This window comes from Noviherbaspirillum agri (genome assembly GCF_054780595.1).
Map to the genome: position 1 here is coordinate 1 of NZ_BAAGWA010000019.1, position 56,222 is coordinate 56,222.

Below are 56,222 nucleotides of genomic sequence, written 5' to 3' on the forward strand. Positions count from 1 at the left end.
CGGCGCCGCTTCGGCTGTACTTGCTGATTCTCTTCCATGGTGTACACGTGTCCACTTGAGTTTATGGTGGACACGATGCTCCGCGATCTTGACCTGCCGATTCAAGATGCGATCACCGGGCGCTTACGTTTGAACACGATAAGGACGTCTTGTATTGCGGTTACTACTAGATATTCATTGAATTAGTAGTGTTTACAACGCTTCATCAAGAATAAGTTATCTTCGTATGTACCCCTGCTTAGACTACTGTACAGAGTAGTGCGTTATAGAGCGGAAGGGCGCGTTTAAGGCAGGCTTCTTTATAGATATGTCACGTGATACTAGGTATGGCGCTATGACCTGCTATTGATGTGAATACAGTAATGGCGTCGTTTAAGGGGCAATCAAATATCTCTCGGCATTCGACAAAATTACCCCTGCCCTTTTCATACTTAATCGTTTTTTGATACTTCGCCAAAGCAGAATGGATCAAGAATTCCTTTTTTCCTGCGTCCTTGGCAATGTGCGTGATTTTTTTGACATCCCAATCTCTGATGTTTCCATACGCCTCATTTCGTAAGAACGCCCCCCTGTCCTGAGGGTGTAATTTGCTATAGCCCACTTTTATCAGTCTTGTGCTGGGTGAGAAGGCTATATATACGTATCCTGAAGCTGAGTTGCGTAACTGGAACGCAATCCGTGAAGTATCACATTCAATGCAATGTCCGCTCTTTGCGCGCAGCGAATGACCTTCTTTACAAATAGCACCTCCATAGTAGAAGGGGATTTCAAGCGCTGTCATCGCTCTTGTTCGTTCTTCCTTCAATAGTCCGGACGCATCAAAGAACTTCGAGAGAGGAAGGTTCTGCGACTTAATGAATTGAATCTGCTCGTCCGTAAGCTGGGCCATTTGTCACATTCCCCTTTTTTCTTAGTGGTAGAACGGAGCGCTGTAATCTGAGAACGGTTATTGCCTTAATTTTGCTTCCAAGACTACTTCGTTATTGTGATAAACACCGCATGCGTGCTCCCCTACCGTCATGGGAGCACCTACCACAAAGAGCCAGGTATTTGCACGGTCACTTAGCTTAATACCAAGCTTTCCGTTCGCAGCGCTGTTCTGATCACGGACTTCCCGGAATCCAACGTCATACTTATTCGCAATCCTTGCAATTTCATTGATATCAAGTCCTGCTTGCATCTCTGAACAGAAACCATCCACCTTTTTTATATCTGAGCGCAATGCGATTGAATAGGCTCCACTTACGAGAGCAAGAATAAGGAGGATTTTTCCAATAAGTTTCATGTGATTGTCAGAATTAACCGGGAAGACAAGTCAAGACGCCTATTCTTATGGGGCAAAGGTATCGTCGTAATAATTCGGGACCGTATATGTCTTTGGCACACCTTCAACGGTTTGTACGCCGACATCAATAATGTATGCCAGCGCATGCCAAGGTGATTGGGTCTGACAGGATCGGTCAGAAGGGGAAAAACTTTGTATCTGATATCGAGGCTCACTTCTTTTCGAATGTGCTGATAATTACAAGAGCCGCGTCAGTATTCAGTTCGCTAGGATTCGATTGAAGATACTTCTTTATCCGCTTGAATGCCTGCCCATAGGGCATACCCCACATCTCGCTAAGTGGCGTGTACACGGGGATAATCTTTTTCATCCTCTCATTGTGCTCCTTGTCCTTACCAGCAGTCGCTAAAACTTCATTGAATGAGGCGACTGTGGAGTTGTAACGGTGCATTGCCTGTATTCCATAAATGTAATGCCGAAGTTCAGTGGCAAGGACGTGGTCGTTTGTCAACGGCTGGTTTGCTATAACCCGTTCGATAGCGTCAATGCGTTTAAGCAACCACATACCGTCCGGAAGTCTTTTCTCCTCCGCGTTGGCGACGGAGGAAAACAGAACGGGAAACATTAGGCATACGATCGTCCGGAGCAGGCGGACTTTCGTTAGTTGAAGGTTTTGAGAATTGCGTATGAAAGTGCGCATAGACTTTCTTCAAGATGATCACAAAAGACACCATTGATTTCTTTCTTGGAAAGTGTATGGCGTTATGCGTCTAGGGGCAATTATCTACAGTTGGTATAAGGTGTAACTGTTCTAATTTCACCTCGATAAACTTGAGTTGCAATGCAGATACTTGAAGGCATGGGTACTCCCCCCTTGCCCCGTCCTCAAGGTCCATATTTGCTCAAATCCTGCTCAATTAAAGCAAGCGTGAATAGTGGTGTCAGCGACTTGTGGAATTGTCACGAAAAGGCTAAGCTATTGATTCGAAAGAGAAAGAGCAGCGGAAGCGAACTAGCGCGAAGCGATAGTGATAGCACTCATAATCCGTTGGTGCCGTGTTCGACTCACGGGAGGCCCACCATAAAATCAAGGGGTTACGTTTCGGCGTGACCCCTTTTGTTTTTTGTGTCGCCAGCAGGAAGATGACAGGCGCTCTGTTCGAAATGAGAATGGAAGTGCGGCTTGATTATTCATGCGTTGGGGCCGCAATGTCGTTGTAACGACCGGCTACGCATTGGCCGAACTTGCGGTCGAAACAGACAGTCGACAAGGGTCAATCCGTGATCTGGACTGCGGCTTGACTGGCGACCTCTGGAACGTTGATGTAGCAGCCAGTCATCAGGGCGTTCTTGATGCCGCCCATGTAACGAGCCGGGCGGAGCTACACCGGCACCTGCTTTGCCGATGCATACCTCAAACCATTCGCCCAAGGCACCGTATCAACGCTGCTCAGCGCGACAGTGCTCGAGGACGTAATCACTGACTAGGGGCGTCGTGCTTTATTGATCCGGTTGCGCTTTGTTGAATCGTTCCCACTCCCCCCGCCCCTTTTCTGCAAGCGGGAGGGGAGCGAGAGTGCTGCAGATACATGCCGGATCAGTAACTACGGGTATGTACGCCTCATGCCCAATAAAATTCTCATTCCTTGGGCAAGGTGCCATAGATCCCTTCTGAGCCTTTCGCGCGATTGGCCTTGCCGGCACGAAGATCACGGTAGATGGCTGCCCGCATCAGGAGCATCGAAACCACAGGTGCTGTCATCAATATGAATGCGGTGATAATCACCTCGTGCAGCACCAGGCGCGACTTGAGTACAGTGAAATAGAGCATGGACGCGAGAAGTATGCCGCCGGCGCCGAGCGTGATGGTGATGGCAGGTCCGTGAATGCGCTGGTAAAAGCTGGGAAGCCGCATCAGGCCGAGTGCGCCGATCAGGATGATGCTTCCGCCGACGACCAGCAGCAGTGCCACCGGCACGGCGGCCCACATAGGGATCGCTTCCATTTCGATCATTCGATGATCTCCCCGCGCATCAGGAACTTGGCCAGCGCAATGGTCGAGACGAAGCCGATCAGCGCGATCAGCATCGCTGCCTCGAAATAGACCTGGCTGCCGAAGCGAATACCCAACACGAGTGTCAGCAGCATGCAGCACATCCAAAGCGTGTCCAATGCCAGTACCCGGTCATGTGCGGCAGGGCCGATGAGGAGCCTTGCCGTGCAGAACAGCATGGCCAGAATGACGCAAACCGCTGCGTAGCCGATTGCCAGTTCCAGCAGAATTCCCATGGAGTGCTCTCCTATTCAAAGATGTCGATCAGTGGCTTTTCGTAGTGCGTCTTGATGGTGTCGATCCACCACTGCTCGTCGTGCAAATCGAAAACATGGAGTACGAGTTCGGACTTCTCCGGCAGGATTTCCACCCATACCGTGCCCGGCGTCATATTGATCAGGCAGGAAAGCAGTGCGAGTCCATACGGATTTTTCACGTCGAGCGGGATGCGGATGAACTGCGAATTCAAGCCCTCTGCCTTGGCGAACAAGATGACGCGGCTGACGTTGACGCAGGAGCGCACGATTTCTAGCGATGCCATCGTCAGGAGGCGAAGCAGTTGCATGGGCTTTCTCATCCGGGGGAAGCCGATCGGATGGAAGAACGGCCGTGTCAGCAATGGTATGCCGATGGCAAGCAACGCACCGAGCAGAAACGTTGCAGCATCCATGCTCTGCTGAAGAAGCAGCCACAGCAGAAGCAGGATGCCCGACACCAGCGGGGATGGCAGCCAGCGTCTCATTGCGCCTCTCCCTTGTCCTGCACACCGGGTACCACAGGCTCGGACAGTACGCGTTGAATGTATTGCTCGGGCTGGTGCAAATCACCGGCGGTACGCGTGACGTAACTCATGACCGGGCCGGCCTGTACGGTCAACAGCAGGCACAATCCCAGCAACAGGCAGATTGGAACCACTTCGCTGAGCGGCAGGCGCGGTTGCATGATATTGCCTGCAGCCCAGAAGGTGCGCACTCCAAAGCGCAGGAGCGCGATGATGGCAGCTAGCCCGGAGAGCAGAATCACCGCCATCAATGTCCACGTCGTCGCCGTGACAGCGGATGCCGGCGGGTTGAGCAACGCATGGAACAGGCCGAACTTCGCAACGAAACCCGAAAGCGGAGGCAATCCGGTAATGATTAGCGCGCAGGCGGCAAAGGACAGGCCGAGGAAGGCTAACGCAGCGGGAATGCCCACGCCGACAGGCTCACCGGGAGACTCGTCGACGGCGAATGCCTCCATGGTCACTGCCAGCAAGGCCGCGCCGGGCGAGCGAATGCGTTCGATCAGTTCCAGTAACAGCATGAAGGCTGACAGCGCCAGCGTCGAGCCGAGCAGGTAATAGAGGCCCGCACTCACCAGCGAAGGCTGGCCGTAGCCGACAACAGCCAGGAGAACACCGGACGAAACGATTGCGCCATAGCCGGCCAGTCTTCCCGATACGTCCGTCGCCAGCATGCCGGATGCGCCGAAAATGATGGTGACCATGCCGCCCCAGAGGAAAAGGTCAAACGCGAAACCGGCGGCAGCTCCCGCTGCACCGGAAAACGCCAGCAGCCATACGCGCAGGATCACATACGGCCCGACCTTGGTCATCAGCACCAGCATCGCAGCCACCGGGGGCGAGGCCGAGGAATACGTCGTCGGCAGCCAGAAACCGAGCGGCCACATTGCACTCTTGGTCAGGAAGGCGAGCGCAAGTATCACAGCGCCGGTTTTCAGCAGTGGCAGCTGGTTGGCGTCGACCTGGGGCAATCGCGCCGCGAGGTCGGCCATGTTCAGTGTCCCGGTGCTCGCGTAGATCAGCGCAACACCGATCAGAAACAGCAGCGAAGCGGCCAGATTGATGGCGATGTACTGGATGCCTGCCCGCAGGCGCGCGACATTGTAGCCATGCAGCAGAAGGCCGTAGGACGCGGCCAGCATGACCTCGAAAAAAACGAACAGGTTGAACAGATCGTGCGTCAGGAAGGCGCCATTGATGCCCATCAACAGGAACTGGAACAGCGAGTGGAAGTGCACGCCGATACGGCTCCAGCGGTGCACCGAGTACAGCAGCGCGCATCCTGCAACGATCGACGTCAGCAGCAGCATCATGGCCGACATGCGATCGGCGACGAGTGCAATGCCGAACGGTGCGGCCCAGTTTGCCGCGAGATAGACACCGATACCATGCGGCCAGACTTCGTTGTCCGTCATCCAGAGCAGGCGGACGGCAACGGCGAACAGGCAGAGCACCGATACCATGTTGACCGCGAATTTCAGTTGATGGCGGCTTTCATTGAACGGCACAAGCAGCGCGCCGCAGAGCAGCGGCAGCAGCACCGGCACCATGATCAGGTGCTGGTTCCATGAGAGGCTCATTGGTCAGGCTCCTCGCCGTCAACGTGGTCGGTGCCTGTCACGCCACGCGCGCCGATCATCAGCACCAGATACAGCGCCGTGGTCGCGAAGCCGATCACGATGGCGGTCAGTACCAGTGATTGCGGCAGCGGGTCGGCCACGGTGGACGGATCAGGCAAGGTCTTGCCGAGCGTAAGCGGAGGACTGTTGATCCAGAGTTTCCCCATGACGAAGATGAACAGGTTGACCGCATACGACATCAGCAGCAGTCCTGTCAGTACCTGGAAGGTACGTGGCCGCAGGATCAGCCAGATGCCGGAGCCGAACACGATGCCGATAGAAAGTGCAATAAGGAGTTCCATTAAAGCGTCTCCCTCATGGGTTCCGGTTGCGTCACTGCCAATGCTTCCGAAGGCGCCCGCCGGCGACGCAAGGATTGATGTGCCAGTGCCAGCAGGATCAGCATGGTAGTACCGACCACCACCATGAACACGCCGAGATCGAAAAAAAATGCACTCGGAATATGGATGTCGCCGAGCAAGGGCAGATGCAGGTGTGCCGTGTGACTGGTCAGGAACGGATAGCCGAACAGCCAGGCGCCCAGCCCGGTCATCAGGGCGACCGCAAGGCCATATGCAATCCAGCGGTGCGGGCGCAGGCCCAGCCGCGATTCAACCCACTGCGTACCTCCCAGCATGTACTGCGTAATCACTGCCACTGTGAAAATCAGGCCGGCAACAAAGCCGCCGCCAGGCAGGTTGTGTCCACGGAGGAAGAAATAGACGGCCATCATCACCATGAACGGCATCAAAAAGCGCAGATAGACGCCAGGCACCATCAGGTACCCACGATTGGCCTGCTCGGCCGGCGTCTGCCGAACGGCCGGATCGACATCGCTGGCTTGTTGAACCGGAATGGCAATACTTTCCGGTGCGGGGCGAAAACGACGCAGCAATGCATAGACAGTCAACGCCACGATGGACAGCACCGTGATTTCGCCCATGGTGTCGAAGCCGCGGAAGTCGACCAGAAGGACGTTGACCGCGTTGCTGCCGCCGCCTCCGGACAAGGCGTTCAGCAGGAAGAAGTCGCCGATACTGCCGTCCGGCACGCTCTGCACCAGGGCTGCATAGCTGAGGGCCGCCATGCCGACCCCGCCTGCGACCGCAACCGTCATGTCGCGCGAGCGCCGCAGCCAGACGTTGCGCGGCACGCTGATGTTCAGTTCGTACGGTGAAATCCGCGGCGGCAGCCAGCGCAGGCCAAGCAGGATGAGTACCGTCGTCACGGTTTCCACCATCAGTTGGGTCAAGGCCAGATCCGGTGCCGACAGCCAGAGAAAGGTCATGCTGGTGACGATGCCTGTGCCGCCCACGAGGAGGAGCGCAACGAGCCGGTGATACTTGGCTTGCCAGGCGGCTGCCACGGCGCAGGCACATCCGATGAGCCACATGGCGGCAAATAGCGGATCAATGTCCGAAATCAGTATCGTGGAGAATGCCGGAAGAGGGCGCACAACCAACAAGGGCACGGCGACCAGTGCCACCATCATCAGCAGCAGCTGCGGCTGCAGGCGCTTTGTGCCGAACCATTTGATGACCCAGGCTGCGACCAATCCCAGGCGCAGGATTGTTGTTTCGTATGCCTGGCCGCCGCTGAAGCGCTTCAGCACCGGCGCTTCAGTCCGGGTGGAAAGCGCATAACGCTTGCGCAGCAGGATATAGAAAAGGATTCCGCCGACGAGTGCAATGATGCTCTTCAGAAGCGCAACGTTAAAGCCATGCCAGACCTGCAGGCTGAATGCCGGCATCTGTGCACCGAGCACGGAGGCCACGCCCATGGTGAGGGCAGGCTCAACAATCGGGCCCGGGGCAATCCCGACCAACACGCATACCAGCACCAGGAGTTCGACCGGGAACCGCATCCAGTGCGGTGGTTCATGCGGTTCCTTCGGCAAGGGAATGACAGGCCGGCCAAAGAAAACGCTGATGAATCGCAGGGAATAGGCGACGCTGAAGATGCCCATTGCCACGGCGGCAAACGACAGTGACCAGTCCTTGTCGCCCCCGACCAGGGCGATTTCGGAGAAGAACATTTCCTTGGATAGAAAACCGTTGAGAAGCGGAACTCCGGCCATCGCGGCGCTTGCAACAATCGCCAGCGTGCCGGTGTAGGGAAGATGGCGGAGCAGACCACGCAGCACACGCATATCGCGTGTTCCGGTTTCATGATCGATGATGCCCGCCGCCATGAAAAGGGAAGACTTGAAGGTCGCGTGATTGAGGGTATGAAATACCGCCGCGACCATGGCCAGCGGCGTTCCCAGTCCCAGCAACACCGTGATCAGGCCGAGATGGCTGATGGTCGAATACGCCAGCAGCCCTTTCAGGTCATGCTGGAAAATGGCGGCAAATGCGCCAATCAGCATGGTGCAGGTGCCGGCGCCGGCGATGATCCAGACCCATTCCGGCGTGCCGGACATGACCGGCCACAGGCGCATCAGCAGGAATACACCCGCCTTGACCATGGTTGCCGAATGCAGATAGGCCGAGACCGGCGTCGGCGCCGCCATCGCATGCGGCAGCCAGAAATGAAACGGGAACTGTGCGCTCTTTGTTAATGCGCCAAGCGCAACAAGCACGAGCATTGCCCGATACCACGGATGCGCACGCACCACATCCCCCGCCGACAGCACCACATCCAGATCGTAACTCCCGACGACGTGGCCCAGCATCAGTGCACCAGCGAGCAGGCACAGGCCTCCGGCAGTGGTCACTGTGAACGCCATGCGCGCGCCGCGGCGTGCGTCGGCGCGATGATGCCAGTAGCCGATGAGCAAGAACGATGTCAGGCTGGTCAGTTCCCAGAACACCACCAACTGGATCAGATTGCCGGAAAGGATGACGCCCAGCATCGAGCCCATGAAGGCCAGGAGGAAGGCAAAGAAGCGCGGAACCGGGTCTTCGGGCGACATGTAGTAACGCGCGTACAGGGTAATGAGCAAGCCGATGAATAACACCAGCATGACGAACAGCCATGCCAGCCCGTCCATGCGCAACACGAAGTCGAGCCCGAGCATCGGCAGCCACTCGATACGGTAACGCACAACTTCGCCATTGCCGATCTCCGGGTAGAAATACCCTGCGACCAGCAGGCCGGACAAGGCAACGAGGCCAGCCAGTACCGCTTGCCGATTGCTTGTATTCGCCGGCAAAAAGCCTGCGATTACGCTCCCGGCGAAAGGAAACAGGATAAGGGTCAGCAGTAATGGGGCCATTTGCAGATGTCTGCTTTCCTGACAGGTTGTTAGTGGTTTACTTGCGCCAGCCAGGGAGCAACTTCAATGAAGGTGCGTCTTTCGGTTTCATCTTGCTCCCGGCAGCGGGATATCGCGTTTCATTGCTGTGAAAACTTGCGGCCGTGCACCAATCAGCACTGCAGGAACAAGTTGTCCAAGCGCTATTCACGCAATTGTACCCAGTAGAGTCGTGCCATCGTCGGTCATTTCCTACGTGCCGGTGTCGGACACGATTAATTGCCTGGAACAGGTGAATATCGTTGCTCCTCCGCATGGACATGGATGGACGTTGCGCGGATGTCGGTTGTCCGTGACGGCTGGCTTGATGGAGCGCGCTCCTGCGTTGGTATCTCTCCCGCACCAGCCAAAAAGATCATGTTCGCAGGGGCGCCGATCAGTTCAGTGCCTGATCTCCTCGCAAGCGCTCCACGATCAGATCCACAAAGGTCCGCACCTTTGCCGCAGATTGCCTGCCCTCGCGGTGGACGACATGGATGGGAATCGGCACGGGTTCGTAATCGGTCAGCACGCTGACCAGTTGCCCGGAGGCGAGATACGGAGCCACCTGGTACGACAGCCTGCGTGTCAGTCCGAATCCCATGAGCGCGGCTTCGATCGCGGCATCGTTTGTCGTGACGGCAAGGCGAGGCTGCACGCGCACCGAGAGTGCTTGTCCTTCTTCCGAGAACCTCCATTCCATCGCCGGGGCCAGCGGCGTGGAGATCAGCGTATGGTCGCGCAGGTCGCCCGGGTGGACCGGTGTGCCGCAGCGCTTGAGGTAGTCTCGCGAGGCGCAGACGACGCTGCGTACTTGCCCGACCTTGATCGCCTTCATGCTGGAGTCCGGCAGGTGGCCGATGCGGATGCCGAGGTCGAGGCCTTCTTCGATGAGGTTGACTATCCGGTCGAGGAATAGCGCGGACACGTCGACCGAGGGATAACGCTGCAGGTACTCGACGATGGCCGGCGTGACGAACATCTTTCCGAACAGGACGGGGGCGGTGATTGCAAGGCGGCCGCGCGGTTCGGCGTTGATGCCGGCAGCGGCCTCGTCGGCTTCATCGACTTCCGCAATGATGCGCCGCGCGTCCTCCAGATAGCGCTGGCCGGCTTCCGTGACGCGCACGATGCGCGTGGTACGGGTGAGCAGGCGCACTCCCAGGCGTTCTTCCAGCAGCGAGATGGCGCGGGTCACCGCAGGCGGGGACATGCCGAGGCGGCGCGCGGCACCGGCAAAGCTCTCCGCTTCGGCAACGGCGACGTAGATGGTCATCAGGTGCAGGCGGTCCATTCATTATTCCATTCAATGAAATAGTGAAGTAAATGATACGGCTATTCTTCATTATGGGTGAATGAAACATAGTGATCACCGTTCGTTGTGCAAACAAAAACGGACCTTCTTCCATTCCATGACAGGAGTTCATCATGAGCCGTATCAACGTCGTCACCCTCGACAACGCCAATGCCGATCAAAGGGCATTGTTCGACGCCATCCAGGAAAAACTGGGCATGGTGCCGAATTTCCTGAAGGTATTTGCCAACTCACCCGTGGCGCTGAAGGCCTTCCTCGGGCTGTATGAGGTCGCCGGTGCAGGCAGCCTTCACCCGCAGACGCGCGAGCGCATTGCACTGGCATTGGCGCAGCAGAATGCGTGTGAGTACTGCCTGTCGGCGCATACGGCGATTGCCGCGGGCGCCGGGCTCGACAGCGGCGAAATCGCCGCCAACCGCGCCGGATCCAGCCAGGATGCAAAGGCCGCAGCCGCGGTGAAATTTGCCCGATCGCTGGTCGAGCACAAGGGCGAGGTCACGACGGCGGAGATCAACGATGTACGTGCCGCAGGCTACAGCGATGCCGATATCGTCGAAATCATCACGCATGTCGGCATGAACCTGCTGACCAACATCCTCGGCAAGGCCAGCCGCATCGACATCGACTTCCCCAAGGTCGCGCTGAAGCTGGCGGCCTGACATACCACTGGCATCAAGTCATCCGACGGCCGGAGCGCAATACGCTTCGGCCACAGGTGGAAAGAAGAGAATATGCCACGCGCTTTTGCACACATTACCTACACGCCATCGGTACGCGCCGCACAGGAACGATATGGCAGTCGTGAGGCCAACGCCGGTTTCGATCTGGACCCGAATACCCGCAACAGCATCACCGAGCGTGAGCTGGACTTCATTCCCAACATCGATACCTTCTTCATGGCGAGCGTCGGCGAAAACGGCTGGCCGTATGTGCAGCACCGCGGCGGCCCGAAGGGATTCCTGAAAATCCTGGGCGAGCGCACGCTGGGTTTTGCCGACTTTGCCGGAAACCGGCAGTACATCTCCGCCGGCAACATCAGCCATGACGACCGCGTAGTCCTCATCCTGATCGACTTTGCTTCGCGCCGGCGCCTGAAGGTGTGGGGACGTGCACGCATCGTGCACGAAAGCGAAGACCCGGAGCTGGTTGCACGACTCGAGGTTGCGACTTACCGGGCGCGTATCGAACGGGCCTATGTCATCACGATCGAAGCGCTCGATTTCAATTGTTCCCAGCACATCACGCAACGCTTTACCGAAGAAGAATTCGCAGGTCTTGGTGCGCCATTGGCGCCGCCGATGAGGGCGGCAAGGACGGCAACGGTGTCGAAGCCGGAGCCGATCGGCAGCGGCCCGCTGGAGCTCGTCATCACCGGTATCCGGCAGCTGACGCCGCGTGTCCGCGCGTACGAGCTGCGCAGAACCGACGGCGCTGACCTGCCGGAGATACCTGCGGGGGCGCATCTGGCTGTTCCCGTTCGGGCAGGCAACGGCGTGGAGCAACTTCGCCATTACTCGATCGCATCCGATTGCTCGCGGCGCGACTTCATCGAAATCGCGGTGCTGCGCGAAGAAGAGGGACGCGGCGGTTCGGCCGCGGTTCACGACACGTTTTCCTTGGGAACAGTCCTTCGCTGCGGAATGCCGAAGAACGCCTTTTCCTTGCATCGGGACATGCGTCCTGCGGTATTGATTGCGGGGGGAATCGGCATCACGCCGATCAAGTCGATGGCGCATGCATTGTCGGCCAGTGGGCGGCTGTTCCATCTGCACTACAGCGCGCCGACGCGTGCCGATATGGCGTATCGCCCCGACATTGAAGCGGCGTTCACGGAGCGTGCATCGCTCTACTACAGCAAGGAGCAGCCGGAACTTCGACTTCAGATCGAGAAGATACTTTGCAGTGCGCCGCAGGATGCGGTGTTCTACGTCTGCGGGCCGGGCCGGCTGATCGACGCAGTTCGTAACACTGTGCAAGCCCTTGGCATCGACGACGAGCGCATTCGCTTCGAATGTTTTGTTGCGCCGCCAATATCACCGGACAACAAGCCGATCGAGCTGGTGTTGAAGCGCTCGGGCCAGGCCATGACGGTTCCGGCAAACCGGACCATTCTCGACACGGTGACCGCGCACGGCATCGATGCGCCATTCGACTGCAGGACCGGTAGCTGCGGCAGATGCGCGACGAAAGTGGTGGACGGCATCGCCGATCATCGCGATACCGTGCTGACCAGCACCGAGCGCGAGCGGGCAGGGCTGATGTGCATCTGCGTCTCGCGTGCCGGGACAGAACGGCTTGTTCTCGATCTGTAGTGAAAACCCTGCCCTGGCCGGCAGGCATCCCATCAACGCATTCACCTATGGAGGTTCACCATGATTGTGCTGCACGAATTCCCGCTTTCCGGCAATTGCCACAAAGTCCGGCTGCTGCTTTCCTTGCTTGATCTGCCATATCAATCGCACGCGGTAAACGCCGCCGAGGCCGAACACAAGTCGGCGCCGTTCCTTGAAATGAATCCCTTCGGCCAGGTGCCGGTGCTGGTCGACGGTGACACGATACTGCGCGACAGCCAGGCGATCCTCGTCTATCTCGCCGGGCGTTACGGCAATGGGTACTGGTTGCCCAAGGAGCCGGCGCAGATGGCGCAGATCATCGCGTGGCTATCCACGACGGCGAATGAAGTCTCCCGCGGGCCGGGCGCACTGCGGATGCATTACAAGTTCGATCGACAGATCGATATGGCCGCAGCAGAGAATGTCACGGCAAAACTGTTCGCAATCCTGGAGCATCACCTGAGCGGAAACCAATGGCTGGTACTCGGGCATCCCACGATCGCTGACATCGCCGTCTATTCCTATGTGGCGTTGTCGCCGGAAGGGCGGGTTGACCTTGATCCGTATCCGGCAATCCGCGCATGGCTGGCGCGCATCCAGTCCTTGCCGGGTTACGTCGGCATGCCCGGTATGACCCGTATGCATGAAGCAGCGGAGCCCGCCGCAGAAAGGGCGAGCGCATGACAACGGTCGTGTCCAATGAGGAAGGGGTCGCCCAATGAGCTTGCATCCCGAAGCGCACCCGGCGGCGCATCAGGTCAATGGCTGGTGCCCGCCGAGCGGGTGATCTTGTTATGCACGTTGTACTTGCCCGAGGGCTTCTTCATCTTCAGGCGCTTGACCACTTTCAGTGACTGCGCGTCGTAGACGACGAGCTCGCCATCGTTCTCCCAGATGCTGACCAGCGCATACCTGCCATCACGGGTGAACTCGGTATGCGCAGCAACCTTGCCGGGGCTGGGGCGCAGGCGGGCGACGATCTCAAGCTTCTGCTTGTCGATGATCTGGATCACGTCGCGGTCCTTGGTGCTGTTGAAGGCGTCGACCCAGGCATACGGCGTGTTTTCGTGGCTGCGCATGAAGAAGCCGGGACCGTCAGTCTTGATCTGCTTGATGGTCTTCCATGACTTCATGTCGATGACCGTGACGACGCCTTCCTTCAGGTTCGGTGTCGCGAGCACCGGTTTGCCTTCGACGCTCCAGGTAATGCCGGAACCAAGGTGCGGCATGCCGGGAAGATCGATGCTCGCGATCTTGCGCCGCACATTCAGGTTCACCACCTGGCCGCGCCCGTCGCGGGATGCGCCGATCAAATGGTCGTAGCGCGCATCGAAAAAGAAATCGTCCAGATGGTCTTCCAGCACAATGCGCCGCACCGGAAACGGGCCGGGAGTGGCCAGGCCTTCGCGCATCTTGTAGTCGTGCACATACCCTTCGTACACCGGCTCTGCGTTCTCGTCATAGGTCATCTCCCACACTTCCGGGATGTCCTTCAGCGCGGCGACAAAGCTCTTGCGCGGCGCCGCATCGTACACCGCGGACACGCGCGACGATTTGCCGCTGCGGTCCTTCACGTCGATGATGCGGATCGGCGTGAGGTCGCGCGCGTCCAGCGCCACCTGCGTGTGCGGCAGGTAGTTGGCAACCATCACGTAACGCCCGTCTCCCGACACCGCAAGGTTGCGGGTATTGATGCCGGCGCGCACTTCCGCGATCAGCTTCAGGTTCCAGATGTCGTATTTCGCGATCCAGCCGTCGCGCGAGGCGAAGTACACATAGCGTCCGTCCGGCGAGAACTTCGGCCCGCCATGCAATGCGTAGCGCGTCGGAAAGCGGGTGATCGGCTCGAACCGGTCGCCGTCGAGGATGGTTGCATGGTGGTCGCCGAGCTCGACAACGACGAACAGATTGAGCGGATCGGCCTTGAATATCGGCGTATTGCCGAGACTGCCGGGCTTCATGTGCTCAATGCGCGATGCGCGGATCGCGTCGATGCCCCAGCTCGGGTCTCTTTCCAGCGGTGTGTAGATCAGCTCGGCCAGCGCATTGATTTCGCCTGCGTTCAGCTTGTCGCCAAAGGCAGGCATTTGCGTTGCAACGCGGCCTTCCGCGATTGTCTTGATCGCAGCGGGCATTCGTAGCCGCTCAAGATTGCCGGGCAACAGCGCCGGGCCGGTGCCGCCGAGCCGGTTCGTTCCATGACAGGAAGCGCAATGTGCCTGGTACAGGCCGGCAGCATTCACCGTTCCCTCGTCGGCGAAGGATGGATTGGTCCAGAAGCAGAATGCCAGCAGCCACGCGGCAAGTGCACGGACAATCATGCGGGCGTGCCTGTCCGGATCTTGAAATAGGGCTTGAGCGGCACGCGCTCGCGCTCCCCGGTCACGCCGATTTCTTCGTCAGTCAGGTAACAGGCCGGGTCTTCCTGCCATGGGTCGCCGGTCAGCTGCATCGCACGCACCCGGGTATTGCCGCCGCAGACATCGAGATACGCACATTCCGCGCAGCGGCCCTTGACGGGGCGGGGACTGGCTTTCAGGCCGGCCATCAGCGGATTGGAGGTGTCGCGCCAGATGTCGGAGAACTTGCGGTCACGCACATTGCCGAAACTGGTGTCCCACCACATCGTATCGGGATGTACATTGCCGAGGTTGTCGATGTTGGCGACATTGACGCCGGAGGAGTTGCCGCCCCACTGCGCCAGCTTTGCGCGCAGGTGTACTTCGCGCTCAGGGAAATGCCGACGCACCCAGTGCAGCAGGTAGACGCCGTCCGCATCGTTGTTGCCACTGACGTAATCCTTGTGGATGCCACGCTGCAGGTCGGTCCAGCAGGTGTCGAACAACAAATCCATTGCATCGCGGGTGGTCCTGAAGAACGCGTCCTGACCACGGTTCTTGTTGCCGCGCCCGGCGTAATTCAGGTGCGACAGGTAGAACTTGTCGATGCCTTCATCATGGATCAGTTTGAGCATCGCGGGCAGGTCATGCGCGTTGTCCTGTGTCAGCGTAAAGCGCGCACCGATCTTGATGCCGGCATCACGGCAGAGGCGCATTCCCTTCAAAGATGCATCGAACGCACCTTCCTTGCGGCGGAAGACGTCGTGCGTGTCGCGCATGCCGTCCAGGCTGACGCCGACGTAATCAAAGCCGATCGACGCGATGCGCGCGATGTTGCTCTCGTTGATCAGCGTGCCGTTCGAAGACAGGCCGACGTAGAAGCCCATCTTTTTTGCACGCGCTGCAATATCAAAGATGTCGGGCCGCAGCAGCGGCTCGCCGCCGGACAGGATCAGCACCGGCACGCGGAACGCGCGCAGGTCGTCCATCACCTCATAGACTTCCGCGGTGGACAGCTCGCCGGCAAAGTCCTTGTCCGCAGAGATCGAATAGCAGTGCTTGCACGTCAGGTTGCAGCGGCGGATCAGGTTCCAGATCACGACCGGACCCGGCGGGTTGCGTTTAAGTCCAAGCGGGGTGGGGGCGGCGATTTCTCGCATGTATTCGGTGATGCGGAACATGGTGTCCTCCGTATTCGGCCAGTCACAGCAATCGCGGGCCGGTTGTCCTCAATATCGTTTTGCTCAACGGTGCCTCCGTGCAGCTCCCGCCCTGCCGCATTGCAGACAACGTGCAGATGGCGGGAACGCTTTTATCCATGGGCGGCCTCGGTCGTTGCTGTCGCCGGGCTGTAGTGCGCGCCGCGCTGCTTGAAGCGGCGTCGGGAAAACAGCACGGCATGCGGATAGGCGCCGAGCCCGCATGCCTCGGACAGGGCCGCGATGCGTGACGACACATCGGCGCGGTCCTTGCCGTGGATCATGCAAAACAGGTTATAGCGCCAGTCCGGTGGCCGGCGCGGACGGCGATAGCAGAGGGTGACGCGCCCGGTTGCCGCGATGCGCTCACCGATACTGTCGGCCACATCGTCGGGAACATCCCAGACACTCATGGCGTTGGCGGTATAGCCCAGCTCATGGTGGCGCACGATCACACCAAAGCGTTTGATCACCCCTTCGTCCATCCAGCGCAAGACGATGCGGATGGCGTCCTTCTCGGCGATGCCCAGGCAGGAAAAGGGACGCGGTACAAGCGGCAATCCGCTCTGCAGCGCCGCAAGCAGGCGCTGCTCCGTGGCAGTGAGATCAGCCGCTTGCCGCTGCGCACTCGACGGCGCCTTCCCTGCATGCGCATTACGACCATACTGGATACCTTGTGCAGACAGGTCGAAACCAAGATCGATGTGGTAGTCGGCCAGCATCGGCAGCACGAGCAGCGGCCCGCAGGCGCACGTGCGCTCGACGTCCGCCAGTGCGGAATCCAGCTGCGCCGCCGATGTGGCGGTGGCGACGAACCACAGGTTGTATCGATGCTCGCGCTCGTAGTTGTGATTGACCTCGGGGCGGCTGCTCACGTGACGGGCGACCTGCTCAAGCCGCTGTCGCGGAACCGCCAGCGCGGCGAGGGTGCTGACGCCGACAGCGTTGGGGCGGAACACGGCGCCGACCCGGCTGACCAGCCCCTTGTCCTGCAGGCGTTGCAGCGTGTCGATGACAGTCTTCTCATCCGCATCGACGCTGTCGCCGATGGCGGCAAAGGGGCGCGGCGTGATCGGGAAATCGCGCTGGAATGCGTTCAGCAGGCGAAATTCCAGCGAGGTGAGGGCGGGAGTGTCGGTCTTTGTCATGCGGTGCCTGCTGTTGTCGAAAATCTGCCTGGTGCTACAGGCCAATCCGCGCAGCGCGGCTGGTAAAGAAAATGCCGCTCGGTGATTGCGCGGTCAGCGCATTGCGCTGCGTGAAGGTCGCGGTGTCGTACACCACGACGCGGTTGTCGTCGCGTGCCGACATCCAGACCGACTCTCCACGGCCAGCGAATTCCATATGCAGCACAGCCTTGCCCGGTTCCAGTTGTTTCACCAGCGTGCGCGTTTCCACATCGATCACCTCCACGATGCTGTTGTCGGGGAAGGCAAAGTTCACCCATACCTGGCGGCCATCGGGTTGTGCCATCACGAACACCGGCTGGCCCGCGACCGGGATGCGGCCGGCCTCGCGCCAGGTTTCCATGTCGAGCACCAGCACTTCATGGCGGCCGATTGCGGGCAGATAGGCATAACGGCCGGCGACAGCCCAGCCGCGCAGGTGCGGCATCTTGTAGACCGGCAGTTTTTCCTGGCCCCGGCCGTAGCCGTCGAGCACGCGCTGCACGCCTTTTTCCGGATGCCACATGTCGAGCATTGCCATGCCGTCCTCGCCGAACAGGCCGGCAATGTAGTAGCGGCCGTTGGGCGTGATCATGCCGTCATACGGTTCGCGTCCGACATTCTGGAACTTCTGGATACGCGGAGAGGCGGGATCGGCAAAGTCACCAACCCAGATTTCGCCCGCATCGAACAGGCTCCACACGAAGCGGTTGCCTGGGGCATCAGCCAGCCCGACGACTTTCGATCGCTTGCCCTCTGAGCCGTATTCCGCGGGAATATCGGCGAGCAGCTCCAGCGTGTCAGCATTGAATACCTTGACGCCGCCGGGCGCGTAATTTTGCGCGGCAACCAGTTTTCCATCCTGCGATATCGCGCCGCCGATGCTGTTCCCCGCCTGCACAATGCGGCGTTCCACTTTTCCCTTCAACAGGTCGACTTTGGACAAGCCACCGTCGCGGCCGAACACATACGCATAGCGGCCATCGCGGGAATACACGAGTGAGGCATGCGACAGGTCACCAAGGCCTTTGACGGACGCGATCGATACTTGCTTCGTACTGTCCACCACCTGGACGCTGCCGCTGGCGCGTTCGATCACTACGCCAAGGTCGCCGGTGCCGCGCAATGGGGAGTTGGCGCAGCCTCCCAGTGCGGCCAGCAGGAGCGTCGCGCAGAGGGTGCGTAGTATGTCAGCGGCGCTGAGCTTCATCCGGAAATCCCTTCTGTAAATTGGTCACGATCCATTCCGCCTCGGCGTCGTTCAGGAAGCGACGCCATCCCGGCATGGCGGTGCCCGGGCGGCCGTGCAGGATGGTTGCCTTGAGTCCTTCCACAGGTTTTCCTGCAAGTGTTTCCGGCAGCAGTGACGGACCGAGACCGCCCTGCAGTGTCAGGCCGTGGCACGACCCGCAGTCCTGCCGTACGAGACGGATCAGCTCGTTGCGGCGCGCATTGTCGATGGCTGCAGTATCATCCGCCGCCATGGCGGAGGAGGGGATCGCCGCTATGGCGATCAGCACGGTTGCATGAGCGGCCAGTGCAGCCAGTGCGAGGCCGGATACTGTTCGAGCGGTGTACGACATTCCTGCGCAACAGCGATGCGCAGGAATGTCCGGGTGCGGCAGGCCGTTCAATAGACGTCGCGTTGCGTGTTGTGCACGTTGAACTTGCCGGTCGGTGTGATGAGCCGCGGATCCTTGATCACCGTCTTCAGCTTGCGGGTCTTGTCATCGACCACGACGATCGCGGACTGCTTGTCCTTGGAGTTCCAGACCGAGAACCACACTTCGTCGCCTGCAACGTTGTATTCCGGCTGCACCACGCGCTTTGGTCCGTCGCCCAGTTGTGCCCAATCAGCAATCGGCAGGGTCTGGAAGCCCTTGTCGAGATTGTTGATGTCGAACACGGCAACCGACTGGCTGATCTTCGCGTCCGGATGCAGCGGCGTATCGACCCACAGGTTCTTCGACTTGGGATGCGTCTTGATGAACAGCGAGCCGCCGCCCTGGCCCTTGAGCGTGGAGGCGACTTTCCATGCCTGTGCCTTGTGCTTCACGGGGTCGGTGCCGATCAGCGAAATCGATTCATCTCCGAGGTGGCCGGTTGCCCAGACCGGACCAAACTTCGGATGGACAAAGTTCGCGCCGCGCCCGGGGTGCGGTGTCTTGCCGACATCGACCAGACCCGCCAGCTTGCCTTCCTTCGTGTCGACCACCGCAATCTTGTCGGAGGCGTTCGCGGCGACGAGGAAGTAGCGGCCGGTGGAGTCGAAGCCGCCGTCATGCAGGAACTTCGCGGCTTCGAGCGACGTCATCTTGAGGTTGTCGAGGTCCTCGTAGTTGACGAGGATGATCTTGCCGGTTTCCTTGGCATTGATCACGAACTCGGGGCGGTAATGCGACGCGACGATCGATGCCACACGCGGTTCGGGATGGTATTCGTTATCCACCGTCATGCCGCGGGTCGAGACGATCTTCAGCGGCTTGAGCGTCTCGCCTTCCATGATCACAAACTGTGGCGGCCAGTAGGAGCCGGCGACTGCATACTTGTCTTCGTAGCCCTTGAATTTCGAGGTCTCGACCGAGCGCGCTTCGAGGCCGATCTTCATCTCGGCGACGTTGTCCGGCTTCTCCATCCACAGGTCGATCAGGTTCAGGCGCGCATCGCGGCCGATCACGTACAGGTAGCGGCCGGAAGCCGACATGCGCGAGATATGCACCGCATAGCCAGTCTTGACGATGTTGATGATCTTCTTCGTATCGCCATCGATCAGCGCCACTTCGCCCGAGTCGCGCAGGGTGGTCGAGAAGATGTTGGCGATGTTGTAGTTGTTCATCTTCTTCTTCGGCCGCTTGTTGACAGGAACGAATTCCTTCCAGGTGGCCTGCATCTCCTTGATGCCGAACTCCGGTGGTGTCGGCGGTTCCTGCTGGATATAGCGCGCCATCATGTCGACCTGCTGCTCAGTGAGGTCGCCGGAAGTCTGCCAGTTCGGCATCCCGGCAGGCGAGCCATAGGCGATAAACACTTTCAGGTAGTCGGTGCCTTTGGCCAGCGTGATGTCCGGCGTCAGCGGCTTGCCGGTTGCGCCCTTGCGCAACACACCATGGCAACCGGCGCAGCGCTCGAAGTAGATTTGCTTGGCCTGGTCAAATTCGGCCTTCGTCATCGGCGGTGCCTTGGGATTGATGTTTTGATGCATCTCCTCTTTCGCCAGTGGCGAGCCGCCCGCGCCCTGGTATGGCACTTCAGGGCCTGCGTGTGGAGTTTCCTTGGTCTGTTGTGTCTGCTGGGGCTGTTGGGTCTGGGCATGGACAGACCCGAAACTGAGGGACAGTCCTGCAAGCATGGGTATGACGGCGCGGGGAAACCACTTCAAGGGATGCATCTGACACCTCCACGAGCAAGATGAGTAATGGCGATTTCGATTCAGGGGGCCTCCACGTTCCAGGCATAGCGGTCCGGTTGGGAGCGACGCGTTTCGTAAGGCACGTCTTCCTGCAACTGCCGATAGAGTGGACGACGTAACTACTTGGTTCCCGGATAACTCAGAGTGTAGTGGTGCTACAGAGAGAAAGATGGATGCATATCAAGAAGCGAAGCGGCGGGATGCGCTTGTGCCACAGATGCAAACAAGAATGTGTTCGTGCGAGAACGAATGCTTCCGCTTGTCATGCGCCCGTTGTGCCGAGCCCCGATGACGCTCGATGAGGGACAGGATGAGGTATTCGATGAGGTGGCCAATGACGTGGCCGATGACGTGTCCGGACTTGGTGGCGTCGGCAGTGCCGGACATTCCGTATAGATGCCGGAAAAAATTCGTTACTCGAAAGGCCTGAGCAGGCCTCGTCGATCCCTTCAGCGGCATCGTCCTGCAGGGTATTCGGTGCGTTCCGCGGGCTCGCGTTTCCCGTCGTGAGCCCGCGGAACGCTGCTCTATGCCGTCGTGGCGTTATATTGCTTATCCTCCAGCCTGGTAATGATATGGCTGGTCATGCCCGTCGCAAGCTCGCGCTCGCCGACAAACACTGTGCCGATCTTCTCGTTCTCCAGCAGCGCCGCTTCCTGCTCGCTGTGGCTGCGCAAAACGCATTCGATCGACGGGTTCAGCGCTTTGGCGATTTCCACCATGCGCCGCACACCGAACGTGTCCGGTATGGCAATCACCAGCATCTTTGCCCGCGCGATATGTGCCTGGATCAGGACTGCCGGTTCGGTGGCGTTGCCTGCCACGGCGGGAATGCCTTTCCTGCGCAGTTCATCGACCCGTTCCCGGTTTTCGTCGGCGACCACGAAGTGAATGCCGCGATGCATGAGTGCATCGGCAATGTTGCGCCCGACACGTCCGTATCCCACCAGCACCACCTGTCCGCTCAGCTTCACCCGGTCGGTTGTCATCGGCAGCTCCGCCAATGGGTCATCGCTGCGGGCCAGCTTCCTCGCCAGTGCGGAATGGGCAAACACGCGTGATTCGATCGGACGGATCATCGCAAAGACCAGCGGATTCAATGCAATCGAAATGATGGAGCCGGCAAGGATGAGGCTTTGCGCTTCCGGCGGCAGCAGCTTTAGCGAAACGCCAAGCGCCGCAAGGATGAAGGAGAACTCGCCGATCTGCGCAAGGCTGGCGGAAACCGTCAGTGCGGTAGATATCGGGTAGCGCAGGGCAATGACCAGAAGGAAGGCTGCCAGCGACTTGCCGAAGATGATGATGGCAACGACGGCGAGCACTTCGAGCGGGCGCTGCATCAACACTTGCGGCTCGAACAGCATGCCGACGGACACAAAGAACAGCACAGAAAACGCGTCGCGCAGCGGCAGCGACTCTTCCGCTGCGCGATGGCTCAGTTCAGACTCGCGCAACACCATGCCTGCAAAGAATGCACCCAGTGCGAAAGACACGCCGAACAGCTTTGATGAACCATAGGCAATCCCGACGGCCGCTGCAATCACGCACAGCGTAAACAGTTCTCGCGAACCGGTGCGCGCCACCCGCCACAACAGCCAGGGGAAAAGCTTGCGGCCGACGACAAGCATGAACGCGATGAAGGCGCCGACTTGGCCGAGGGTCATTGCCAGGGTGGCAAACAGGCTGCCGCCGGCGCCTGCGTCCTCGCCGCCCAGCCAGCCCGACAGCGGCGGCAACAGGACGAGCACCAAGACGGTCACCAGGTCCTCGACCACCAGCCAGCCGACCGCAATGCGGCCGTTGATCGAGTCGAGGATGCCGCGGTCTTCCAGCGCGCGAAGCAGCACGACCGTGCTGGCGACCGACAGCGCAAGGCCGAACACGACTCCAGCGCCGAAATCCCAGCCGACTGCGTAAGCCAGCCCCATTCCCAGTGCCGTTGCCGCCGCAATCTGCAGCACGGCGCCGGGCAGCGCGATCTTGCGCACTTCCAGCAGGTCATCCAGCGAAAAATGCAGGCCCACGCCGAACATCAGCAACATCACGCCGATCTCGGCGAGTTGGGAAGCCAGCGCCATGTCGGCGACAAAACCCGGCGTGGCAGGGCCGATCGCAATTCCCGCAAGCAGGTATCCGACCAGTGGCGGCAGGTTCAGCCTTAATGCAAGCATTCCAAATACAAGCCCCAGTCCAAGGGCTGCTGCAATTGTTGTAATGAGGCTAATGTCGTGAGGCATTAATGGTGTTCTCTGATTTTTTGGAAGCCGTGATTATGAGGGCTCGCGATTGCCTTGTGTGCGAAGCGGGGCTATGCAGCGCAGCGTGAACGGAGACTGCGTTGCCGTGCATGACCGCGGAGCGACATTGCATTTCCTGCAACAGGACATGCAATTTTATTGTTGCGTAATGTTGCCGTACGATAACTTTCGTGTCAGGATGAGTTCGGGTATCCCCCAAAGGCAGTCTCACGGACGGAGCGTCATCCGCGCTTTCTCAACCAACCGAGAGTCACATGAGAGCCGCACATATCTGCATTACCCGCCACGGTGAAACCGACTGGAACAAGCGTGGTGTGCTGCAAGGCTGGGTCGACGTGCCGGTCAATGAGCTGGGGCGCCGGCAGGCGCATGCACTGGCAGAAACGTTTGCGGATGCCGGCTTTGATGCGGTGTGGACGAGTCCGCTGCTCCGTGCGCGCGAGACTGCGCAGATCATTGCCGATGCACTTGGCTTGCCGCCGCCGTCCTGTCATGACGGGCTGAAGGAGCGGCACTTTGGTGCGATCCAGGGTATTCCGAAGGACGAGCTGGCGGAGCTGAACCCGGCGCTTCTCGCACAGATCCTGCGGCGCAATCCTGCTGCAAGCTTTGTCGGCGGAGAATCGATGGATGAGTTTGCCGACCGCGTAGTTGGCGCGCTTGCCGATATTGGTGCTGTGCATGGTGGCGACCGCGTGCTGGTCATTACGCACGGCTGGGTCATGGATGTGGCGACACGCCACATCGAGGGCCGGCCGCGCAACGCCATCCTTGCGATGAAGCGCAAGAACGGCGAAAGCCTGTGGATCGAGGCGACGCAGGCGAGCATGACTGCGGCGTCATTCGGCGAGAGCCTGCAACGCGCGGCGTGACCGGTATCCCTGCCGTGCCGCGTCCGATGATGAAACCGAGAGGAGAAGTCGCATGAACGTCACCAACCTGCCCAGCCTTCCGACCAGCATCGCGGCGGTCAATACGAAAGATGAAGTCAGCATTGCCGTGCTCAGGAAAGCACTGGACATGCAAGTCAACACTGCCGCAAACCTGCTGGAAGCGATTCCCACGGTCGGGAGCGCCAACCTGCCGCCGCACCTGGGCCAGAACATCAATACCACGGCCTGATACCGGTAACTCGCCACACTGCGCAGCGATCACTTGTTGTCTGCTTTGTTGTAGTCCTTGTTGTATGCCTTGCCGTGCGCGACCTAAGAAATCGCAGCATGCGGGTGAAAATACATGGCGAGTCCAGTCGCAGGCTTACCGTCACCAGCCCATCGCCAGCTCTTTGTCCCGGCATCCCCGGTGTCAGCATAGCCACCCTTCCGATCCTTTTCGATCGTCATCGAGCTGCGTCGCAATCATCTCAGCCCCCGCGAACCCATGCGCAGCCCTTGCCATCAGCGCCAGCCGCATTGGCGGCGGCATAGCGTTGCACCATGCCGGCAACCGCGCGTCGTGGCGCTCTCCGCCCTTGTCCCGCAGGCACACCGTCCTTGCTTGTTTGACGTTGCCCTGTGGAAATAACGCGGACACCGGCTTGACTCTTGTCAATCTTTTCAAGACGCAATCAGTGTGAGCGTTTCTAATACAAAAGTGACCGTATATCCTGCAGAAACAGTGTCCGGCAAGACAGGGCGTTGCCGTGCAGCTTACAACCGTGTTCCGCACTGTGCGTGCGGGCGTGTCCACTACAGCGATTGCGCGCTATGAAGAATCAGCTTTCCGAACTGATCGACCTCGTCACGGTGCAGCGGCTGACGGAGTCGCTTCGCGAGGAAAAAAACTTCTTTGACGACCTCATCCACAGCCTGCCCGGCATCTTCTACGTGCTGGACGAGCAAAGCCGCTTCGCACTATGGAACAGGAAGCTGTCCGCAGTGACGCAATACGCAGACGAAGAAATCGCCGGCATGCATGCGGGTGAAATTTTCCCGCCTGAAGCACAGGATGCGCTTCGCGAGCGCGTGCGCCGCGTTTTCGCGGATGGCCAGAGCGACCTCGAGGCACCGTTGCTGACAAAAGGCGGACAGCTGATTCCGCACTACTTCACGGGGCGGCGCACGCTGATCGATGGGCGACCCTGGCTCGTCGGCTTGGCCATCGACGTCAGCGAACGCCATGCGGCCGAAGTACGGCGCCGCGAAAGCGAAGAGAAACTGCGCAGCCTGTTCGATCTCTCGCCGCTGGGCATCGCGCTCACCGATATGTCGGGCAGGTTTGTCGAGTTCAATGACGCGTTTTTGCGCATCACCGGATATGACGCAGACACGCTGAGGCAGCTCGACTACTGGGTGCTGACGCCGGAGAACTATCACGAAGCGGAGTCGGGCAAGCTCGACGCCTTGTTGCGGACCGGGCGTTACGGACCGTATGAAAAGGAATACCGGCGTGCCGACGGCAGCCTCATCCCGCTGCGCCTGAACGGCATGCTGATCACCGGCGCCGACGGCAGCGCCTGCATATGGTCCATCGTCGAGGACATCACCATCCTGAAGCAGCACCAGAACGAGCTCAGGCGAATGGCACATTACGACGTCCTGACTGGCGTTCCCAACCGGGCACTGCTGGCAGAGCGCATGAGCCAGGCGATTGCCGCGACTGCGGCGGGAAGCAACCTTCTGGCGGTGTGCTATCTCGACCTCGACGGTTTCAAGCCGATCAACGATCGCTTCGGCCACGACGCCGGCGACCGTGTGCTCATCGATATCGCCGCGCGCTTGCAGGCCTGCCTGCGCGACACCGACACCGTGGCACGTATCGGCGGCGACGAGTTCGTCTTGTTGTTCGGCATCGACCGGCTTGAAGATTGCACGTCGTTGCTGGAGCGCCTCCTGTCGGCAGTCAGCGCGCCCATGCTCGTTGGCGGCCATGCGTACAGCGTGTCTGCCAGCCTGGGTGCCACGGTGTATCCCTTCGATAACGTCGACGGCGAGACATTGATCCGGCATGCAGACCGCGCGATGTATACCGCCAAACAGGAAGGCAAGAACCGGTACCACCTGTTCGATCCCGAGCAGGATCGGCGCACGCGCATCCAGTGGGAACAGATAGCGAGCGTCGGTGCGGCATTACGCAACAATGAGTTCGTGCTGGAGTTCCAGCCCAAGGTCAACATGCGGCTGGGATCGGTGGTCGGCGCGGAGGCCCTGATCCGCTGGGAGCATCCGTTGCGCGGGCGGCTGCCGCCCGGGGAATTCCTTCCTGCGATCGAATCGACTGACGAGATCGTTGCCGTGGGCGACTGGGTGATCGCCAGGGCGCTTGCACAGCTCGCCGAATGGCGCGAGGCAGGATTTGACTTGAGTGTGAGTGTTAACATCGCCGCCCGCCACTTGCTCCGCGACGATTTCGTCGCGCGTCTGCAAGCACACCTGGAGGCCTACCCCGTGCTGCCACGGGGCCGGCTCGAGCTGGAAGTCCTGGAGACGGCGGCGCTGGAGGACATCCAGCATGTCGCCGGCGTGATCCGGGCCTGCCGTGCCCTCGGCGTCAGTTTTGCGCTGGACGACTTCGGCACCGGCTATTCCTCACTGACCTACCTGAAGCTGCTTCCGGTCGAGACCGTCAAGATCGACCAGACGTTTGTCCGCGGCATGCTCGAGCAGCCGGAAGACATTGCCATTGTCGAAGGCATCGTCGGCTTGAGCAGGGTATTCGGACATCATGTCATTGCAGAAGGCGTGGCGACGCCGGAGCATGGCGCGGTGCTGCTGCGCCTCGGGTGTGAACTTGCGCAAGGTTATGGCGTTGCGCGGCCGATGCCTGCCGACGAACTGCCTGCATGGGTACGCACCTGGCAGCCGGACGGGCTTTGGCGCCAGCCATTGCCTGTTTCGTCATCCATCACGTTGCATTGACTCGGCATCGGGTGCGCCGGGGCGTGATTCCAGTCTTTGGAAGGTCTCGGGCTGTCGCTTGGATCGCGTGCTCCGCTGTTGAGCATGCCAGTTCAGGGCTGCATGATTTCGTCCTGCGGCGTGGCGCCCCGGTACTGCGGATATACAACACTGCGGCGCCTCTTGCGCGCCATTATTTGCCAAACTGACACTTCGGCCTTTCGTTCCCGCTAAAATGCACGTTCTCGCCTCGTTTCACGTGCCCAACGGGCAGCTTTGGGGTGATTCATGGACAAATCATCCAGGAAGAGAGCGTCGCCGTGTTGGGGTTCGATCCTCGTTCATTCATCATCATCTCAGGGGCACTTGGCATCCTGTGCACCTTCATCTTCTTCGTCCTGCACCGCAGTTTTCCGAAGGAGATCCGCGGACTATCGACGTGGGGATTGGCATGTCTCGTGATGGCGGCCGCGTCGCTCCTGTTTTCCTTGCGGGGCAGTATTCCGCTGACGTTCTCCAGCTACCTTGCCAATGTCATGCTGGTCTCGGGAATCTCGCTCATGTACTGCAGCCTGCAGGCGTTTTCCAGCCTGCCGGTGAGGAAGGGAAATATTCTGCTGCTGATTGCGGCGGTTGCGTTCGCACTGGTCTGGCCGACATTCATCGTTGATGACTACCGCATGCGCGTGATCCTGATAGGGACTGTGAATGCCGGCCTTTTTGGTGCGTGTGCGGTCGTCATTCATCGGCTGCAGCAAAAGGGCTTTGCCGAGTGGTTCACCGAGATTGTTTTCCTCTTTACGTCGGTCATCTGCTTTGTGCGCAGCATGGCGTCGGTGCTGCAGCTGGACGCGGCTGATCCTATCCTCGACGTGTCGCCGTTGCAGCACCTCTATCTGGCAACCTTCTCCTTCTCCATCGTCGCGTTGAGCCTCGGGTTCATGCTCATGGTGAATCGCCGGCTGCAGCGGCAGCTGGAATATGCCGCCGCCTACGACGACATGACCGGTGCCTGCCGGCGCGGAACCTTCTTCGACGCGCTGGACCGCGAGCTGTTGAAGTCGCGTCGCGATGGCCGGCCAATCTCCGTGCTGATGGTCGACCTCGACAATTTCAAGAGCATCAACGACCAGCTCGGTCACCTTGTTGGCGACCAGGTGCTCGCGGACTACGTGCAGAAGGCGCAGTACGTGCTGCGCAACTATGACCTTCTGGGGCGCTATGGCGGCGAGGAATTCATCGTGCTGCTGCCGAACACCTCGCAGGAAGAAGCGAGCGGCATCGCGGAACGCCTGCGTGCCGTGGCGGAGCAGGGCGTTTCGGGCGATTCGCTCATCTACACGGTCAGCATCGGTGTGGCGACTTGCGAGGGCGGGCATGTGTCGGCTGCAACGCTGATCGCCGCCGCGGACAAGGCGCTGTACGTCGCAAAACACTCCGGCAAGAACCGGGTGGAGATTGCAGACTGGCCGGCGCTTCCTGACGGTGGGCATGCGCTGTCACGTGCTGCGTGAGCGCCGCCCAAGCGCTATCCAAGCATCATCAAAGCATCATCAATGCGCCTGCAAGTGGCCGCGCAGGCGACCGATTGCTGCAGATCGCCGTGCGCGGCTTACGCCAACCCCAGCGCCTTCAGCCTGCGGTAAAGCGTCCTTTCACTCATTCCCAATTGCGTGGCAAGCTCGCGGCGTGTGCCGGTGAAGCCTGACGCTGCCTGTCTCAACACTTCATCCTGCGTCAGTCCGCGTCCGCGCAACGGCAGCGCCGCGGCGAGCGGTGCCGGTGCTGCCGCCGTCACACCCAGGTCGCGCGGCAGGTGCTCGGCGCGGATGACGCCCTGGTCGGCAAACAGGCGGGCGCGTTCCAGCACATTGCGCAGCTCACGGATATTGCCCGGCCACGCATACGCCTGCAGGCGCGCCATGGCAGCGGGTTCGACCGTCAGCTTCCCCTTTCCGCTACGCTGCAGGATGGAATTGATCAGCAAGGGAATGTCGTCGGGGCGCTCGCGCAGAGCCGGCAAATGGATCGGAAAGGCGCTGATCCGGTAGTAGAGGTCCTGCCGGAAGCGGCCGTCGGTCATCATCTGCTGCAAGGGCTTGTGGGTTGCAGCCACAAGACGGAAGTCGGCGCGCAATGTCTCCACGCCGCCCACGCGGCGGAAGGTGCCGGATTCGATCAGGCGCAGCAACTTCACCTGCATCGCAAGCGGCACATCGCCGATTTCATCGAGGAAGAGCGTGCCTCCCTCGGCGGTTTCGACCAGGCCATGCTTGCGCGCATTGGCGCCGGTGAAGGAGCCTTTTTCATGGCCGAAAAGTTCACTCTCGAACAGCGTCTCCGTCAGACCCGAGCAGTCCACGACAACAAACGGGCCGCTGGCGCGGTCGCTCGCTTCATGCACGGCGCGCGCAAACAGTTCCTTGCCGGTGCCCGACTCCCCCAGCAACAGCACAGGCAGGTTCGACGGCGCAACACGCTGCAGCGCGGAAAGGGCTTCGTTGAAGGTGGCAGAGCGCCCCACCAGCCCTTCCGCACTCGGCCGTGCGGACGCGCTGCGCACCACGGTGAGCTGCTCGACATAGGCGACGATCTGATGCTGGTCGTCGAGGATGGGCCTCAACTCCACGTCCACATGCTCCGGGCCGCGCGGTGTGTGATGGATGTGCAGCACGCGGTCGCGCGTTCCGGAGTCCGCAGCCTTTTTCATCGGGCAGTGCTCGCCAGCCTGGTCGCATGGCCGGTCGTAGTGATGCGAGACGCGGTAGCACTTGTGGCCGATGTAGGGTTTGTCGGCAGTGGCAAACTGCCGGCGGTACGCCGTATTGGCAGCGAGGATGTTGTAGTCCGGATCGAGCACGATCATCGGTTGCGGCTCCTGCTCGAGGTAGGAAAGCAGTGCCTGCACTTGCGGGGCGGTGGGCAATGCGCCGGGCGACACGCTGGCTGTCGTGGGCGAGGTGGATGGTGCGGGCGACGTGGGTGATATGGGCGTCAGGGACGTTGTCGCGGAATCGTGTGGCGAAGAGAAATCGTGCGGGACCATGCATGCTCCTTGTTGTCGTCCCCACTCTGCCAAGCGCTGCCAGCACTGTCAAGGCTTGATGACAGTGGCATCGTTGAAGGCATCGACTTTTTCGAGAAGTGCGTTACAAATCAGCGAGATAGGCGATTTTTCGGGCGCTAGATGTCTGGCGCGGGTTTTGCTCAATTGCAGACAGAAAGGGTGGCATCCTGCCACCGGTTTGTACGGAGAGAGCCATTGATCCCGCCCCGCGCGATGCAAGTCGAAGGATTTTTTGATCCCGCCACGTCCACTGTCAGCTACCTCCTGATGGATGTCGGCACGAAACAGTGCGCGCTGATCGACCCGGTGCTCGACTATGACGCGAAGTCGGGCCGCACCTCGACCGTGTCCGCAGACAGGCTGATCGCGCGCGTGCACGAACTCGGCGCAACGGTGCAGTGGATACTCGAGACGCATGTCCACGCCGACCATCTGTCGGCGGCTGCCTATCTCAAGCAGAAGCTGGGCGGGCGGATTGCGATCGGCCAGCATGTCACCGCGGTGCAGCAGGTATTCGGGCGCCTGTTCAATGCAGGCAAGGATTTCCCATGCGACGGCCGTCAGTTCGATCATCTGTTTGTCGATGAAGAGCGCTTTGAAGTCGGCAAGCTCTCCTGCCGTGCCATGCACACGCCGGGCCACACGCCTGCATGCATGACCTACGTCGTCACCGACGGCCGCGACATCGTCGCATTCGTCGGCGACACGCTGTTCATGCCGGACTACGGCACCGCGCGTTGCGATTTTCCCGGCGGCGACGCTCGCACGCTGTACCACTCGGTCAACAAGGTGTTGAGCCTGCCCGCACACGCGATTCTGTACATGTGCCACGATTACCCGCCCGGCGGCAGGGAGGTGCAGTTTGCGATCACCGTCGCCGAGCAGCGCGAAAACAATATCCACGTGCGCAACGGCATTACCGAGCATGAATTCGTCGCGATGCGCAATGCGCGCGATGCCCAGCTTGAGCTGCCTGCGCTGCTGCTGCCTTCGGTGCAGGTCAACATGCGCGCAGGACAGCTGCCGGAACCGGAAGAGAACGGCACACGCTACCTGAAGATTCCGCTTAATGCGTTCTAAATCGCGTTGCGGCTCAGGCCTGCGGGGAGCATACGGGCAGTAGAAACTGCTTTAACGACATCATTACTTTCACAAGGAGAGAAACATGCAAGCAAATGTTGGTGGTATTGATCGCATCCTGCGCATCGTCGTCGGCCTCGCGCTTATCGGGGCAACCGTGATGGGCGCCATCGGTGCCTGGGGCTGGCTGGGTGTCGTACCGCTCGCTACCGGCCTGTTTGGCTTTTGCCCGGCGTATCCGCTGCTGGGAATCCGTACCTGCAAACTGAAGAAGTAAGCCAGGGAGAACAAAGAACCAGTCGTCTCCTCGCCTCCACTCGGGACGAAACAACAGCAGCAGGAGCAGAAAAAACCAAGGCGCCGTTGAGTTCATCAACGGCGCCTTTTGTTTTGTCGGAGCCTTTTCCGGGCAGGATGTCCGCTGCCGTGCTGCGGGCCGATGCTCGGCCCCCCGGCGCAAAGAAAGGTGTTTTTTTACCGAGGCACCAGGAAGACCGCCTTCTCGTCCACTTCCACGTCGGTGTTGTCCTGGTCACGCACGACGAACCTGATGGAATGCGAGCCCGGCTCCTGCTTGCCGCCCGGTATCTGCACCCGCACAGGGACGGCGCGCGTGGTGGCGGCAGTCACGTCAACGGTACTTTCTGACGCAACGCGGGCGCCATCGATGCCCTGAACTTCGATGACATACCGGTGCTGGCGCTCGTCCGTGTTCATGACCTGCAGCTTGTACACGTTCTCGATCTTGCCGTCTTCCACCTCGCGCGGCATGCCGCGGTCGCGGATCACGTCCACTTTCAGCGGCAGGCGCATCGTCAGCGACAGGGCTGCGGCAAATGCGATCAGGCACAGGATGGAGGTGTAGATCAGCACGCGCGGACGCAGCACGCGCTTCCAGGTGGCGGAGCGGCTGAGCTTGCCGGTGAGGGCATTCTGCGTCGTGTAACGGATCAGGCCCTTCTCATAGCCCATCTTTTCCATCACTTCGTTGCAGCTGTCGACGCAGGCGGCACAGGCGATGCACTCGTACTGCAGACCGTTGCGGATATCGATGCCGGTCGGGCAAACCTGCACGCAGATGTTGCAGTCCACGCAGGAACCCAGGCCCATTGCCTTCGGATCGGCCTTCTTGCCGCGGGCGCCGCGCGGCTCGCCGCGTTCCGCATCGTAGGTAATGATCAGCGTGTCCTTGTCGAACATCGCGCTCTGGAAGCGCGCATACGGGCACATGTACTTGCAGACTTGTTCGCGCATGAAGCCTGCCATGCCGTAAGTGGCAAAGCCGTAGAAAAAGATCCAGAAGGTCTGCCAGGGGCCGAGTGCGAAGGTGGCAACCTCCTGCGCCAGCGTGCGCACCGGCGTGAAGTAGCTGACGAAGGTAAAGCCGGTCCACAGCGCGAATGCGCCCCATGTCAGGTGCTTGGCCGACTTGATGCCGAACTTGCGCGCAGACATCGGCGCCTCGTCCAGGCGCATGCGCGCCGGACGTTCTCCCTCGATCTTGCGCTCGATCCACAGGAAGATCTCGGTATAGACGGTCTGCGGACAGGCATAGCCGCAGAACAGCCGCCCTGCAATTGCGGTGAAGAGGAATAGCGACAGCGCCGAGATCATCAGCAGCAGTGCCAGGTAGATGAAGTCCTGCGGCCAGAAGACCAGGCCGAAGACATAGAACTTGCGTGCGGCCAGGTCGAACAGCACGGCTTGCCGGTCGTTCCACGTCAGCCACGGAACGCCGTAAAACAGAATCTGCGTGAACCAGACCATGACCCAGCGCCAGCTGGCGAACCATCCCGCCACCGAGCGTGGATAGATTTTCCTGCGTGCCGCATACAAGCTTTGCGTCATTTCGCCGGCGGCCGGCTTGATCGGTATGGTCTTGCTTCGTGATGTGCTCATTGCTTGCTGACTTTCGATTGGCGGCCCGCTGCCACGGGCCGATTGCCATAACGTTTACTGCTGTCCCGCCGATGAGTCCTTCTTGAAGGCGAACAGCCAGGAGAAGTACACAATCATCGCCAGCATGACGACAAAGACCGCGACGGTGAATAACCCGACGTCCGAGGTGAACAACAGTTGAAGTGCTTGCATGTCAGACTCCCTGTGGTTGAAAAATCCGATGCGTCAAAACCTAGGCCTCGCCGTTTTCGTCCTTTCCGATCACCAGCCGCGTATCGGTCAGGTACATGTGGCGCGGTACCGGCAGGTTGTCCGGGGCCGGCATGTTCTTGTAGACGCGGCCGGCAAGGTCGAAGATGGAACCGTGGCAGGGGCAGAGGAAGCCGCCCGCCCAGTCATCCGGCAGCGAGGGCTGCGCGCCCGGGGTGAACTTCGCCGTTGGCGAGCAGCCGAGATGGGTGCAGATGCCGATCGTGACCAGCACTTCCGGCTTGATCGAGCGGTGCACGTTGCGCGCATACTCCGGCGTGAACTCTTCCGGATTGCGCTGCGAATCGGGATCGACCAGCTTGTCCTTCAACGGATCGAGCGCGGACAGCATTTCCGGTGTGCGCCTGAGCACCCACACCGGCTTGCCGCGCCACTCCACGGTGCGCATTTCGCCCGGCGCAAGGTCGCCGATCTCCACTTCCACCGGCGCGCCGGCGGCTTTTGCCCGCTCGGACGGCTGGAAGGTGGATACCAGGGCGCCAACGGATGCCACCGCCGGTACAGCGGCTGCGGCGGTGGTGGCAATCAGCAGCATGCGCCGCTCGTCATTCGGTTGCAGTTCTGTCGTCATGGAAGTACCTGTCGCTCGTTGGGTAATGTTGACGAGCAATACGCAACATGTATGCCATGCAGTTAAAGCAGTCACTCTCATACTGGAAGACGCCGGAAATCCGCGCAACTGGCGGACTTGAGCCAGATCAAGAATAAACAGGGCCACCGTACGAAGCTGCGGGCTGGCAGGATTTTCTGCCATAACTGTCGAGTCGCTGCCACGTGTGGCATAACTGCGTGGTGCGGCTGCCGCTGCGTCAGTCGCCGGCTTCGGCAAAGGCCCGCCGGGCGCGGGAAAGCGAGGGCGACAGCGCAAGCCGGTTTTATCATTTCACTGGACCGGTTCTTGCGTGCAATTTGGATGTGCAAAAGATCATGTCACCATGAGATCCGATTGATGTTCACCAAGGAGTCCATCATGAAAACGACCATCAACTTCGCTGTCTTCGCGTCGGCCGCAATGCTGGCCTTATCCTCCTTTGCCGCAGGCCCCGGTGGAATGGGCGGCGGCGGAATGGGGGGAGGCGGTGGAATGGGGCCCGGCCGCATGGCGTTCGACCAGTCCAATGTGCGCGGCTGGTCGCTGATGACGCCGGAAGAGCGCATCGAGCACCGCAACAAGATGCACAGCTTCCAGACCTATGAAGAATGCAAGGCCTTCCAGGAAGAGCACCGTGTGCAGATGGAAGCGCGTGCCAAGGAGAAGGGCGTCACGCTTCCCGCACCACGCGCCAACGCCTGCGACCGCATGAAGGCTCGCGGCTTCCTCAAGTAGCGCAGGCAAAAGAAAAGGCGCGCCGGCAGAGCGGGCGCGCCTGGTTGGAGCAGGTCGGCAGGTTCTTCAGTGACTCGTTCCTGCGGAGCGCGTGATCTTGTTGTGCACGTTGTACTTGCCTGACGGCTTCTTCATCTTCAGGCGCTTGACCTCCTTCAGCGTCGCCGCCTCGTAGATCACCAGCTCGCCGTCGTTTTCCCAGATGCTGACCAGCGCATACTTGCCATCGCGGGTGAACTCGGTATGCGCAGCAACCTTGCCAGGGCTGGGGCGCAGTCGGGCGACGATCTCGAGCTTCTGCTTGTCGATGAGCTGGATCACGTCACGGTCCTTGGTGCTATTGAAGGCATCGACCCACGCATATGGCGTGTTCTCGTGGCTGCGCATGAAGAAGCCGGGACCGTCGGTCTTGATCTGCTTGACGGTCTTCCAGTTCGTCATGTCGACCACAGTAACCAAACCTTCCTTCAGGTTGGGTGTGGCCAGCACCGGCTTGCCCTGGTACTCCCAGGTGATACCCGAGCCGAGGTGCGGCATGCCCGGCAGCTCCACGTTCGCGACTGTGCGCTTGAGATCAAGATCCACCACCTGGCTGCGGCCCTCGCGCGAGGTGCCGATCAGGTATTCGTAGGTGCTGTTGAAGAAGAAGTCGTCAAGATAGTCCTCCGTCTTGATCCGCAACGGCGGGAAGGGGCCTTCGATAGGGATGCCCTCGCCCATTTGGTAGTCATGCACCAGTCCCTGATAGACCGGCGGCGCCTTGTCGTCATAGGTCATTTCCCATACTTCGGGGATGTCCTTCAAGGCGGCGACAAAGCTCTTGCGCGGTGCTGCGTCGTACACCGCCGACACGCGCGAGGTCTTGCCCTTGCCGTCGGTGACGTCGATCACGCGGATCGGCGTCATGGTGGCGGTATCGATCGCTACCAGCGTATGCGGCAGGTAGTTCGCCACCATCGCATAACGCCCGTCGCTCGATACCGCGAGGTTGCGGGTATTGATGCCGGCGCGGATTTCGGCCACCACCTTCAGGTTCCAGATGTCGTACTTGGTCACCCAGCCGTCGCGCGAGGCGAAGTACACATAGCGGCCGTCCGGCGAGAACTTGGGCCCGCCATGCAAGGCGTAGCGTGTCGGGAAGCGCGCGATCGGTTCGAACTTGTCGCCGTCGAGCAGCGTCGCGTGGTGATCACCGAGTTCTACCACGATGAACAGGTTCAGCAGGTCGGCCTTGAACACCGGCTTGTCGCCCAGCGTGCCCGGCTTCACATGCTCAATGCGCGACGCGCGGATCTGCTCCATGCCCCACTCGGGCGTCTTCGCCAGCGGCGTATAGATCAGCTCGGTCAGCGCCTTGATGTCGTCGCCGCTCAGCTTGCCGGCAAATCCCGGCATCTGCGTGGCGATGCGTCCCTCGGAAATGGTCGTGATGGCCGCCGGCTTGCGCAGGCGTTCGAGGTTGCCGGGCAACAGCGCAGGTCCGGTGCCGCCGAGACGGTCGGCGCCATGGCAGGCTGCGCAATTGGCCTGGTAAAGCGCGTTGGTATCGGATGCTGCAAAGGCCGACGATCCATACCAGAGGGCGAGCAAGGCTGCTGCGCCGGTTAATAACGTACGTCCGATCATGATGCACTCCCTGCAGTACGGATTTTGATATAGGGCTTGAGCTGCACGCGCTCCCGATCGCCGGTGACGCCGATTTCTTCGTCGCTCAGGTAGCAGGCGGGATCTTCTTCCCACGGATCGCCGGTCAGTTGCATCGCGCGCACGCGGGTATTGCCGCCGCACACATCGAAATAGGCGCATTCCGCGCAGCGACCTTTCACCGGCCGTGGGCTGGACTTCAGCCCGGCCATCAGCGGATCGGAAGTGTCCATCCAGATCTCGGAGAACTTGCGGTCGCGCACATTGCCGAGGTTATGGTTCCACCACATCGTGTCCGGATGCACGTTGCCGAGGTTGTCGATGTTGGCCACGTTCACACCGGACGAGTTGCCGCCCCATTGCGCGAGCTTGCCGCGCAGGTGCGCTTCGCGCTCCGGGAAGTGCTGGCGCACCCACTGCAGCAGGAACACGCCGTCGGCATCGTTGTTGCCGGTGACGAAGTCTTTCTCGATGCCGCGCTGCACGTTGTTCCAGACGGTGTTGAACAGCAGGTTCATCGCGGTGCGCGTGGTCTGCAGGAAGGCGTCGCGTCCGCGGTTCTTGTTGCCGCGCCCGGCGTAGTTCAGGTGCGACAGGTAGAACTTGTCGATGCCCTCGTCATCCACCAGCTTCAGCAGTGCAGGCAGGTCGTGTGCATTGTCCTGCGTCAGCGTGAAGCGCACGCCGACCTTGATGCCCCGGTCGTGGCACATCTGGACGCCGCGCAGCGACGCATCGAAGGCGCCTTCCTTGCGGCGGAACACATCGTGTGTCTCGCGGATGCCGTCGAGGCTGATGCCGACATAGTCGAAGCCGGCTTCCGCGATCGGATCAATATTGCTTTCATCGATCAGCGTGCCGTTGGTGGACAGGCCGACGTAGAAACCCATCTGCTTGGCGCGCTTGGCGATGTCGAAGATGTCCGGGCGCAGCAGCGGTTCGCCGCCCGACAGGATCAGCACCGGCACGCGGAACCCGCGCAGGTCGTCCATCACCTCGTAGACTTCTGCCGTCGAGAGCTCGCCGGCAAAGTCCTTGTCCGCAGAGATCGAGTAGCAGTGCTTGCAGGTCAGGTTGCAGCGGCGGATCAGGTTCCAGATCACCACCGGGCCGGGCGGGTTGCGCTTGGGGCCAAGCGGTGTGGGGACAGCGATTTCTCGCATGTATTCGCTAATACGGAACATAGTCTTTTCCTTACCCGACCAGTCGCAGGCCGGTTTTCTTCAAAATCTTGGTGCTGAACAGCACATCGTTGGCGCGCACATGCTCGCCGAGCAATTCCTTGATCTGCGCGATCTGGGAAGCCACGTCATCGCGGCTCTTGCCATGTACCATCGCAAACAGGTTGTAGCGCCAGTGCGGCAGGTGGCGCGGGCGGCGGTAGCAGTGGGTGACGAAGTCGAGCTTGCCGACTTGTTCGCCGAGCTCGTCCACCACCTCGTCGGGCACGTCCCACACCGTCATGCCGTTGGCACGGTAGCCGATCGCATAGTGGTTCGGCACCACGCCGATGCGGCGGATCACGCCGAGGTCAAGCAGCCTGCGCACGCGCGCCATCACGTCCTCCGGGTCGAGCTGCAGCTGCTCTGCAATCGCATGGTAGGGACGCGGCACCAGCGGCAGGCCCTGCTGCGTGGCGATGATGATCGCGCGATCAGTGGTGTCGATCGGCGCGGGCGTGGATTCAGCACGTTGGTTCATCGCTTACACCTTCAGTTTCATTTCGACGAAGTACTCGCGCGACTTCGGGAAGTTGAACACCTGGCATCCGGTGTCGGCCTCGATGCGCTCGATCACCTGTGCAATCTCTCCCGGCGTCTCGGTCGCGATCACGAACCACATGTTCAGGTCGTGGTCGCGGCGGTAGTTGTGCGCGACTTCCGGCATCGCATTGACACGTTCAGCCACGTCGTCGTACCGGTCTTCCGGCGCACGCAGCGCTGCCAGGGTAAAGGCACCGCCCATGCGCTCGATCTGGTACATCGGGCCGACTCGCGTCAGCACGTTGGCTGCGCGCAGCGCGGCGAGCCGCTGCAGCAGCTCGTCCTCGCTGATGCCGATGCGCCTGGCGGCTTCCTCGTATGGCCGCTCGCACACCGGCAAGTCGCCCTGCAGGTGGTTGATGATGGCGCGGTCGATATCATCCATGGCTGGCCTCGGGAGTGGTCGCGTCATTGCTCACGGCATTGGTTGCGGCATGGTTCGCGGCAGCGGTCGCGTAGTGCGCGCCGCGCTGCTTGAAGCGGCGGCGGGAGAACAGCACCGCATGCGGATAGGCGCCGAGCCCGCAGGACTTGGACAGGGCTTCGATGCGCGAAGTCACATCGTCCCGATCCTTGCCGTGGATCATGCAGAACAGGTTGTAGGGCCAGTCCGGCAACTGGCGTATGCGGCGGTAGCAGAGTGTGACGCGGCCGGTGGCGGCAATGGACCGGCCGACCTCGTCGACCACATCATCCGGCACATCCCATACCGCCATCGCATTTGCTGTGTAGCCAAGTTCGAGATGGCGCACGACGATGCCGAAGCGCTTGATCACGCCGTCATCGACCCAGTTGCCGATGGTGTCGATTGCTTCCGCCTCCGGCCGGCCAAGCTGCGCAAAGGGGCGTTCAACCAGGGGCAGGCCTTCCTGCAACGCGGAGACGAATTGCTGGTCGGCGGCACTCAAGCTGATAGTGGGTGAGCGGGGGACATCTGCATTCGTCCGTGCTGGCATCACATGGTTCCCGTTGCCGGACAGGTCGAAGCCGAGGTCGATGTGATATTGCTGGCACATCGGCAGGAACAGCACCGGCCCGCACTGGCATGCCGTTTCGATATCGCGCACGGCGGTGGCAAGATGCTCCGGCGACGGCGCGGTGACGACAAACCACAGGTTGTAGCGATGTTCGCGCTCGTAGTTGTGGTTGATTTCCGTATAACGGCTGACAATGCCTGCCACTTCCTCAAGCCGTTCCTGGGGCACGGACAGCGCAGCCAGGGTGCTGGTGCCGATCGAATGCGGCTGGAACACGGCGCCAACCCGGCTCACCAGCCCGCGCTCGGTCAGACGGCGCAGGCTGTCGATCACGGCCGCTTCGTCGGTTTTCAGTTTTTGGGCAAGTGCGGCAAAGGGGCGCGACACCAGTGGAAAGTCGCGCTGGAAGCGATTGATGAGTGAAAACTCAAGATCGCTGAGGGGGGCGGTCGGATCGGACTTCATTACGCGGGCATCTCCGTCTTTGCGTGAATCTCGGAGAGCGGGGAATCGCTCGGACCGGACTTCATACGCTACGAAGAATGCCGGATGGGAAGTACCACTTCCTTAACCCAGGTCAATTTTTTCCGGGGTTTGGCGCGATACATTTTCACGCAGGCAAATGCTGTGCCGCGTTGCGGCTGCAGGGTGCCAATATTGAAACAAGGATTTGCTGCATGACCGATCCGTCAAGTCGCCGCAACTTTCTGCGCGGCCGCTTTACTGCCCGCAAAGGGCCGTTACGCCCGCCATGGGCGCTTGTCGAAAACGACTTCCTGCATGCCTGCACGCGTTGCGGAGAATGCGTGAAGGCCTGTCCGACGCAGGTGATTTCCGCGCACGACGCGGGCTATCCGTCAATGAACTTCACAGCAGGGGAATGCACCTTCTGCGGGGCGTGTGTTGACGCCTGCAAGAGCAGCGCCTTGAAGCGCGTGGAGGGGCAGCCGCCGTGGAAAGCACAGGCGACGCTCGGCGAGCAATGCCTGGCGCAGCGGAAAATCGAGTGCCGCATCTGCGCAGACCAGTGCGAGACGCGCGCCATCCGCTTCACGCTCAGGCCGGGCGGCATTGCCATTCCGGCAGTCGACAGCAGTGCCTGTACCGGCTGCGGTGCCTGTGTTGCGCCATGTCCCGCGGGCGCGATCCGCATTGGCTGAAGCCAGCTTGCTGGCAATGACTTGCCTTCAGTAGAGAAAAGTTGCGGTGACTTTGCCTACATTTGATGACTTTGGCAGGCTGGAACTCTTCGGTGCAGCTCAGGTCGAGCTGCACCGAAAAACGAGCGCCCGGAATCGGGCGCCGATGAGGTGCTTACTTGTCGAAAGGTGTCGGACGCGGGGTCTTGTCCGATGAAGGCGGCAGGATCGGCATCTTGAAGTTGGGCTGGTCGCCGGTCAGCGTCTTCAGGAAAGCCACGACTTTGGCGTTTTCATCCGGTGTGAACTTCTTGCCCAGCTGGATGCGCGCCATCGTATCGACTGCTTCCGGCAGCGTGTTGGCCGCGCCATCATGGAAGTAGGGATAGGTCAGCTCGACATTGCGCAGCGTCGGCACCTTGAAGTTGAAGCGGTCCGCATCCTTGCCGGTGACGGCGACGCGTCCCTCAGCCGGGCTTGACGCGTTGTAGGCTTCGACCACGCCCATCTTCTGGAAGGAATTGCCGCCGACGGCCGGGCCGTTATGACAGGCGACACAGCCGCTTTCCTTGAAGAGCTTGTAGCCGGCCAGCTCAGTCGCATTGAGCGCCTTCCTGTCGCCCTTGAGCCATTTATCGAAGCGCGAGTTCGGCGTCACAAGCGTTTCCTCGAATGCGGCAATCGCTTTCGTCACCTTGTCGATGTCGACTTTCTCGGTGCCGAACACCTTCTTGAAGTCACTGACGTAACCCGGGATCGACTGCAGCGTATCCACGGCCAGCGCATGCGTGAAAGCCATCTCGCCCGGATTCGCAATCGGGCCGCCTGCCTGCGCCTTCAGGTCGGCTGCACGGCCATCCCAGAACTGTGCAACGTTCATGCTGGAGTTGAGCACCGTCGGCGAGTTGATGGGGCCTTGCTGCCAGTTATGGCCGATCGACGTCTTCAGGTTGTCCGTGCCACCCATCGACAGGTTGTGGCAGGAGTTGCAGGAAATGAATCCCGACTTGGACAGGCGCGGATCGAAATACAGCTTTTTGCCGAGTTCGACCAGCGCCGGCTCCTTCACTTTTGCCGCTGGAATCGGCTGGATGGGTTCGCTGCTGGATGCCGCAAGAACCGCGCCGGAAAAGCCGGCGAGCGCGAACATGACACTCATCGTCAACATTGTTTTTTTCATGTTTTCTCCCTTGATGAACAAACATGGATTTATTCTTGCGCGGCTTGCCCATGCTGTCCGCATGGTTTTTGACTTTCGTCAACTTTCGGGAAAAACAATTTATTTATCGAGTTGATAGGTTTTTGCAATCACGCAGGCGAGATGGAAACGGCGCGAGCATCAGAGGCCTTCACGGCATGTGTGGGGACCGGCAGAGGGGAAGGAGCGATATGGTCACCGAAGCAGTCGAAATGGCGATGACGTAATGAGGTGCGGCCGGCGAGGTGCGGCCGGCGCTCTAACGCGCGGAAGGATGGAAGGGGATGACTGCGCGCCGCCGTGGTTTCGACACAGCGGCGCAGGCGGCAAGCAAAGGAGCCGTGTTACTGGCGCGGAATCGTGCCGCGCCAGGCGCCGGTTTCGGTGCCGCGGCTTTCGACCAGTTGCTTGAAGCGGCTGAGGTTGGACTTGGTCTGCATCTTTACGAAGCCGAGCGCATCGCCGATCTTCTCGTCGACCGACTGCGGATCGTAATCCATCTGCAGCATGATGCGCGTCTTGTTCTCGGCGATCTTGTGGAAGGTGACCACGCCCCCGTTCCTCACGCCGCCCAGGCTGCGCCACGCAATGCGCTCGTCAGGGAGCTGTTCGGTGATTTCGGCATCCCATTCCTTTTCCTTGCCGGCAACGCTGGCCTTCCAGTGCAAGCGCTTGTCATCCAGCTGGTGCACTTCATGCACGCTGTCCATGAACTTCGGAAAGTCCTCGAACTGCGTCCACTGGTTGTAGGCCGTGCTGATCGGCACGTCGACTTCAATGGATTCTTCGATCGTGGATTCCATGCCGGAACCACGAGAGCGCTTGAATTGTTTTGACAACAGGTATCCGCCGGCTGCAATCGCAACCGCAGTAGCAATACGACGACCTAGCATAGAGCATCCTTTCTCATGGCCTGGCCCAACAGACTATTTGTTGAAAAACTGCTGCGCGGGCCGGTCCTGAAGGTTGCTCGCGATGTTTTCCAACAGCCTGCAAAAGATGTCCAGGCAAGTTGATCATTCAGACAACCCTTGTCCGATCATCATTGACGGCCAAAGTTCTGGAAATGCCGTCTGTTATGCGGACACACTGAGCCAAGGTGCGCATTCCGGTCCGGCATGGCTGTGGAGTGCCTGTCGCCATTGCCCCACCGTTCCTTTCGGGAAAAGAAAAATGGGGAGCCATGCTCCCCATCGTCATCCTTTGCCGAGTCCCGCTTACTTTGCAGGCTTCGCCTTGTTCACGAGCTTGTCGCCCTTGAAGGTATTGTCCACCAGTGGCGGCGCGTCAACTTGCGGCACGTGGCATTGCGTGCAGTTGTAGCGTGCCGGCGTGGCGTCCGCGTGCTTCTTGCCTTCGCGGTCGATGAAGTGGCTTTCGCCGATCATCGGCGCATTGCTTTTCTTGGCCATGGCGGCGCTATGGCATTCGAGACACTGGTTGCCCTCGAGGTTGATCTCGTCAAACTTGTCGACCGCATGCGGCACGACGGGCGGCTGCGTGCTGAAGGTGCGCGTGATTGGCGCCTGCCGCCCCGGTTTGCCGCCGACGTAGTCTTTTACCTCGGCGACCGGGTCCGGTGCCGAGACATCAATGCCGCGCATTGATTTGGCACCTTCCTGGGCAAATGCCAGCATGGAGAAACAAGTTGCCGCCGTAGCAATCACAACTTTCAGGGTTTTGTTCATGATTAACGCTCCCTCAGATAGAGATAAATTCAGTGTTTCTTGTCATTGACGGCAAGCGCCTGGTCGCCGAGCTTTTCGTTGACCTGGTTGTTGAAGCACATGCCGAACTTAAATACGTCTTTGGAACAAACATCGATGCAGCGGGCGCAGTTGGTGCAGCTTCCCGACAGGATGACCGGGCCGACGCCTTTCTTTTCGCCATTGAGGGCCGGCGAGATCACCTGCGGCTCCGGGCAGACCTTGTAGCAATCCATGCAGTCGTTGCAGGCGCTGCGCTTGACCGCGGAGATGCGGATCACGCTGCGCTTGCCGATCAGGCTGTAGAACGCACCCATCGGGCACACATGCGCGCACCAGCCACGGTTCATCACGAACAGATCGAACAGGAAGATCGCCAGCACGATCGCCCATGCCATGCCGATGCCAAAGATCAGGCCGCGATGCAGCATGGAGACCGGGTTGACCAGTTCCCACGCCACCGCCCCCGTCGCTGCTGCCAGCACCAGCGTCATCGCCAGCATCCAGTAGCGGGTATTGCGCGACAGGCGAGCACCCTCCTTGATGCCAAGCCGGCGCCGCAGCCACGCCGCGGTATCGGTCACCATGTTGACAGGACAAACCCACGAACAGTAAACGCGGCCGCCGACGACGAAGTAGAACGCGACGACGATCGCGACACCGATCAGTGCCAGCTTCTCCGGCACATTGCCGGCCAATACCGACTGCAACAGCACGAAGGGATCGGCCAGCGGAAGTGTGTCCAGTGTCAGACTGTAGCTCAGGTTGCCTTTCACGATCCACACACCGGCCAGCGGCCCGAGCAGGAACAGCGCCAGGATGGCCAGTTGCGTGAAGCGGCGCATCAGCAGCCACTTGTGCGCACCCAGCCAGCCTTTTGCCGCGAGCGCGTCTGCACCGACTTTCGCTTTGTCAGCATTGCTCATCATTGACCTCCCTGCGGAAGATCACCGCCGAGTCCGGGCGGCAGGCTTGGCACGACGTTCGCCGGCGCACTGCCCGGTGCTGCTGCGTTGCTGGCCGCACTGCCTGCCGCATTGCCGACCTGCTGGCTTCCCGGGTCGAAATGGCCTTCGAGCGTGACGCCTTCAGGCAATCGATCAGGCAGATCGATCAAACCCTTGTCTTCCACGAGCGACTTGCCGGCCTTGGCTTTCTCTTCCCAGCCGAGACGGTAATGCTGTCCGTGCGCACCCTTGGCAACCTTGATCGGCAATACCTTGATCGAGGCTTCTTCGGTCACGCAGGATTTCTCGCACTTGCCGCAGCCGGTGCAGTATTCCGAATGCACGGTCGGGATGAACATCGCATGTTTCCCGGTCCGCATATTCGGACGCAATTCGAGCGTGATGGCTTTATCAATCACCGGACACACGCGGTAGCACACCTCGCAGCGCATGCCGAGGAAGTTCAGGCAGGTCTCCTGGTCGATCAGCACGGCGAGGCCCATCTTCGCCTTGTTGATGTCGGTCAGGTCGTGATCGAGCGCACCCGTCGGGCAGGCTTTCACGCACGGGATGTCTTCGCACATCTCGCATGGCAGGTTGCGCGCCGTAAAGTAGGGCGTTCCCGTCGCGACCGGCGACTCCGGCTTGGCCAGCTCGAGGATGTGATACGGACAGTCGCGCACGCACAGGCCGCAGCGGATGCACGCACCCAGGAAGTCATCCTCGGCAAGTGCGCCGGGTGGTCGCAGCGCGAGCGGCGGCAAGGCCTTCGCCTGTTTGCTGTAGAGCGACAGGCCAAGGCCCAGCATGCCGACGCCGCAGGCCATCTTGGCGGCATCGAGCATGAACTGGCGTCGCGCCGCCGCGTGCAGCGATTCCGGTTCAGGTTTCTTTTCTGTAGGCATGATTGATCACCAACAAGCCAGACAGCTCGCGACAGGCGGCTGGCTAAATGCGGCCCGCCACCCGTCGCTCCCGGTCAAGTTATGCCTTGACCACCTTGCATGCGCACTTCTTGAAGTCCGTCTCTTTGGAGAGCGGGCAAGTCGCGTCCAGCGTCAGCTTGTTGACCAAACGATGCTCGTCGAAGAAAGGCACAAACACGAGGCCGACCGGCGGCTTGTTGCGGCCGCGGGTTTCCACGCGCAGCTGGATTTCACCGCGGCGTGTACTGACTTTGACCACGTCGCCGCGCTGCAGGTTGCGCTTCTTCGCGTCTTCCGGATGCATGTAGACCATGGCGTCCGGCATCGACTTGTACAGCTCCGGCACGCGGCGCGTCATCGAGCCGGTATGCCAGTGTTCCAGCACGCGGCCGGTGGCAAGCCACAGGTCGTACTCGTTGTCCGGCATCTCTGCTGCCGGCTGGTAGGGCAGTGCGAAGATGACCGCCTTGCCGTCCGGGTGGCCGTAGAACTTCACGCCTTCGCCCTTCTTCACATACGGGTCGTAGCCCTCGCGGAAGCGCCACAGCGTTTCCTTGCCATCCACGACAGGCCAGCGCAGGCCGCGTGCCTTGTGATAGGTGTCGAAGTCGGCGAGGTCGTGCGCATGGCCGCGGCCGAAGGCGGCGTATTCCTCGAACAGACCCTTCTGCACGTAGAAGCCGAAAGCCTTCGATTCGTCGTTGTCGAAACCCTTGTAGGTCTGCGACACCGGGAACTTGTTGACCTGGCCGTTTGCGTACAGCACCTCGTACAGCGTCTTGCCCTTGTACTCCGGGTTCTTGTCGAGCAGTTCCGCCGGCCACACTTCATCCGTCTTGAAGCGCTTGGAGAACTCGATGTACTGCCACAGGTCGGACTTGCCTTCGCCCGGTGCCTTCACCTGCTGGCGCCAGAACTGCGTGCGGCGCTCGGCATTGCCGTAGGCGCCTTCCTTCTCGGTCCACATCGCCACCGGCAGAATCAGGTCGGCGGACATGGCGGACACGGTCGGGTAAGCATCCGACACGACGATGAAGTTGTCCGGATTGCGCCAGCCGGGGAAGATTTCACCGTTGATGTTCGGCCCGGCCTGCATGTTGTTGGTGGTCGAGGTCCAGTAGAAGTTGATCTTGCCGTCCTTCAGCAGGCGGCTTTGCGCAACGGCATGCGCACCAACCCAGTCGGGAATCGTGCCGGCCGGGAGCTTCCACAGTTTTTCGGACAACTCGCGATGCTTCGGATTGGTCACCACCATGTCGGCCGGCAGACGGTGCGCGAAGGTGCCGACTTCACGTGCAGTACCGCAGGCGGAAGGCTGGCCGGTCAGCGAGAACGGGCTGTTGCCCGGCTCGGAGATCTTGCCCACCAACAGGTGCACGTTGTAGATCATGTTGTTGACCCAGGTGCCGCGCGTGTGCTGGTTGAAGCCCATGGTCCAGGTCGACATCACCTTGGTCTTCGGATCGGCGTAGATCTTGGCAAGTGCTTCGAGCTTCTCCTTCGGCACACCGGAAATCTCATGTGCCTTGTCCAGCGTGTACTCGGACACGAAGGCCTTGAACTCGTCGAAGGTGATCGGCGATGCGGCCATCGGATTGCCCTTCGGTTTGCCGTCCGGGCCCGGATAGCCGTTATTGCCTGCGGCTTGCTCGAGCGGATGGTTCGGGCGCAGGCCGTAACCGATATCGGTGACGCCCTTCTTGAAGTTGACATGCTTGGCAACGAAGTCCTGGTTGACCGCGTTGTTCTGGATGATGTAGTTGCAGATGTAGTTCAGGATCGCGAGGTCGCTCTGCGGCTTGAAGATCAGCTCGTTGTCGGCCAGCTCGGTGGAGCGGTGGCTGAACGTTGACAGCACGTTGATCGTTACATGCTTGGCCGACAGGCGGCGGTCGGTAATGCGCGACCACAGGATCGGGTGCATCTCCGCCATGTTTGCGCCCCACAGCACAAACGCGTCGGCATGCTCGATGTCGTCATAGCAGCCCATCGGTTCGTCGATGCCGAATGTGCGCATGAAGCCCACCACGGCGGAAGCCATGCAATGGCGCGCGTTCGGATCGAGGTTGTTGGAGCGCAGGCCGGCCTTCATCAGCTTGGCAGCGGCATAGCCTTCCCAGATGGTCCACTGACCTGAGCCGAACATCGCGATACCCTGCGGGCCTTTTGCCTTCATCGTGGCCTTGCATTTCTCGGCCATGATGTCGAATGCCTGGTCCCACGAGATCGGCTTGAACTCACCGTTCTTGTCGAACTTGCCGTCCTTCATGCGCAACAGTGGCTGCGTGAGGCGATCCTTGCCGTACTGGATCTTCGACAGGAAGTAGCCCTTGATGCAGTTGAGGCCCTTGTTCACCGGTGCATCGGGGTCGCCCTGTGTGGCGACGATGCGACCTTCCTTGGTGCCGATCAGCACGCCGCAACCGGTGCCGCAATAGCGGCAGGCACCCTTGTCCCAGCGAATGCCATCGCTCTTTGCCGGTGCAGCCTGCGCCAGCCCGGGGACAGTCACGCCGGCCACGCCCGCCGCAGCAGCAACTGCATTTGTCTTGATAAAGTCACGACGCGTCAAAATCGCTTTCATCTTAAAGCTCCTGATCAGGATTGGTTTCGTATTGGTGATAAACCATCGATGCCGAGAGCACTCCCGGTTGCTGGTTGATCGCCTCAAACGTATTTGCGACAGACTGGTCGGCATCAGCCTCGATCGTCACGATCATCCGACCATCATCCATCGCCACATGCACTTCGACACCGGGGAGCAATGCCAGCCCATCCTGCACTTTCCTGATGTGATCAGGATGCGCGTTGACCAGCACGCTTGAAATACTGACTGTCCCTTGAGGATGCATTTGCTTAATCCATTAAGAAAAGTAAGGGTTTTGTTGATTGTCGCGCCGAGTGTTTCTCACTGACAATGCCTTGGATCAAGACATTTCGAAATACGCACGCGCGCGCGACAAATTACAAACCGGTGCGATGCGCGCGCGGCGTGAAGAAGATGCCGCTCGGCTTGTCGGAGGGAAGCTCGGTGACTTTTTCGTAGGTCTCGGTGTCGTAGATTTCGAGGCGATTTTCATCGCGCACCGATACCCAGATCTGTTCTCCGCGCGGCGTGAACTCCATGTGCAGCACGCCCTTGCCAGGCTTGAGTGTCTTCACGACCTTGCGGCTCTGCACGTCGATCACCTGCACCACTTCGTTGTGCGGGAAGGCGAAGTTCACCCATACCTGCCGATTGTCGGGACGCGCGACGACGAACACCGGCTGGCCGTAGACCGGAATGCGGCCGCTCTCGGTCCAGTTGCCCTGATCGACCACCAGCACTTCATTGCGGCCCACTGCCGGCACCAGCAATTCCGTGCCGGTCGCTGCCCAGCCTTCAAGATGCGGCATCTTGTAGACGGGCAGTTTCTGCTCGCCTTTGCCGTAGCCATTGAGCACGCGCTTGACGCCTGCGCCGGGGTTCCACAAGTCGAGCATCGCAAGGCCGTCTTCGCCGAACAGTCCTGCGAGATAGAAGCGTCCATCGGCCGTGATCATGCCGTCATACGGCTCCTTGCCGATATTCTTGTACTTCGTCAGCACCGGCTTGGATGGCACCTTCATGTCCACCATCCAGATTTCCCCGGCTTCAAACAGGCTGAACACGAAACGGTTGCCTGGTACATCGACGAGGCCGATCACCTTCGATGGTTTGCCCGCGTCATCGACTGCGGGGATATCGGCGACCAGTTCCAGCGTGTCCGCACTGAAGAACTTGACGCCACCCGGCGTGTAGTTCGCCACCCCGATCAGCTTGCCATCCTGTGAGATGGCGCCGCCGATGCTGTTACCGGACTGCATCACGCGCTTGACGATGCGCTTCTCCAGCAGGTCGACCTTGGTCAGTCCGCCGTCACGGCCGAACACATAGGCATAGCGCTCATCGCGCGAGAAGTTCAGCGATGCGTGGGACAGGTCGCCCAGCCCCGGCACTTGTGCGAGCACGGTGCGATGGGTGGTTTCGACGATCTGCACGCTGCCCTTGGAGCGCTCGATCACGACGCCGAGGTCGCCGGTGGCGCGCAGCTGCGGTGCGCTTGCGCAGCCTGCCAGTGCAACGGCGGCAGCGATGCCGGTGAGTGCAGCAATGCGGCGCGTCCACGCGCGCGCATGCGCCACAAAAGAAGTATTAGTCCGCATTGGGTAATCCTTTCAACAACATGTCGACGATCCAGCCTGCTTCGGATTCGGAAAGGAAGGGACTCCATGGTGGCATCGTGGTGCCATAGCGTCCCTGCAGGATGGTCAGTTTGAGCCCCTCGGGATCCTTTCCTTCCAGTGCCTTGGGCGTGAGCGGCACGCCGAGGCCGCCCTCCATCCGCAGGCCATGGCATGAACCACAGTCCTGGCGAACGAGATGCAGTATTTCGGCTTTACGCTCTGGTGCCGGTTCGGCTTGTGCCGTCAACGGGAGGGAGAAGAAAAGAGGGAGGGAGAGTAGGAAGGCGCAAAGCCTTGACGGTTTCATGATAATTGCCTCACGGTGCAACCTCGACCACACCGGTCATGGTGGGGTGGGGACCGCAGATGTACGGATAGGTGCCGGGCTTGTCGAATGTGCGCTCCCAGGATTCGCCCGGGAAAAGCCGATCTGACTCGGGAAGATCTTCCTTCTGGAACAGGACGGAGTGGTTGGAGCGCTTTTCGTTGTTAACCCACCGGACGGTGGTGCCAGGCTTGATCTTGAGCTGTTGCGGCTCGAACTGCATTTTCGCGATGCTGACTTCGACGACTTCACCCGCCTCGACCGGCGACATGGTCAGTGCAATCAGTGCGACGGCTGCGGCAGATGCCGCCTTCAGCACGCTTGCGACAAAAGTCTTGTTCATCTTCGACTCCTGCTAAATCTTTAAAGCTGCCTGCTGAACGTGATTCATTGCGTGAGGAAGCCGGCGGCTCCCTCACGTCTTTCAATTACCTTACTGCTTTACGACATTGATATCAGCCTTGGCATTGTCCAGGCCAAGGGTATAACCGAACGACACGTAGTGGTAACGGCCGTTGGTGTAGTCGTCGTGGATGGCGAAACCGAAGTTGTAGGTCTTGCCCGGCTCCAGTTTCACGTCGCCTTCGCCGCCAGCGAGCTTGCGGGTGAAGTTGACGGTCCAGGTATCACCCTTGAGTTCGCCCTTGGCATCAGTCAGCGCCTTGCCGCCTTCCATCACGCGCTTGTCAGCGACGTAACCGTCGACCGGCTTCTGGCCCTTGCCGCTCTTGTACTGGAGCAGGTCGAAGTACTTGCCGGAGGCGAGGTTGCCGTCCTTGACGTACTTGGTCTTATTGTCGTCTTTCACGCCCGGCATGGTGCGTGCGTCGGTGTGGCAGGTTGCCCAGCAGCCGCCATTGTCGTTGTCGACCTTGCCTTCTTCTTCCAGCATGAAGGCAACTTTGACCGGATTGGCAGCATCCATCTTCTTGCCGCTGGCAAAGCCGGTATTCTTCCAGGTAAAGCGCAGGTACAGGTTGGTGCCGTCATGCGCGGCCTGAACGCTGACCGGAATGCTGCCCGGCTTGCCCTTGACGGGTTCCGGTTCCAGCACGGTGTTCTTCGACTGGGCGCCGGAGACAATCTTCTTGCCGAGGTCCGGTGCTTCTTCCGCGCCGGTCTTCTCATCGACGTGGCAGCCGATGCACGCCTCGCCTTTCTTGACGGCCTTGGCGCCGCCGTGTTCCGTGCCCTTGAGGATCCATTCCATGCCGGAGGCACCCGGATAGAACACCGTGATTTTCTTGCTCGGAGCCTTGCTTGCGTCTGCAGCAAGCGCGACGCCGGAACCCAGCGCCATAAGTAATCCGAGAGACGATGCGGCAATCAAAGACTTGTTCATTGCATTTCCCTTCTTACAGTTGATATTTTCCAGACGGCAGTTGTCAAACGATTGACGGCTATCGCATTGATGACGATAGCCGCCGGTTCAATTATTCCTCTTCTTCCTCTTCGGGCATATCCTTCGGAAGCTGGTGCGCGATGCCCTTGTGGCAGTCAATACAGGTCTGGTTGTCTGCCTTGGCATTCTCATGCTGCTTGCGGGCCCGCTGCTTCTGCTTGTCACCATCCATGCCGTCGAAGGTGTGGCAGTTGCGGCATTCGCGCGAGTCGCTGGACTTCATCCGCGCCCATTCGCGCGTTGCCAGTTCCAGTCGCTTCGCCTCGAATTTTTCCTTGGTGTCGATCGTGCCCGTGATTTTACCCAGCACTTCCCGGCTCGCCTGGATCTTGCGCATCATCTTGTGCGTCCAGTCCTTCGGTACGTGGCAGTCGGAGCAGGCCGCGCGTACACCGGTGCGGTTGGAGTAGTGAATCGTCTTCTTGTATTCCTGATAGACGTTGTCTTTCATTTCGTGGCAGCCAATGCAGAACTCGAGCTGATTGGTCGCCTCCATGCCAGTGTTGAACCCGCCCCAGAACAGGATGCCGGAAATGAATCCGACGCCCAGCAGCGTCAAAATCGAATAACGGACGCTAGGCTTGCGCAGCTTCGCCCACCAACCTCTAGATGCGTTTTGTGTGTCTGACATGGCTTTTCTCTGAATACTGTTGTACTGAGTTGCTGTAATGGATCCCGGGCTGCTGCTTGTGATGCTTCGTTCTTGCGGCCGGGCGATCCAGCGTATTTTTTCTTGCTGTACTGCTTTTCCCTGAGAACCCCGGAGAGCTTGCGCTCCCCGGGACATCGTTGCTACATCAATAGATGTCGTGCTGCGTGTTGAGGATGTTGAACTTGCCGGTCGGCGTGATCAGCTTCGGATCCTTGATGACATGCTTCAACTTGCGTGTCTTGTCATCCATGATCACGATCGCGGACGGCTCGGTCTTGCCAGCCCACAGCGAGAACCAGACTTCATCGCCCTTCTCGTTGTACTCGGCATGCACCGTGCGCTTGATCGCCTTGCTTTCCGGCAGATTGGCCAGCTTGGCGATATTGATGACTTCAGGTCCCTTGGCCAGGTTCTTGATGTCATACACGGTTACCGATTCCGCGACTTCGCGTTCCGGGTTCAGCGGTGCGTCCGCCCACAGGTTGTTGGACTTCGGATGCGTCTTCACGAACAGCGAGCCGCCGCCGTGATTCTTCAGTTCCTCGACCACTTTCCATGCGCTCTTCGGATGCTTCACCGGATCGGTGCCGATCAGCGAGATCACGTCTGCACCGAGGTGCGACGTTGCCCACACCGGACCGTATTTCGGATGCACGAAGTTCGCGCCGCGACCCGGGTGCGGCTTGGCCTTGGTGTCGACCAGTGCAGCCAGCTTGCCGAGCTTGGTGTCAACCACCGCAACCTTGTTGGAGGCGTTTGCAGCCACCAGGAAGTAGCGCTTGGTCGAATCCCAGCCGCCGTCATGCAGGAACTTGGCGGACTCGATGGTCGTTTCCTTCAGGTTCTTGACGTCCGAGTAGTCCACCAGCTTGATCATGCCGGTTTCCTTGATGTTCACAACCCATTCCGGCTTGTGCGGCGTTGCCACGATGGAGGCGACGCGCGGTTCCGGATGGTATTCGCCATCATGGGTCTGGCCGCGGGTCGACACGATCTTCAACGGCTTGAGCGTGTCGCCTTCGGTGATCACGTACTGCGGCGGCCAGTAGGAACCGGCAATCGCGTACTTGTCTTCAAAGCCCTTGAACTTCGAGGTCTCGACCGAACGTGCTTCGATACCGGTCTTGATGGTAGCGACGATGGTCGGCTTCTCGAAGAACATGTCGATCAGGTCGAGCTTGCCGTCGCGGCCGATCACGTACACATAGCGGCCCGATGCGGACACGCGGGAGATGTGCACGGCGTAGCCGGTCTTGACGATACCCCAGATCTGCTTGGTGTCGCCGTCGATCAGCGCCACTTCGCCGGTATCACGCAAGGTTACCGAGAACACGTTCTTCAGGTTGACCTTGTTCATTTGCTTCTTCGGACGGTCTTCCGGCTTGATGTGCAGCTTCCAGCTGTCCATCATGGCCTGCATGCCGAACTCTGGCGGTGCATCCGGTGTCATCTGGATGTAGGTGGCCATCATCGAGATTTCATCCTTGGTCAGGATATCGTCGAAGTTGACCATGCCACCTTCGGTACCGTAGGCGATGATCTTTTCAAGACGCCCTTGGCCGAGCTTCTTGCTGTTTTCCGGTTCCAGATTCTTACCGGTTGCGCCCTTGCGCAGAATGCCGTGGCAGCCAGCGCAGCGCTCGAAATAAATCTTGCTTGCTGCTGCTTTCTGCTCAGCGGAGAGCGTCGGCTCGCTGGATGCATATGCCACCCCGACGGCCAACGGCAATGTTGCAAGCATTGCCATGAGCGGGCGGGATAAGGACTTCATAGAACTCATGTTACTTCCTCCCTAACAAGGATGATTAACTACCACTGTGATGCGAACTGCCGCTAAAAACCACCAATAAGCAATGTGTAACAACCGGGATTGAAACGCACTGCTCTTTAGTAAGGCGAAGGGTGCGCTTTGGGAGTCTTTATTTCCTTAACGCACATCAATTTTTTTGAGACTGCCCCGCGATAACCTGACAGCACTTGAAAACGACTCACACGAAACATCTACGCAGCAAGGGAGCACCCCATGAGCAACCCCCCACCCAATTTGAAGTCGTTTTATCCGGCGCCTGTTTCGGCCCAACCTGGTACGGTCTATCTCGTCGGCGCAGGGCCGGGCGACCCCGAGTTGCTGACCTTGCGTGCGGCAAGGCTGCTGGCCAACGCCGAAGTGCTGGTGTACGACAACCTCGTCAGTGAAGGCATCCTCGACCTGGTGTCGACGTCGGCCGAGCGCATCTATGTCGGCAAGCAGCGCTGTAACCACACCGTGCCGCAGGAAGGAATCAATGCGATGCTGGTACGTCTGGCCAAGCAGGGCAAGGACGTGGTGCGGCTCAAGGGGGGCGACCCCTTCATCTTCGGCCGTGGCGGGGAGGAAGTCGAAGTGCTCGTCGCCGAAGGCATTCCGTTCCAGGTGGTGCCTGGCATTACAGCCGCCAGCGGTGTGTCCTGCTATGCGGGCATCCCGCTGACGCACCGCGATTACGCGCAGTCATGCGTCTTCACGACCGGCCACCTGAAGGATGGCAGCCTGAACCTGGACTGGGAAAATCTCGCGCATCCCAAGCAGACGCTGGTGATCTACATGGGCTTGAACGCGTTGCCGGAAATTTGTCGCCAGCTCGTCGCTCATGGACGTGGCGCCGACATTCCTGCGGCTGTCATCGAGCAGGGTACGACGCCCGAACAGCGCGTAGTTACCGGCACGCTGGCAACGATCTCCGACCTTGCCGCTGCGACCGGATGCAAGTCGCCCTGCCTCGTGATCGTGGGTGAAGTGGTGTCCCTGCACAAGACGCTGAACTGGTTTCCCAATTCTGCGCAAAAAGCGCTTGCGCGCGCCGCGACGGTCGCGTAGTTGACCCGGTGAGTGCTGTCCGGGGCGGCGACCGTCCCGGTTTTCCTTTCCCTTCGCTTTTCCTTGAAACAAGGCCAAGGCAGCAAGTGCAGCAGGTTTTTTGTACTGCCGGGATTGCTGGCGTAAAACCTGCCGACTCACGATACGGCATGCAATCTTTCAGCTGCCGTGCGGTCAGATAACGGAAGCGCTTCTTTCTTCAACGCAGCTTGTCATCAAGTCGACAAATGGCTGGCGTATAAAGTGGCAGGCGTATAATTAAAGGTTATTTACAAAAAGCAGGATGCGCGCGTTGTTGCGCAGATGCTGATTACGTTACCGACCTCTTTCCTGGCCTTTTCCGGCCTTTTCATATTGACTATGTCAGATTCGTTGTTGGCAAACACACAACCTGCCGCGCCTGCGGTCCGCTTTGAAGATTTCGGACTCTCCGCCGACATTTTGCGTGCGCTGGCTGACCAGGGTTACATCCATCCGACGCCGATCCAGGCGGAGGCAATTCCGATCGTGTTGCAAGGGCGCGACGTGATGGGCGCTGCGCAGACCGGCACCGGTAAAACCGCCGGTTTTTCATTGCCCATCATCCAGTTGTTGCTCGAACATGCGAACGCCAGTGCATCGCCCGCGCGCCATCCGGTACGCGCGCTGATCCTGACTCCGACGCGCGAGCTGGCCGACCAAGTGGCGGACAACGTCAAGGCCTATTCGCGCCATACCCCGCTGCGCTCGACTGTCGTGTTCGGCGGCGTGGACATGGCCCCGCAGACGGCGGCATTGCGCGCCGGCGTGGAAATCGTCATTGCGACTCCCGGACGCCTGCTCGACCATGTGCAGCAAAAAACGCTGAACTTGTCGCAGACGCAGATCCTCGTCATGGACGAAGCGGACCGCATGCTCGACATGGGCTTCCTGCCCGACCTGCAGCGCATCATCAACCTGTTGCCGACGCAGCGGCAAAACCTGATGTTCTCCGCCACCTTTTCGCCGGAGATCAAGAAACTGGCGAACAGTTTCCTGAAGAACCCGGTGACGATCGAAGTCGCCCGCAGCAATGCCACCGCCGACAACGTCACGCAGGTGTTGTACAAGGTCGAGGAAGAAGCCAAACGCGATGCGGTTGCGCACATCATCCGCGAGCGCGGCCTGAAGCAGGTAATTGTGTTTTCGAACACCAAGATCGGTGCGTCACGCCTGTCGCGCCACCTGGAAAAGGAAGGCATCAAAGCTTCCGCGATCCATGGCGACAAGACCCAGGCGGAACGCATGGCCGCACTCGATGCCTTCAAGCAGGGCACGATCGAAGTGCTGGTCGCAACCGATGTTGCCGCGCGCGGCCTGGACATTGCCGAGCTGCCGTGCGTGATCAATTTCGACCTGCCGTACAACGCGGAAGATTATGTGCATCGCATTGGCCGCACCGGACGCGCCGGCGCCTCGGGCGACGCGATCTCGCTCTTCACCGACAAGGACGCGCGCCTGCTGGCCGATATCGAAAAGCTCATCAAGCACACGATTTCGCGCCTGGACCTGAGCGGCTTTGTCCCTGCGCGCTCTTCGGAGCGCCGCCCGCGCCACGAAGAAAGCGACGAACGTGCGCCGTCGACACGCGGATCGCAATACAGCCGCGGCGCCTACGCACCGCGCAAGGAAAAGGTCGATCCCTGGTTCCTGAAACCCTACGAGCCCTCGGCATCGGAGCCGCAACCGGCCGAGAAGCCTGCGCAGCAGGGCAATGGCACAAAGCAGAAAACCAAGGTGGCCGCGCTGTTGGGGGGCGTGCCAAAACGCCAATAAATTGGGACTGCCGGCGGGCGCAATTAATGTCCGCCGAAACGTTGCGCCCAGGCTGAAGTGGCGCGCATCCAAAAATCTTCAATAGAGGGTGGCTGCCCTACAGGCAGTTGCAGGAAGCGCGCAGCTGCACACAATTCCTGTACCGGCTGTGCCAAATCCAGGGCCTGTGCGCCGGTCTGCTTCGACAGCTTTTCCCCTTCCGCATTCGTCACGAC

54 protein-coding genes (1 of these 54 running past the window's edge) are annotated in these 56,222 nt (G+C 60.0%); 14 read left to right on the forward strand and 40 right to left on the reverse strand.

Features of this window, described 5'->3' with window-relative positions:
• Positions 1–310: 310 nt before the first annotated feature.
• The 10 genes from ACYVIA_RS20540 to ACYVIA_RS20585 all read right to left on the reverse strand — a co-directional run bounded on the left by ACYVIA_RS20540 (position 311) and on the right by ACYVIA_RS20585 (position 10,267).
• A complete protein-coding gene (locus ACYVIA_RS20540; protein ID WP_460844045.1) occupies positions 311–889 on the reverse strand; it encodes a GIY-YIG nuclease family protein in 579 nt (192 codons plus the stop codon).
• Positions 890–946: 57 nt separating this feature from the next.
• The gene (locus ACYVIA_RS20545) at positions 947–1,285 is read right to left on the reverse strand and encodes a hypothetical protein (protein ID WP_460844046.1); all 339 of its coding nucleotides are present in this window, start codon (positions 1,283–1,285) and stop codon (positions 947–949) included.
• 211 nt (positions 1,286–1,496) lie between these two features.
• Positions 1,497–1,910: a hypothetical protein gene (locus ACYVIA_RS20550; protein ID WP_460844047.1), complete on the reverse strand. Its 414-nt coding sequence runs from the start codon at positions 1,908–1,910 to the stop codon at positions 1,497–1,499.
• Between the two features lie 1,014 nt (positions 1,911–2,924).
• Complete coding sequence (gene mnhG, locus ACYVIA_RS20555) at positions 2,925–3,299, reverse strand: monovalent cation/H(+) antiporter subunit G (protein WP_460844048.1); 375 nt, start codon at positions 3,297–3,299, stop codon at positions 2,925–2,927.
• Positions 3,296–3,574: a K+/H+ antiporter subunit F gene (locus ACYVIA_RS20560; RefSeq protein WP_460844049.1), complete on the reverse strand. Its 279-nt coding sequence runs from the start codon at positions 3,572–3,574 to the stop codon at positions 3,296–3,298. The genes mnhG and ACYVIA_RS20560 overlap by 4 nt, the downstream gene beginning before the upstream one ends.
• Positions 3,575–3,585: 11 nt before the next feature.
• Positions 3,586–4,080: a Na+/H+ antiporter subunit E gene (locus tag ACYVIA_RS20565; protein ID WP_460844050.1), complete on the reverse strand. Its 495-nt coding sequence runs from the start codon at positions 4,078–4,080 to the stop codon at positions 3,586–3,588.
• Positions 4,077–5,699, reverse strand: coding sequence for a monovalent cation/H+ antiporter subunit D (locus tag ACYVIA_RS20570; protein ID WP_460844051.1), 1,623 nt, complete (start codon positions 5,697–5,699; stop codon positions 4,077–4,079). The genes ACYVIA_RS20565 and ACYVIA_RS20570 overlap by 4 nt, the downstream gene beginning before the upstream one ends.
• Positions 5,696–6,040: a Na+/H+ antiporter subunit C gene (locus ACYVIA_RS20575; RefSeq protein WP_460844052.1), complete on the reverse strand. Its 345-nt coding sequence runs from the start codon at positions 6,038–6,040 to the stop codon at positions 5,696–5,698. Before ACYVIA_RS20575 ends, ACYVIA_RS20570 begins: the two co-directional genes overlap by 4 nt.
• Entirely contained in the window at positions 6,040–8,955 is a 2,916-nt protein-coding gene (locus ACYVIA_RS20580) for a monovalent cation/H+ antiporter subunit A (RefSeq protein WP_460844053.1), read from the reverse strand. The genes ACYVIA_RS20575 and ACYVIA_RS20580 overlap by 1 nt, the downstream gene beginning before the upstream one ends.
• Before the next feature lie 415 nt (positions 8,956–9,370).
• Positions 9,371–10,267 (reverse strand): LysR family transcriptional regulator, encoded by an 897-nt coding sequence (locus tag ACYVIA_RS20585; protein ID WP_460844054.1) that lies wholly within the window; start codon positions 10,265–10,267, stop codon positions 9,371–9,373.
• Between the two features lie 134 nt (positions 10,268–10,401).
• On the opposite strand from ACYVIA_RS20585, the gene ACYVIA_RS20590 reads away from it, so the two are divergent.
• From ACYVIA_RS20590 to ACYVIA_RS20600, 3 genes are all read left to right on the forward strand, one after another.
• The gene (locus tag ACYVIA_RS20590; protein WP_460844055.1) at positions 10,402–10,947 is read left to right on the forward strand and encodes a carboxymuconolactone decarboxylase family protein; all 546 of its coding nucleotides are present in this window, start codon (positions 10,402–10,404) and stop codon (positions 10,945–10,947) included.
• A 72-nt stretch (positions 10,948–11,019) separates the two neighbouring features.
• On the forward strand, positions 11,020–12,600 hold the full coding sequence (locus ACYVIA_RS20595) for a pyridoxamine 5'-phosphate oxidase family protein (protein ID WP_460844056.1): 1,581 nt from the start codon (positions 11,020–11,022) through the stop codon (positions 12,598–12,600).
• A 60-nt stretch (positions 12,601–12,660) separates the two neighbouring features.
• Entirely contained in the window at positions 12,661–13,305 is a 645-nt protein-coding gene (locus ACYVIA_RS20600; protein ID WP_460844057.1) for a glutathione S-transferase family protein, read from the forward strand.
• Between the two features lie 74 nt (positions 13,306–13,379).
• On the opposite strand, the gene ACYVIA_RS20605 is transcribed toward ACYVIA_RS20600, so the two are convergent.
• The 6 genes from ACYVIA_RS20605 to ACYVIA_RS20630 all read right to left on the reverse strand — a co-directional run bounded on the left by ACYVIA_RS20605 (position 13,380) and on the right by ACYVIA_RS20630 (position 20,713).
• A complete protein-coding gene (locus tag ACYVIA_RS20605) occupies positions 13,380–14,942 on the reverse strand; it encodes a cytochrome D1 domain-containing protein (RefSeq protein ID WP_460844058.1) in 1,563 nt (520 codons plus the stop codon).
• Positions 14,939–16,141 (reverse strand): heme d1 biosynthesis radical SAM protein NirJ, encoded by a 1,203-nt coding sequence (gene nirJ, locus ACYVIA_RS20610; RefSeq protein WP_460844059.1) that lies wholly within the window; start codon positions 16,139–16,141, stop codon positions 14,939–14,941. The genes ACYVIA_RS20605 and nirJ (ACYVIA_RS20610) overlap by 4 nt, the downstream gene beginning before the upstream one ends.
• A 131-nt stretch (positions 16,142–16,272) precedes the next feature.
• Positions 16,273–17,307: a siroheme decarboxylase subunit beta gene (ahbB, locus tag ACYVIA_RS20615; protein ID WP_460844060.1), complete on the reverse strand. Its 1,035-nt coding sequence runs from the start codon at positions 17,305–17,307 to the stop codon at positions 16,273–16,275.
• A 34-nt stretch (positions 17,308–17,341) separates the two neighbouring features.
• Positions 17,342–18,535, reverse strand: coding sequence for a cytochrome D1 domain-containing protein (locus tag ACYVIA_RS20620; protein WP_460844061.1), 1,194 nt, complete (start codon positions 18,533–18,535; stop codon positions 17,342–17,344).
• Complete coding sequence (locus ACYVIA_RS20625) at positions 18,516–18,908, reverse strand: c-type cytochrome (RefSeq protein ID WP_460844062.1); 393 nt, start codon at positions 18,906–18,908, stop codon at positions 18,516–18,518. Before ACYVIA_RS20625 ends, ACYVIA_RS20620 begins: the two co-directional genes overlap by 20 nt.
• A gap of 47 nt (positions 18,909–18,955) precedes the next feature.
• The gene (locus ACYVIA_RS20630) at positions 18,956–20,713 is read right to left on the reverse strand and encodes a cytochrome D1 domain-containing protein (RefSeq protein ID WP_460844063.1); all 1,758 of its coding nucleotides are present in this window, start codon (positions 20,711–20,713) and stop codon (positions 18,956–18,958) included.
• 270 nt (positions 20,714–20,983) lie between these two features.
• On the opposite strand from ACYVIA_RS20630, the gene ACYVIA_RS20635 reads away from it, so the two are divergent.
• Entirely contained in the window at positions 20,984–21,130 is a 147-nt protein-coding gene (locus ACYVIA_RS20635) for a hypothetical protein (RefSeq protein WP_460844064.1), read from the forward strand.
• A 131-nt stretch (positions 21,131–21,261) separates the two neighbouring features.
• Here ACYVIA_RS20635 and ACYVIA_RS20640 read toward each other — a convergent pair whose 3' ends face one another.
• Complete coding sequence (locus tag ACYVIA_RS20640) at positions 21,262–22,971, reverse strand: cation:proton antiporter domain-containing protein (protein WP_460844065.1); 1,710 nt, start codon at positions 22,969–22,971, stop codon at positions 21,262–21,264.
• A gap of 275 nt (positions 22,972–23,246) precedes the next feature.
• Between ACYVIA_RS20640 and ACYVIA_RS20645 the strand changes: the two genes are divergently transcribed.
• The 4 genes from ACYVIA_RS20645 to ACYVIA_RS20660 all read left to right on the forward strand — a co-directional run bounded on the left by ACYVIA_RS20645 (position 23,247) and on the right by ACYVIA_RS20660 (position 28,342).
• Complete coding sequence (locus ACYVIA_RS20645; protein ID WP_460844066.1) at positions 23,247–23,864, forward strand: histidine phosphatase family protein; 618 nt, start codon at positions 23,247–23,249, stop codon at positions 23,862–23,864.
• A 52-nt stretch (positions 23,865–23,916) separates the two neighbouring features.
• A complete protein-coding gene (locus ACYVIA_RS20650; protein ID WP_460844067.1) occupies positions 23,917–24,114 on the forward strand; it encodes a YjfB family protein in 198 nt (65 codons plus the stop codon).
• A gap of 584 nt (positions 24,115–24,698) precedes the next feature.
• Positions 24,699–26,849, forward strand: a complete 2,151-nt coding sequence (locus tag ACYVIA_RS20655; RefSeq protein ID WP_460844068.1) for a putative bifunctional diguanylate cyclase/phosphodiesterase — start codon at positions 24,699–24,701, stop codon at positions 26,847–26,849.
• A gap of 260 nt (positions 26,850–27,109) precedes the next feature.
• Positions 27,110–28,342, forward strand: coding sequence for a GGDEF domain-containing protein (locus tag ACYVIA_RS20660; protein ID WP_460844069.1), 1,233 nt, complete (start codon positions 27,110–27,112; stop codon positions 28,340–28,342).
• Positions 28,343–28,440: 98 nt separating this feature from the next.
• Here the strand turns inward: ACYVIA_RS20660 and ACYVIA_RS20665 are convergent, their stop codons facing one another.
• Positions 28,441–29,874 (reverse strand): sigma-54 interaction domain-containing protein, encoded by a 1,434-nt coding sequence (locus tag ACYVIA_RS20665; RefSeq protein ID WP_460844070.1) that lies wholly within the window; start codon positions 29,872–29,874, stop codon positions 28,441–28,443.
• 234 nt (positions 29,875–30,108) lie between these two features.
• Between ACYVIA_RS20665 and ACYVIA_RS20670 the strand changes: the two genes are divergently transcribed.
• Positions 30,109–30,975 carry an MBL fold metallo-hydrolase gene (locus ACYVIA_RS20670; protein ID WP_460844102.1) on the forward strand — a complete coding sequence of 289 codons (867 nt, stop codon included), beginning with the start codon at positions 30,109–30,111 and terminating at the stop codon, positions 30,973–30,975.
• Positions 30,976–31,060: 85 nt separating this feature from the next.
• Entirely contained in the window at positions 31,061–31,252 is a 192-nt protein-coding gene (locus ACYVIA_RS20675) for a YgaP family membrane protein (RefSeq protein ID WP_460844071.1), read from the forward strand.
• A 197-nt stretch (positions 31,253–31,449) separates the two neighbouring features.
• Here the strand turns inward: ACYVIA_RS20675 and ccoG are convergent, their stop codons facing one another.
• Genes ccoG through petA form a run of 3 tightly spaced genes read right to left on the reverse strand, consistent with a single transcriptional unit; the run spans position 31,450 to position 33,715 of the window.
• Entirely contained in the window at positions 31,450–32,874 is a 1,425-nt protein-coding gene (gene ccoG / locus ACYVIA_RS20680; RefSeq protein ID WP_460844072.1) for a cytochrome c oxidase accessory protein CcoG, read from the reverse strand.
• Between the two features lie 54 nt (positions 32,875–32,928).
• Positions 32,929–33,066 carry a DUF3149 domain-containing protein gene (locus tag ACYVIA_RS20685; protein WP_460844073.1) on the reverse strand — a complete coding sequence of 46 codons (138 nt, stop codon included), beginning with the start codon at positions 33,064–33,066 and terminating at the stop codon, positions 32,929–32,931.
• Between the two features lie 40 nt (positions 33,067–33,106).
• A complete protein-coding gene (gene petA / locus ACYVIA_RS20690; protein WP_460844074.1) occupies positions 33,107–33,715 on the reverse strand; it encodes a ubiquinol-cytochrome c reductase iron-sulfur subunit in 609 nt (202 codons plus the stop codon).
• A gap of 399 nt (positions 33,716–34,114) precedes the next feature.
• Here petA and ACYVIA_RS20695 point away from each other — a divergent pair, with 399 nt between their 5' ends.
• Positions 34,115–34,471 carry a hypothetical protein gene (locus ACYVIA_RS20695; protein ID WP_460844075.1) on the forward strand — a complete coding sequence of 119 codons (357 nt, stop codon included), beginning with the start codon at positions 34,115–34,117 and terminating at the stop codon, positions 34,469–34,471.
• A gap of 66 nt (positions 34,472–34,537) precedes the next feature.
• Here ACYVIA_RS20695 and ACYVIA_RS20700 read toward each other — a convergent pair whose 3' ends face one another.
• The 5 genes from ACYVIA_RS20700 to ahbB (ACYVIA_RS20720) are packed head-to-tail and all read right to left on the reverse strand — an operon-like array spanning position 34,538 to position 39,320.
• Positions 34,538–36,097, reverse strand: a complete 1,560-nt coding sequence (locus ACYVIA_RS20700; RefSeq protein ID WP_460844076.1) for a cytochrome D1 domain-containing protein — start codon at positions 36,095–36,097, stop codon at positions 34,538–34,540.
• Complete coding sequence (gene nirJ / locus ACYVIA_RS20705) at positions 36,094–37,299, reverse strand: heme d1 biosynthesis radical SAM protein NirJ (protein ID WP_460844077.1); 1,206 nt, start codon at positions 37,297–37,299, stop codon at positions 36,094–36,096. The genes ACYVIA_RS20700 and nirJ (ACYVIA_RS20705) overlap by 4 nt, the downstream gene beginning before the upstream one ends.
• A 10-nt stretch (positions 37,300–37,309) precedes the next feature.
• A complete protein-coding gene (gene ahbB, locus ACYVIA_RS20710; protein WP_460844078.1) occupies positions 37,310–37,816 on the reverse strand; it encodes a siroheme decarboxylase subunit beta in 507 nt (168 codons plus the stop codon).
• Positions 37,817–37,819: 3 nt separating this feature from the next.
• Complete coding sequence (locus ACYVIA_RS20715; RefSeq protein WP_460844079.1) at positions 37,820–38,263, reverse strand: Lrp/AsnC family transcriptional regulator; 444 nt, start codon at positions 38,261–38,263, stop codon at positions 37,820–37,822.
• Positions 38,256–39,320 (reverse strand): siroheme decarboxylase subunit beta, encoded by a 1,065-nt coding sequence (ahbB, locus tag ACYVIA_RS20720; protein WP_460844080.1) that lies wholly within the window; start codon positions 39,318–39,320, stop codon positions 38,256–38,258. The genes ACYVIA_RS20715 and ahbB (ACYVIA_RS20720) overlap by 8 nt, the downstream gene beginning before the upstream one ends.
• Before the next feature lie 212 nt (positions 39,321–39,532).
• Between ahbB (ACYVIA_RS20720) and napF the strand changes: the two genes are divergently transcribed.
• Positions 39,533–40,015 carry a ferredoxin-type protein NapF gene (napF, locus tag ACYVIA_RS20725; RefSeq protein ID WP_460844081.1) on the forward strand — a complete coding sequence of 161 codons (483 nt, stop codon included), beginning with the start codon at positions 39,533–39,535 and terminating at the stop codon, positions 40,013–40,015.
• Between the two features lie 154 nt (positions 40,016–40,169).
• Here napF and ACYVIA_RS20730 read toward each other — a convergent pair whose 3' ends face one another.
• The 13 genes from ACYVIA_RS20730 to ACYVIA_RS20790 form a co-directional block, all read right to left on the reverse strand.
• Complete coding sequence (locus ACYVIA_RS20730) at positions 40,170–41,153, reverse strand: cytochrome-c peroxidase (RefSeq protein WP_460844103.1); 984 nt, start codon at positions 41,151–41,153, stop codon at positions 40,170–40,172.
• A gap of 383 nt (positions 41,154–41,536) precedes the next feature.
• The gene (locus tag ACYVIA_RS20735) at positions 41,537–42,031 is read right to left on the reverse strand and encodes an SRPBCC family protein (RefSeq protein WP_460844082.1); all 495 of its coding nucleotides are present in this window, start codon (positions 42,029–42,031) and stop codon (positions 41,537–41,539) included.
• A 378-nt stretch (positions 42,032–42,409) separates the two neighbouring features.
• Complete coding sequence (locus ACYVIA_RS20740; protein WP_460844083.1) at positions 42,410–42,880, reverse strand: nitrate reductase cytochrome c-type subunit; 471 nt, start codon at positions 42,878–42,880, stop codon at positions 42,410–42,412.
• Between the two features lie 29 nt (positions 42,881–42,909).
• Entirely contained in the window at positions 42,910–43,827 is a 918-nt protein-coding gene (napH, locus tag ACYVIA_RS20745) for a quinol dehydrogenase ferredoxin subunit NapH (RefSeq protein WP_460844084.1), read from the reverse strand.
• Positions 43,824–44,750 carry a ferredoxin-type protein NapG gene (napG, locus tag ACYVIA_RS20750; RefSeq protein ID WP_460844085.1) on the reverse strand — a complete coding sequence of 309 codons (927 nt, stop codon included), beginning with the start codon at positions 44,748–44,750 and terminating at the stop codon, positions 43,824–43,826. The genes napH and napG overlap by 4 nt, the downstream gene beginning before the upstream one ends.
• Before the next feature lie 79 nt (positions 44,751–44,829).
• Positions 44,830–47,355: a nitrate reductase catalytic subunit NapA gene (napA, locus tag ACYVIA_RS20755; protein WP_460844086.1), complete on the reverse strand. Its 2,526-nt coding sequence runs from the start codon at positions 47,353–47,355 to the stop codon at positions 44,830–44,832.
• A 1-nt stretch (position 47,356) separates the two neighbouring features.
• Positions 47,357–47,623, reverse strand: coding sequence for a chaperone NapD (locus ACYVIA_RS20760; RefSeq protein WP_460844087.1), 267 nt, complete (start codon positions 47,621–47,623; stop codon positions 47,357–47,359).
• 112 nt (positions 47,624–47,735) lie between these two features.
• Entirely contained in the window at positions 47,736–48,956 is a 1,221-nt protein-coding gene (locus ACYVIA_RS20765; RefSeq protein WP_460844088.1) for a cytochrome D1 domain-containing protein, read from the reverse strand.
• The gene (locus tag ACYVIA_RS20770) at positions 48,946–49,284 is read right to left on the reverse strand and encodes a c-type cytochrome (RefSeq protein WP_460844089.1); all 339 of its coding nucleotides are present in this window, start codon (positions 49,282–49,284) and stop codon (positions 48,946–48,948) included. Before ACYVIA_RS20770 ends, ACYVIA_RS20765 begins: the two co-directional genes overlap by 11 nt.
• 10 nt (positions 49,285–49,294) lie before the next feature.
• On the reverse strand, positions 49,295–49,645 hold the full coding sequence (locus ACYVIA_RS20775) for a cupredoxin domain-containing protein (RefSeq protein WP_460844090.1): 351 nt from the start codon (positions 49,643–49,645) through the stop codon (positions 49,295–49,297).
• 90 nt (positions 49,646–49,735) lie between these two features.
• A complete protein-coding gene (locus ACYVIA_RS20780; protein ID WP_460844091.1) occupies positions 49,736–50,644 on the reverse strand; it encodes an ethylbenzene dehydrogenase-related protein in 909 nt (302 codons plus the stop codon).
• A gap of 91 nt (positions 50,645–50,735) precedes the next feature.
• The gene (locus tag ACYVIA_RS20785; protein ID WP_460844092.1) at positions 50,736–51,335 is read right to left on the reverse strand and encodes a NapC/NirT family cytochrome c; all 600 of its coding nucleotides are present in this window, start codon (positions 51,333–51,335) and stop codon (positions 50,736–50,738) included.
• A gap of 166 nt (positions 51,336–51,501) precedes the next feature.
• Positions 51,502–53,136, reverse strand: a complete 1,635-nt coding sequence (locus ACYVIA_RS20790; protein WP_460844093.1) for a cytochrome D1 domain-containing protein — start codon at positions 53,134–53,136, stop codon at positions 51,502–51,504.
• A 243-nt stretch (positions 53,137–53,379) separates the two neighbouring features.
• Here ACYVIA_RS20790 and cobA point away from each other — a divergent pair, with 243 nt between their 5' ends.
• Entirely contained in the window at positions 53,380–54,213 is an 834-nt protein-coding gene (cobA, locus tag ACYVIA_RS20795) for a uroporphyrinogen-III C-methyltransferase (RefSeq protein WP_460844094.1), read from the forward strand.
• Between the two features lie 360 nt (positions 54,214–54,573).
• Positions 54,574–56,007: a DEAD/DEAH box helicase gene (locus ACYVIA_RS20800; RefSeq protein ID WP_460844095.1), complete on the forward strand. Its 1,434-nt coding sequence runs from the start codon at positions 54,574–54,576 to the stop codon at positions 56,005–56,007.
• Between the two features lie 23 nt (positions 56,008–56,030).
• On the opposite strand, the gene gluQRS is transcribed toward ACYVIA_RS20800, so the two are convergent.
• Positions 56,031–56,222 carry the end of a tRNA glutamyl-Q(34) synthetase GluQRS gene (gene gluQRS, locus ACYVIA_RS20805; protein ID WP_460844104.1) on the reverse strand. The gene runs 687 nt beyond the window's last position, so the window shows 192 of its 879 coding nt (coding positions 688–879); the start codon falls outside the window, past its right edge — the gene reads right to left on this strand; its stop codon occupies positions 56,031–56,033.

Bases quoted from the DNA above. Each gene is read 5' to 3' on its own strand.
- ACYVIA_RS20595 (WP_460844056.1), top strand. From the start codon at position 11,020: ATGCCACGCGCTTTTGCACACATTACCTACACGCCATCGGTACGCGCC.
- ACYVIA_RS20590 (WP_460844055.1), top strand. From the start codon at position 10,402: ATGAGCCGTATCAACGTCGTCACCCTCGACAACGCCAATGCCGATCAA.
- ACYVIA_RS20790 (WP_460844093.1), bottom strand. From the start codon at position 53,136: ATGAGTTCTATGAAGTCCTTATCCCGCCCGCTCATGGCAATGCTTGCA.
- ACYVIA_RS20635 (WP_460844064.1), top strand. From the start codon at position 20,984: ATGCTTCCGCTTGTCATGCGCCCGTTGTGCCGAGCCCCGATGACGCTC.
- ACYVIA_RS20565 (WP_460844050.1), bottom strand. From the start codon at position 4,080: ATGAGACGCTGGCTGCCATCCCCGCTGGTGTCGGGCATCCTGCTTCTG.
- napF (WP_460844081.1), top strand. From the start codon at position 39,533: ATGACCGATCCGTCAAGTCGCCGCAACTTTCTGCGCGGCCGCTTTACT.
- ACYVIA_RS20640 (WP_460844065.1), bottom strand. From the start codon at position 22,971: ATGCCTCACGACATTAGCCTCATTACAACAATTGCAGCAGCCCTTGGA.
- ACYVIA_RS20550 (WP_460844047.1), bottom strand. From the start codon at position 1,910: ATGTTTCCCGTTCTGTTTTCCTCCGTCGCCAACGCGGAGGAGAAAAGA.
- ACYVIA_RS20650 (WP_460844067.1), top strand. From the start codon at position 23,917: ATGAACGTCACCAACCTGCCCAGCCTTCCGACCAGCATCGCGGCGGTC.
- ACYVIA_RS20625 (WP_460844062.1), bottom strand. From the start codon at position 18,908: ATGTCGTACACCGCTCGAACAGTATCCGGCCTCGCACTGGCTGCACTG.
- ccoG (WP_460844072.1), bottom strand. From the start codon at position 32,874: ATGAGCACATCACGAAGCAAGACCATACCGATCAAGCCGGCCGCCGGC.
- ACYVIA_RS20670 (WP_460844102.1), top strand. From the start codon at position 30,109: ATGCAAGTCGAAGGATTTTTTGATCCCGCCACGTCCACTGTCAGCTAC.
- ACYVIA_RS20585 (WP_460844054.1), bottom strand. From the start codon at position 10,267: ATGGACCGCCTGCACCTGATGACCATCTACGTCGCCGTTGCCGAAGCG.
- ACYVIA_RS20545 (WP_460844046.1), bottom strand. From the start codon at position 1,285: ATGAAACTTATTGGAAAAATCCTCCTTATTCTTGCTCTCGTAAGTGGA.
- ACYVIA_RS20655 (WP_460844068.1), top strand. From the start codon at position 24,699: ATGAAGAATCAGCTTTCCGAACTGATCGACCTCGTCACGGTGCAGCGG.
- nirJ (WP_460844077.1), bottom strand. From the start codon at position 37,299: ATGTTCCGTATTAGCGAATACATGCGAGAAATCGCTGTCCCCACACCG.
- ACYVIA_RS20780 (WP_460844091.1), bottom strand. From the start codon at position 50,644: ATGAACAAGTCTTTGATTGCCGCATCGTCTCTCGGATTACTTATGGCG.
- cobA (WP_460844094.1), top strand. From the start codon at position 53,380: ATGAGCAACCCCCCACCCAATTTGAAGTCGTTTTATCCGGCGCCTGTT.
- ahbB (WP_460844078.1), bottom strand. From the start codon at position 37,816: ATGAACCAACGTGCTGAATCCACGCCCGCGCCGATCGACACCACTGAT.
- ACYVIA_RS20560 (WP_460844049.1), bottom strand. From the start codon at position 3,574: ATGGGAATTCTGCTGGAACTGGCAATCGGCTACGCAGCGGTTTGCGTC.
- ACYVIA_RS20730 (WP_460844103.1), bottom strand. From the start codon at position 41,153: ATGAGTGTCATGTTCGCGCTCGCCGGCTTTTCCGGCGCGGTTCTTGCG.
- petA (WP_460844074.1), bottom strand. From the start codon at position 33,715: ATGACGACAGAACTGCAACCGAATGACGAGCGGCGCATGCTGCTGATT.
- ACYVIA_RS20570 (WP_460844051.1), bottom strand. From the start codon at position 5,699: ATGAGCCTCTCATGGAACCAGCACCTGATCATGGTGCCGGTGCTGCTG.
- ACYVIA_RS20685 (WP_460844073.1), bottom strand. From the start codon at position 33,066: ATGCAAGCACTTCAACTGTTGTTCACCTCGGACGTCGGGTTATTCACC.
- ACYVIA_RS20575 (WP_460844052.1), bottom strand. From the start codon at position 6,040: ATGGAACTCCTTATTGCACTTTCTATCGGCATCGTGTTCGGCTCCGGC.
- napG (WP_460844085.1), bottom strand. From the start codon at position 44,750: ATGCCTACAGAAAAGAAACCTGAACCGGAATCGCTGCACGCGGCGGCG.
- ACYVIA_RS20665 (WP_460844070.1), bottom strand. From the start codon at position 29,874: ATGGTCCCGCACGATTTCTCTTCGCCACACGATTCCGCGACAACGTCC.
- ACYVIA_RS20675 (WP_460844071.1), top strand. From the start codon at position 31,061: ATGCAAGCAAATGTTGGTGGTATTGATCGCATCCTGCGCATCGTCGTC.
- ACYVIA_RS20775 (WP_460844090.1), bottom strand. From the start codon at position 49,645: ATGAACAAGACTTTTGTCGCAAGCGTGCTGAAGGCGGCATCTGCCGCA.
- napH (WP_460844084.1), bottom strand. From the start codon at position 43,827: ATGATGAGCAATGCTGACAAAGCGAAAGTCGGTGCAGACGCGCTCGCG.
- ACYVIA_RS20800 (WP_460844095.1), top strand. From the start codon at position 54,574: ATGTCAGATTCGTTGTTGGCAAACACACAACCTGCCGCGCCTGCGGTC.
- ACYVIA_RS20630 (WP_460844063.1), bottom strand. From the start codon at position 20,713: ATGCATCCCTTGAAGTGGTTTCCCCGCGCCGTCATACCCATGCTTGCA.
- ACYVIA_RS20540 (WP_460844045.1), bottom strand. From the start codon at position 889: ATGGCCCAGCTTACGGACGAGCAGATTCAATTCATTAAGTCGCAGAAC.
- ACYVIA_RS20715 (WP_460844079.1), bottom strand. From the start codon at position 38,263: ATGGATGATATCGACCGCGCCATCATCAACCACCTGCAGGGCGACTTG.
- ACYVIA_RS20645 (WP_460844066.1), top strand. From the start codon at position 23,247: ATGAGAGCCGCACATATCTGCATTACCCGCCACGGTGAAACCGACTGG.
- ACYVIA_RS20600 (WP_460844057.1), top strand. From the start codon at position 12,661: ATGATTGTGCTGCACGAATTCCCGCTTTCCGGCAATTGCCACAAAGTC.
- ACYVIA_RS20785 (WP_460844092.1), bottom strand. From the start codon at position 51,335: ATGTCAGACACACAAAACGCATCTAGAGGTTGGTGGGCGAAGCTGCGC.
- mnhG (WP_460844048.1), bottom strand. From the start codon at position 3,299: ATGATCGAAATGGAAGCGATCCCTATGTGGGCCGCCGTGCCGGTGGCA.
- ahbB (WP_460844060.1), bottom strand. From the start codon at position 17,307: ATGACAAAGACCGACACTCCCGCCCTCACCTCGCTGGAATTTCGCCTG.
- ahbB (WP_460844080.1), bottom strand. From the start codon at position 39,320: ATGAAGTCCGATCCGACCGCCCCCCTCAGCGATCTTGAGTTTTCACTC.
- ACYVIA_RS20580 (WP_460844053.1), bottom strand. From the start codon at position 8,955: ATGGCCCCATTACTGCTGACCCTTATCCTGTTTCCTTTCGCCGGGAGC.
- ACYVIA_RS20765 (WP_460844088.1), bottom strand. From the start codon at position 48,956: ATGCGGACTAATACTTCTTTTGTGGCGCATGCGCGCGCGTGGACGCGC.
- ACYVIA_RS20700 (WP_460844076.1), bottom strand. From the start codon at position 36,097: ATGATCGGACGTACGTTATTAACCGGCGCAGCAGCCTTGCTCGCCCTC.
- ACYVIA_RS20740 (WP_460844083.1), bottom strand. From the start codon at position 42,880: ATGAACAAAACCCTGAAAGTTGTGATTGCTACGGCGGCAACTTGTTTC.
- ACYVIA_RS20770 (WP_460844089.1), bottom strand. From the start codon at position 49,284: ATGAAACCGTCAAGGCTTTGCGCCTTCCTACTCTCCCTCCCTCTTTTC.
- ACYVIA_RS20760 (WP_460844087.1), bottom strand. From the start codon at position 47,623: ATGCATCCTCAAGGGACAGTCAGTATTTCAAGCGTGCTGGTCAACGCG.
- nirJ (WP_460844059.1), bottom strand. From the start codon at position 16,141: ATGTTCCGCATCACCGAATACATGCGAGAAATCGCCGCCCCCACCCCG.
- ACYVIA_RS20620 (WP_460844061.1), bottom strand. From the start codon at position 18,535: ATGAAGCTCAGCGCCGCTGACATACTACGCACCCTCTGCGCGACGCTC.
- napA (WP_460844086.1), bottom strand. From the start codon at position 47,355: ATGAAAGCGATTTTGACGCGTCGTGACTTTATCAAGACAAATGCAGTT.
- ACYVIA_RS20695 (WP_460844075.1), top strand. From the start codon at position 34,115: ATGAAAACGACCATCAACTTCGCTGTCTTCGCGTCGGCCGCAATGCTG.
- ACYVIA_RS20605 (WP_460844058.1), bottom strand. From the start codon at position 14,942: ATGATTGTCCGTGCACTTGCCGCGTGGCTGCTGGCATTCTGCTTCTGG.